The organism is Mycobacterium sp. 852013-51886_SCH5428379 (assembly GCF_001665575.1).
Classification (GTDB): Bacteria; Actinomycetota; Actinomycetes; order Mycobacteriales; family Mycobacteriaceae; genus Mycobacterium.
Genome location: NZ_LZSU01000029.1, coordinates 55962 through 111874 on the forward strand (window position 1 = coordinate 55962; position 55913 = coordinate 111874).

A 55913-nucleotide genomic window follows, 5' to 3' on the forward strand; every position below is an offset into this window, starting at 1 on the left:
GCTCATCGGGCTTCTGCCCGGTAGTCCACGGCGTCATCGGTCATCTTCAGATACGCCTCCTCGAGCGACGCCCGCTGTGGGCTGAGTTCGTGCAGCGTGATGGCATTGCGCGCCGCCAGGTCGCCCACCACTTCGGCGGCGACGCCATAGACGGTCAAACCGCCGTCGCGGTGATCTCCGACGGTGATGCCTGCACCCGCCAACGCATCCCGCAGCTGATCGGACTGCGGGCTGCGCACCCGCACGGTGTCACCGCCGGAGCGGCTCACGAACTCCGCGACCGTCGTCGAGGCGATGAGCCGGCCACGGCCGATCACCACCAGGCGGTCGGCGGTCTGCGCCATCTCGGAGAGCAGATGGCTCGACACCAGCACGGTGCGCCCCTGCTCGGCCAGGGTGCGCATCAGCGTGCGCACCCAGTGGATGCCCTCCGGATCCAGCCCATTGACCGGTTCGTCGAACAGCAGCACGGGCGGGTCGCCGAGCAGTGCGGCGGCGATGCCGAGGCGCTGGCTCATTCCCAGCGACAGCGTGCCCGCCGGGCGGTCGGCCGCCGGGGTGATGCCGACGATGTCGAGCACCTCGTCGACCCGGTCGGCTGGGAGCTTGTTGCTCGCCGCGATCCATCGGAGGTGGTTGCGGGCGGTGCGGTTGGGATGGGCCTGCCGGGCGTCGAGCAGCGCGCCCACCACCCGCAGCGGGTTGCGCAGATCGCGGTAGGCGCGGCCGTCGATCGTCGCAGTACCGGAGGTGGGGCGGTCCAGCCCGAGGATCAACCGCATGGTCGTGGTCTTGCCCGCGCCGTTGGGACCGAGAAATCCGGTCACCACCCCCGGCTCTATCGAGCAGGTCAGCCCGTCGACGGCGACGGTCGGACCGTACGTCTTGGTCAGTCCCTCGAGTGCGATCACACGTCCATGGTGTCAGCTCCGCGCAGCGACGATCATGTCGGCGACCGCACGCATGCCGTCTGCGTTGGGATGCATCGGGGCGGGACGGCGCGGCCACGGGACTCCGGGTTTCGTGGTCCACGGCTGCGCCGACCAGGCGTGATGGTCCCGGCTGGCCTCGGCGGCGCGCACCCAGCCGCATCCGGTCTCGGCCGCCACCGCGCCGGTGAGGCGCTCCAGCGTGTCGGCGATGCGCCGGCCGAGCGCGACGTCGGTGTCGGCGAGCGGCGGCGCGGGCGTCCCCGCCGGGGGAAGCAGGGTGAGGTAGTCGACGAACAGGACCCGCGCCTGCGGCGACCGGGCGCGTACGGTCGTCGCGACCCTGCGCAGCGCACCCTCGACCGCGACGAGGGCGCGGTCGCGTTGGGAGCGGTCGAACAGGTCGCGCACCGGGGGCAGCCATCGCAGTGCGCGGGGTAGGCCCGCGGCCATCAGCATCGGCACATAGCCGACGTCGTTGCCGCCGATCGTCACCGTCACCAGGGTCTCTGTGCCGTCCAGCGCGGTGATCTGCGGCGGGGCGCCGTGCTGTGCCTCGTCGAGCACGTGCGCAGTCGTCGCACCCGAATAGGTGACGTCGATCAACTCCAGGCCGAGTGCCTCGGCCACCAGGTGCGGATAGTTGCGCGCCGACCGTCCGGCCCGGAACGGCGCCCCGTCGGCCTTGGGTCGGATCCCCGGTCCGGCCGCCATGGAGGAACCGAGGGCGACGTACCGGCTCATCGACCGGCTCATACAGCGGGACTGGACGCCTGCGCCCAGTAGCGCTTCGGGATCCGGCCGGCGTGCCGGGCCAGGTGGCCGGCGGTGACGGCGGCGGCCATCGCGGCAGCCATCTTCGGCGGATCGGCGGCGCGGGTGACGGCGCTGGCCAGCAGGACCGCGTCGCAGCCCAACTCCATCGCCAGCGCGGCGTCGCTGGCGGTGCCGATCCCGGCGTCCAGGATCACCGGCACGCCCGCCGCCTCGACGATCATCTCGATGTGGTGCGGGTTCGCGATGCCCAGACCGGTGCCGATCGGCGAGCCCAGCGGCATCACCGCGGCGCACCCGATGTCCTCGAGCCGGCGCGCCAGCACGGGATCGTCGTTGGTGTAGGGCAGCACGATGAAGCCGTCATCCACCAGTTGTTCTGCGGCACGGACCAATTCGACGGCGTCGGGCAACAGGGTGCGCTCGTCGGCGATCACCTCCAGCTTCACCCATTCGGTGCCGAGGGCTTCGCGACCGAGTTGCGCGGTGAGCACCGCCTCGGCCGCGCCGCGGCATCCGGCGGTGTTGGGCAGCGGTGCGATACCGAGCCGGTTGAGCAATTCGAGCACCCCGGTGCCGCCCTCGACGTCCACGCGGCGCATCGCGACGGTGGTCAGCTCGGTTCCCGAGGCGACCAGCGCCGCCTCGAGCACCGCGAGGTTGGGCGCTCCGCCGGTCCCGCAGATCAGCCGCGAGCCGAACGCACGGCCGGCGATGACGAGCTTGTCCGTGTCGGTGTCCGTGCCCTCGGTCGCGTCGCTCCTGGGGCTAGCCACCCTGCACCGCCGTGACCACTTCCACGCGCGCGCCGTCGCGCAACGGGGTCTGCCAGTCCGCGCGCGGCAGCACCGACCAATCCACCGCGACGGCGATGCCCCGGTCGGGGAACCCCATCTTCGTCACCAGATCGGCCACCGTGGTGGTCTCGTCGACGTCGACGAATTCGTCGTTCACGGTCACTCTCATTGACGCCCCCTCATGTCGTGGCTCCCACTGTTGCTTCGAGTTCGGCGGCCACCTGCTGCGCGGTCCACGGCGCTAACAAGAAGCCGTTGCGGCCATGGCCGGCGGCCACCATCGTGCGGTCGTCGAGGCGCCGCACCAGCGGCAGCCCGTCCGGTGTCATCGGTCGCAGCCCGGCGGCGCATTCGGCGAACTCGTACTCGCCCAGGGCGGGCATCACCGTGCATGCGTCGTCGAGTAGATCGCGCACCCCGCTGACCGCGGGCGCGGTGTCGCGCCCGTGTTCGTACTGCGTCGCCCCGACCACCACGCCGTCGGCGCGCGGCACCAGATACACCTGTCTGCCGTGCACGCGGGCCCGCACCACCCGGCGGGGTACCGGCATACAGCCGCGCCGCCAGCGCAACCGCAGCACCTCCCCCTTGACCGGGCGGATCGGCAGGTCCGGCCACAGCGCCGGAGCGTCGACGCCGTTGGCGATCACCCGCATGTCGACGTCGTCGACCGCGGACAGCTCGTCCACCGGCGGCGCCCAGTGCACGCCGAGTCGTTCGCACTGCGTGGCCAGCGCGTCGACGACGGCGCGGTTGTCGACGGCGAATTCGGTGTCGGCGATGAATCCGTGTCGGATCCCTTGCGCCAGTAGAGGTTCCACATCGCGCGCGGTCGTGGTCAGCGTCACCGGATGGCCTTGTGCGGCCAGCCACTGGCCGACGGTCTTCAGATCCGCGGCGTCGGCGCGGTCGACCGCGACGACCAGCGATTCACGCGCGGTGACCACCTCGGGCGGCAGCCCGTCGAGGAAGCCCTCGTGCCACAGTCGCAGCGATTCGAGCCCGATCCGCAGCAGTTCGTGCTCACCGGGCCAGCCCTCACTGTGGGGGGCGAGCATTCCGCCGGCCACCCACGACGCACCCTTCTCGGGGCTGCGGTGCACGCGGACCGTCCAGCCGTCCTGCGCCGCGCGGCGGGCGACCGCGAGCCCGATGACCCCGCCGCCGATGACGGCTGCGGTCGGGTTCCTGGCCTGACCCCTGGGCTGATTTGTAGGCATCTGCACCTCCCTTCGCCGGCATGACCCGGATCAGGTACGACGGTCAGGGCCGGCTGCTGGCCCACTCTCAGCCCCGCGTCCCCGGGACTCCCGTGTCGGCCATCCACGGTAGTCGCTAGCGTGCGGTTGTGCACCAACCCACCTCACGCCCGACTCCGGACCTGCGCGACGCCCGGCTGTACCTGTGCACCGACGCCCGCCGGGAGCGTGGTGACCTGGCCGAATTCGCCGACGCGGCACTGGCCGGCGGGGTCGACCTGATCCAGCTGCGCGACAAGGGGTCGGCCGGCGAGAAGACGTTCGGACCGTTGGAGGCGCGCGGGGAACTGGCCGCGCTCGAGGTGCTGGCCGACGCCGCCCGCCGACACGGTGCACTGCTGGCGGTCAACGACCGCGCCGACATCGCGCTGGCTGCCGGCGCCGACGTCCTACACCTCGGCCAGGACGACCTGCCCCTGGACGTGGCCCGCGGGATCATCGGGCCCCGCCCGCGGATCGGGCGGTCCACCCACGACCGGTCGCAGGTGATCGAGGCGACGACCGAGGACGTCGACTATTTCTGCGTCGGTCCGTGCTGGCCGACGCCGACCAAACCAGGCCGGCCGGCGCCGGGCCTGGAGCTGGTCCGGGAGACGGCGGCGCTGGCGCCGGAGAAACCGTGGTTCGCGATCGGCGGCATCGACGAGGAGCGGCTCCCCGAGGTGCTGGCCGCCGGCGCGCGGCGCGTCGTCGTCGTCCGGGCCATCACCGCGGCCGACGATCCCGGTGCCGCGGCTAGGCGCCTGCGCGCGGCTCTGACTGCTGTCCGTTGACCAGCAGCGGGATGGTCGCGGTCACGCTGCGCAGCCGCTGCCAGCTGGCCGCGAATCCCGGGTGCAGCGGCAGCGAGTCCACCTCGTCCTCGCCGACCCAGCGCAGTTCGGCGCTCTCGCGGTTGGGCACGGTGTCCAGTTGCTCGGCCGCGTCGGCGATGACGGTCGTATAGGTCCACGCCGGGCCTTCGCTGCCGATGATCTCGGCCGTGACCACCGTGGTCCGCACGGTCAGCTGATCGGAGGGCAGCCCGGCCTCTTCGTGCGCCTCGCGCACTGCGGCCTGTTCGGGGGTCTCGTGGCTGTCGCGGGCGCCGCCGGGCAGCCCCCACGTGCCGCCCTGATGGCTCCACGGCGCGCGGTGTTGCAGCAGGACTGCCGCCGAGCCGTCGGGACGCGGCGCCCGCAGCAGCAGACCGGCCGCACCGTGCCGTCCCCAGAAGCGGCCGCCGCCCTCGGCGAACACCCAGCCGTCTCCGTCCCCACGCACGCGTACAGGATAGTGCGGGCGACCCGCCGATGGCGGCGGCCCGAATGGCAGGTGATTCTTAGAATTCTCAGATACGTTGGACCCGTCGGAACGTCGCCGGATAGATGAGGACCGCACACAGGTGACTGTGGAGTTGGCGCACCCATCGACCGAGCCCCTCGCGTCCCGGTCGCCGACCACACCCGCGCATCCGCGCTGGTGGTTCCTCTGGACCACGCCAGGCCGCATCCTCACCATCGGCCTCGTGCTTTCGGCGCTCGCGGTGGCCAGCGCCCTGGCCACGTCCACCACGATCGATGACCGTCAGCAGGCGCTGACGACGGTGCTCAACCACACCGAACCGCTGTCGTTCGCCGCCGGCCAGCTCTACACCCGGCTGTCGGTGGCCGATGCGGCGGCAGCCACCGCATTCATCGCAGGCACCGAACCGCGCGACGTCCGGCAGCGCTACGAACAGGCGATCACCGACGCCGCGGTGGCGCTCACCCGCGCCTCGAGCGGACTCACCGACGAGGATCTGGTGCAGCTGCTCGGCCGGATCAACGCCGAACTGGCCGTCTACACCGGTCTGGTGGAGACCGCGCGGACCAACAACCGGGCGGGCAACCCGGTCGGCTCCTCGTATCTGTCGGAGGCGTCGTCGCTGATGCAGGCCAAGATCCTGCCCGATGCGCAGCGCCTGTACGAGGAGACCTCGGCGCGGGTGGATCAGGAGACCACCGCCTCCACGCGGATCCCGGCGCCGGTGATCCTGGTGGTGCTGGCGACGCTGCTGTTCGGTCTGTTCGCCAACCGCTGGCTGGCGCGGCGCACGCGGCGGCGCGTCAACATCGGATTCGTCGCGGGCGGGCTGGCCGTGCTCATCATGGTGCTCTGGGTGGGCACCGCGCTGACGATCTCGACCGCAGACAGCCGCAGCGCCAAGAGTTCAGGCGCCGAATCGCTCAAAACGATCACCACGCTGGCCATCACCGCGCAGCAGGCACGCGCCGACGAGACGCTGGCGCTGATCCGCCGCGGTGACGAGGAGGTGCGCAAACAGTCCTACTATCAGCGCATCGACGTGATGCAGTCCCAGCTGGCGGAGTTCTTGGACCGCGACAACTCGATCGACAAGACCGACCTGGCCGCGGCGGAGAGTCTGCTGACCCGCTGGCGCGCCGCCGACGACCGCATCAACGCCTACATCGCCGTCGGCAACTACCAGGCAGCGACGCAGGTGGCGCTGGGCACCGGAGAGGACGATTCGACGCCGGCGTTCGACCAGCTGAACGAGGCGCTGAACAAAGGCATCGAGCAGAGCCGCAACCAGCTGCGCAACGACATCCTCAACGCGCGCCGGGTGTTGTCGGGCGCGACGGCAGGTGCTGCGGCGCTCAGCGTCGTCGCGGCGATCGCGGTGGCGCTGGGACTGTGGCCGAGGTTGAGTGAGTACCGGTGATGAGCGCTCGCGCGAAGAACAGACAACGGTGATGAGCGTGTTGAAACCGGTACTGAGCCTGCTCGCCGCGATTGCGGTGCTGGCCGGCTGCGCACAGGCCGAATCCACCGAGCCGACGCCTGGGGTGACGCTGGCGCCGCCGACACCGGCGGGCATGCAGGAGCTGCCTCCGGAACCGGTGGCCCTGCCCATGCCGAACAACGACAACTGCGACCGCACCGCGAGTCTGCGGCCCTTCCCCACCGAAGCCGAGGCGCAGGACGCCGTCGCAAACATCCGCAACCGCGGTCGGCTCATCGTCGGTCTGGACATCGGCAGCAACCTGTTCTCGTTCCGCGATCCGATCACCGGGAACATCACCGGATTCGACGTCGACATCGCCGGCGAGATCGCCCGGGACATCTTCGGCAGCCCCACGCAGGTCGAGTACCGCATCCTGTCATCGGCCGACCGGATCGCCGCCCTGCGCAACAACCAGGTCGACGTCGTGGTCAAGACCATGACCATCACCTGCGAGCGCAAGAAGCAGGTCGCGTTCTCGACGGTGTACCTGACCGCCAACCAACGCATCCTCGCGCCGCGCGATTCGGCGATCAGCCGGGCGTCCGATCTGAGCGGCAAGCGGGTGTGCGTCGTGAAGGGCACCACCTCGCTGCGCCGTATCCAGCAGATCAGCCCACCGCCGATCATCGTCGCGACGGTGACGTGGGCGGACTGCCTGGTGGCGCTGCAGCAGCGGCAGGTCGACGCGGTCAGTACCGACGACGCGATCCTGGCCGGCCTGGTGTCGCAGGATCCGTATCTGCACATCGTCGGGCCCAGCCTCAACGAGGAGCCGTACGGCATCGGGGTGAACCTGGAGAACCCGGGCCTGGTGCGGTTCGTCAACGGCACGCTGGCGCGCATCCGCCGCGACGGCACCTGGTATGCGTTGTACCGCAAGTGGCTGACGGTGTTGGGGCCGGCGCCGGCGCCTCCGGTGGCAAGGTACGTGGACTGATGTCGGACACCGAACACCTCACCGGCTCGGACGCCGACGCCGACACCGACGCCGACACCGATCCCGGCACGCAGCCGGCGAGCCTCGACGACCTCGAACTCGATTCGGCGTCGACGATGCGGCCGATGGCCACCCAGGCGGTGTACCGGCCGAACTTCGACGATTCGGACAGCATCGGATTCCACACCGGCGACACCGAACCACAGGACCACTCGACCACCGTCGTGCGCACGCTGTCGCCGGTGCGCCGGCTGGGCGGCGGGCTGGTCGAAATCCCGCGGGTGCCGGCGAAGGATCCGCTCGAAGCGTTGATGACCGATCCGGTGGTGGCCGAGGCAAAACGGTTCTGCTGGAACTGCGGACGCCCGGTGGGCCGGTCGACGTCGGACGGCGCCGCCCTGTCGGAGGGTTGGTGCCCGCACTGCGGCAGTCCGTATTCGTTCCTGCCGCAGCTCAATCCGGGTGACATGGTCGCCGAGCAGTACGAGATCAAGGGCTGTATCGCCCACGGCGGACTGGGGTGGGTGTACCTCGCATTCGACCACAACGTCAACGAACGCCCCGTCGTACTCAAGGGTCTGGTGCATTCCGGGGACGCCGAGGCACAGGCCATCGCGATGGCGGAGCGGCAGTTCCTCGCCGAGGTGACACACCCCGGCATCGTGAAGATCTACAACTTCGTCGAGCACGAGGACAAGCACGGCAACCCCGTCGGCTACATCGTCATGGAGTACGTCGGCGGCGCGTCACTCAAACAGGCCAAGGGGCAACGGCTTCCGGTGGCCCAGGCCATCGGGTACATGCTCGAGATCCTGCCCGCACTGGGCTATCTGCACTCGATCGGCCTGACCTACAACGACCTCAAACCCGAGAACATCATGCTGACCGAGGATCAGGTCAAGCTGATCGACCTCGGTGCGGTGTCGACGATCAACTCGTTCGGATACCTCTACGGCACCCCCGGCTATCAGGCGCCGGAGATCGTGCGGACCGGGCCGACGGTGCAGAGCGACATCTACACCGTCGGGCGGACGCTGGCGGCGATGACACTCGATCTTCGCACCCGCAAGGGCCGGTACGTCGACGGATTGCCCGAGGGTGATCCGGTTCTCGTGCAATATGATTCGTTCGCCCGGCTGTTGCGCCGCGCGACCGATCCCGATCCGCGGCGCCGGTTCGCCAGTTCCGACGAGATGTCCTCCCAGCTGCTCGGCGTGCTGCGCGAGGTGGTCGCGAAGGACACCGGGGTGCCGCGGCCGGGTCTGTCGACGGTGTTCTCGCCGACGCGGTCGACGTTCGGGATCGATCTGCTGGTGGCGCACACCGACGTCTACGTAGACGGTCAGGTGCATTCGGAGAAGCTGACCGCCCAGGAGATCGTCAAGGCGCTGCCCGTCCCCCTGCTCGATCCGGCCGACGTCGGGGCGACGGTGCTGTCGGCCAGTGTGCTCAGTGAGCCGGTGCAAACGCTGGATCAGCTGCGCGCCGCGCGCCACGGCGCGCTGGACTCCGAGGGCATCGACCTCTCGGAATCGGTCGAACTGCCGCTGATGGAGGCGCGCGCGTTACTCGACCTCGGCGACGTCGCGAAGGCCACACGCAAACTCGACGACCTGGCCGCACGGGTGGGCTGGCGATGGCGGCTGGTGTGGTTCCGGGCGGCGGCGGAGCTGTTGGCCGGCGACCTCGACGCGGCAACGAAGCACTTCACCGAGGTGCTCGACACGCTGCCTGGCGAGTCGGCACCCAAGGTGGCGCTGGCCGCGACCGCCGAGCTGACCGGCGCCGACATCGAGGACACCCAGGCGCGCAACTTCTACCAGTCGGTGTGGAGCACCGACCGAGGCGTCATCTCGGCGGGTTTCGGCATGGCTCGCGCCCAGTCCGCCGAAGGCGACCGCGACGGCGCCGTCCGCACGCTCGACCAGGTGCCCGCCACCTCACGGCATTTCACGACGGCGCGGTTGACCAGCGCTGTCACGCTGCTGTCGGGCCGGTCGTCGAGCGAGATCACCGAACAGCAGATCCGCGACGCCGCCCGACGGGTGGAGGCGCTGCCGGACTCCGAGCCGCGGGTGCTGCAGATCCGTGCGCTGGTTCTCGGCACGGCGATGGACTGGCTGGCCGACAACGACGCGAGCACGAACCACATCCTGGGTTTCCCGTTCACCGAACACGGTCTGCGGCTCGGGGTGGAGGCGTCGCTGCGGGCGCTGGCCCGCGTCGCGCCCACGCAGGCCCACCGCTACGCGCTGGTGGACCTGGCCAACAGCGTGCGGCCGCCGAGCACGTTCTAGCCGTCGCGCTGTCGAGTGTGCGGCCATGGCGCCGAGTGTGTCGTCAGGGCGGTTTCCGCGCCGTTTTCCCGTCCTGGGCGCACACTCGCCGCCGTCATCGCACACTCGCCGACCGAGACGCCAGCGCCAACCGGATCCGACGCAGAATGTCGACCGGATGGTCCTCCTTGACGACCCGCACGACGAGCCACCCGGCACGTTCGAGTCTCTCGGCGCGATGAATGTCGCGGGTGTACACCTGCCGAGTCGCCTGGTGGTGTTCGCCGTCGTACTCCGCGGCGACCATCGGCTCGTCCCAACCCATGTCGAGGTAGGCGAACGGCATCCCGTCGGCGTCGGCGACGGGGATCTGCGTCCGCGGTCGGGGCAGGCCGGCACGGAGGATCAGCAGCCGCAGCCAGGTCTCTTTCGGCGACTCCGCGCCGGGATCGACCAGTTCGAGCGCCGTCTCGAGTTGTCGTAGCCCGCGTGCACCGGGATGTTGTTGCGCCACTCGCAGAACCGCGTCGAGCGGTAGCCGCGTAGCCCGGCTGAGCGCGTCGAGTCGCGCCACCGCCTGGTCGAGTCGGTCCCGCCGCCCGAGGTCGAACGCGGTCCGGGCGGGGCTGGTCACGGCGAGACCACGCAGCATCTGCTGCTCCCCGTCGAGGAGGACGTCGCGCCGGATCGCGATGCCCTTCGGGGGCCGGGGATTGGCGTGGATCAGCTCGACGGGGACGTCATCGTCGATCCATTTCGTTCCGTGCAGCGCGGCCGCCGCCAGCCCGCCGATCGTGGCGCGTCCGCCCGACCACAGCGAGGCCGCCGAGATCCGTTGCTGCAGAGATGGCGTCGCCATATTCGGGAGGTAGACATCCGGATACACCGCGCGGAAACGCGTGCGCAACTGGTGGCGGTTCAGCGCTCCGCACGCCAGCGCGCGGCTTCCGACGAAGGGGACGGTCGACGAGTCCATATCCGGACGATGACGCGGCGGCCCGACACATCCGGTCGGTCACCCGCGATCCATCCACAGCCGTGAGTGTGCGTTCACGGCGCCGAGTGTGTCGTCAGGGCGGTTTCCGCGCCCATTTCCCGCCCTGGGCGCACACTCGACGCCACCAGTGCACACTCGACGGGCTCGACGGGCTCGACGGGCTCGACGGGCCGCGTGAACGCGCCGTCAGATCACCTGCACGCACGCCCGCGCGATCGCCAACTCCTCGTTGGTCGGGACGACCAGCACCGTCGTCGGCGACGCATCGGCAGAGATCCGGCGTGCCGTCTTGGCGGGGCTGTCGTTGAGGTGCTCGTCGAGTTCGATGCCCAGCGGCGCGAGTCCGGACAACGCGTCGCGACGCACCGAGGCGTCGTTCTCCCCTACCCCGGCGGTGAAGGTGATGACGTCGGTGGTGCCCAGCAGCGCGAGATAGGCGCCGATGTACTTGCGCAGCCGGTGGATGTAGACGTCGTAGGCCAGGCGGGCTTCCTCGTCGCCGCCGGCGATCCGCTGGTGCAGCACCCGGAAGTCGATCTCGCCGCCCAGTCCGCGAACGCCGGCCCGCTTGTTGAGCATCGTCTCTATCTCCTCGACGCCCATATCCGCTGTGCGCCAGAGGTAGACGAGCACGCCCGGGTCGATGTCGCCGGATCGGGTGCCCATCACCAAACCCTCCATCGGCGTGAGGCCCATCGACGTGTCGACCGGCCTGCCGCCGAGAATCGCCGAGGCCGACGCACCGTTGCCAAGGTGCAGCACGATCTGACTGAGCGACTCCAGCGGAGCGCCGAGGTAGGCCGCGGCCTGTTCGCTGACGTACTGGTGTGAGGTGCCGTGGAACCCGTAGCGGCGAATGTGCCACTGCTCGGCCAGATCCCGGTCGATGGCGTAGGTGGCCGCGGCCGGCGGCAGGTCGTGGAAGAACGCGGTGTCGAACACCGCGACGTGTGGCAGATCGGGCAGCACCTTGCGCGCGACGGCGATACCGAGGACTGCGGGTGGATTGTGCAGCGGCGCCATCGGCGCGAGTTCCTCGATGCGACGCACCACCGCGTCGTCGATCACCGTCGGCTGGTACAGGTCGGGGCCGCCGTGCACGACCCGGTGCCCGACGGCGACGAGGCCGACCGAGCCGAGTTCGGCGCCCGCCTCGTCGAACAGGTCGAAGGCCAGCCGCAGCGCCGCCTCGTGATCGGGTACGCGGTTATCGCGTGTCACCTCTCGGTCGCCGACCACCAGACGTGCCGCCGACGCGTCCTCACCGATGCGCTCGATGGTCCCGTCCGCGAGCGATACACCCGAATCCGGCTGCACAAGCTGGAATTTGACCGACGACGATCCGGAGTTCAGGACGAGCACAGTGCGACTCATTTGATCCCCTGCGCTTGGATCGCGGTGATCGCGACCGTGTTGACGATGTCCTCGACCAGCGCACCGCGCGACAGATCGTTGACCGGTTGATTGAGACCCTGCAGCACCGGACCGATCGCGATGGCGCCTGCGCTGCGCTGCACCGCCTTGTAGGTGTTGTTGCCGGTGTTCAGGTCAGGGAAGATCAGCACCGTCGCCCGGCCCGCGACGGCGGAATCGGGCATCTTGGTCTTGGCGACCGACGGTTCGACTGCCGCGTCGTACTGGATCGGACCTTCCACCAGGAGGTCCGGTTCACGTTGTCGGACGAGTTCTGTTGCCGCACGTACCTTGTCGACGTCGGCGCCGGTTCCCGACGTTCCGGTCGAATACGACAGCATCGCCACCCGCGGTTCGATACCGAACTGGGCGGCGGTGCGCGCCGACGAGATCGCGATGTCGGCGAGTTGCTCGGCGGTCGGATCGGGGACGATCGCGCAGTCGCCGTAGGCCAGCACCTCGTCGGCCAGACACATCAGGAAGATGCTCGAAACGGTGTCCACATCGGGCAGCGTCTTGATGATCTCGAATGCCGGCCGCACGGTATGCGCGGTGGTGTGCATGGCCCCGGAGACCATGCCGTCGACCATGTCGTTGTGCACCAGCATGGTGCCGAAATAGGAGACGTCGTGGATGATCTCGCGGGCCTGCTCGACGGTGACGCCCTTGTGCTTGCGTAGTTCGGCGTACTGTTCGGCGAACTGGTCGCAGAGCTCATCGGTGCGCGGGTCGATCACCACCGCATCGGTGATGTCGAGGCCGAGTTCAGCTGCCCGGGAACGGATCTGCGACTCCTCACCGAGGATCGTCAGATCCGCGACCCCGCGCTGCAGGAGGCGGCCCGCGGCGGTGAGGATGCGGTCGTCCTCACCTTCGGGTAGGACGATGCGCTTGCGGTCCGAGCGGGCCTGGTCGAGCAGCTGATAGGTGAACATCTGCGGCGTGACGACCGTCGGGATCGGGATGGCGAGTTTGCCGAGCAGGTCGGCGGTGTCGACGTGTTCGTCCATCAGCGCCAGTGCCGTGTCGATCTTGCGGACGGATTCGGCGGTGACGCGTCCGCGGGTTCCCGCCACGCGCCGCGCCGTCTCGAACGTCCCGTACTCCGTGGCGATGATCGGCAGTCGCAGTTTCAGACCGGCGACCAGTTCGGCGATCGACGGGTGCAGCGGCAGGCCGCCGTTGAGGATGATGCCGGACAGGGACGGAAACCCCTCGGCGACATGGGCACTGGATACGGCGAGGACCACGTCCGACCGATCCCCGGGGGTCACGACGACGACGCCTTCGGTGAGCCGCTCCAGTACGTGTTCGGCGGTCATACCGGCCACCAGCACGTCCATCGCCTCACGGTGGAGCAGACGCTCGTCGCCGCTGAGCACGGTGCCGTCCACCGCGTCGCACAGTTCGCTGATCGACGGTGCGACCAGCAGCGGCTCCTCGGGCAGCGCGTATGTCGGCGGGCCGTCGAGCTGTTGTAGCGCCTTGCAGATCGCACCGAGTTCGGTTGGCGCACAACGGTTGGCGACCACTGCCGCGGTGTGCGCGTGCTGGGCAAAAATCTCCCCGAGGCAGAGTTCGACCACGCCGGCGACCTCCTCGGGCGTCCGGTCCTTGGCCTTGACGGCCAGTACCACCGGCGCACCGAGGTTGGCGGCGATGCGTGCGTTGGCCGACAGCTCGCTCGGGGTGGCGACATCGGTGTAGTCGCTGCCGACGATCAGCACCGCATCGCACCGGTCGGCCATGCGGTGGTACCGGTCGACGATGTCGGCGAGGGCCCCGTCGGGGTCGTCGTGGAGCCGGCGGTACCCCACGCCCACACAGTCCTCGTAGGGCAGGTCGGCTGTGGCCCGGGCGAGCAGGAGCTCGAGGATGTAGTCGCGGGGGCCTTCCGCGTCAGCGGACCCCCCGCCCTCCGGGCGCCGGGTGATGGGCCGGAACACCCCCACCTTGGCGACGGTGGCGGTCAGGCTGCGGAGAAGCCCGAGCGCAACAGTCGACTTGCCGGTGTCGCCTTCGGGCGAAGCGATGTAGATGGCGGAGATCTGATCGGATGAGCGGTTGCCGTCGATCACCCGGCCAGCTTAGCCGGGCGGCAACCCCCCACCGCATTCTCGACGCCAGTCGGCGAAAGCCTCCTCGAGCGTGAACTCCTGGGTGAAGCCGATATCGGCCAGCCGGTCGGAGCTGATGTTGGTGTCCATGTGCAGTTTCTGGATGCGCCGCGGATGGACGCCGAAGCGGGTGCCGGCCGGGTCGACGACCGCGAACGGGGTCGCCGCCGCCAGGGCGAACCGATAGGGAACCGTCGGTGGATGACGGTCCCAGCCCCACGCCTTGTTGATGGCCTCGACGTGGTCGCGGATCATCGTCGGCTGCGGATAGACGGCGTGATAAGTGTCGTGCGGCCCGTCGTCGTCGATCAGCACGCCCAGCAGGCGGACCATGTCCTTGAGGTAGATGCAGCTCTTCACCGTGTCTTGGCGGCCGATGTAGCCGAATCGCCTCCGGCTCAGACCCCGGATCAGCCGCGACATGTTGCCCTGATCGCCCGGACCGAATACCACTCCGGGTCGCACGATGCGCAGTCGGCGCCCCGGCTTGGCCACCTGCCACGCCCGCAGGATCTCCTCGGCTTGCAGCTTGCTCGCGCCGTACGCGGTGTCGGCATCGCCGAAATCACTCTCCGAGCGGCGCCAGGGACCGGGGGCGAAGGCCATCATCGAACTCGTGAACACGATGTTGCGTACGCCCGCCTCGTCGGCGACCCGGCAGAGCCGACGGGTGGCTTCTGCGTTGTTGGCGAAGTAGTCCCGCCACGGGAAACCGGGCTCCTTGGAGAGCGCGGCCAGGTGCACGATGGTCGGCGGGCATGGGTTCGGAAGGTCGCCTGCGGTGATGGTGGTCAGGTCGAGGCGCAGCGAGTCGGGCCCGGGCTGCGCCTCCCGGTCGATCCCCACGACAGTCCGGCCCCGATCCCGCAGGTCGGCCACCAGCGCACTGCCGATGAAACCCGCACTGCCCGTGACGATCACCGCATCATCGGCAGTCATCGGCATGGATTCCCCCTTCGGATCGATCTTGGCATCAACGGTCACCGGCCGCAGACTTCGACCGGGCGTGGGCGAGGTGATCGGCCAACCGGACGCCCAGTGCGAGTCCGACCAGTGTCGGATTGGCCTGGCTCGACGTCGGCAGAACCGACGTGCTCGCGACGTACAGTCCGCGCACCCCGTGGACCTGGAGGTTCGCGTCGACGACACCCCCGTCGGCGTCTGCGGACATCCGGGTGGTCCCACTCTGGTGGAACCCGGCCCACCCGCGCATGAATTTCCGTACCGAGTCCTCGGCGTCATCGGTCAACCATTCGACGCTGCCGGCGCCGTTGTCGCGCAGGTGGGCGTCGATGAGTTCGACGGTCTTACGCGCGTACTCGTAGTCGGCGTCCGAGAAATGCAGATGAGTCCGGATCTTGCGCATGCCCAGCGCATCGCGCTCGTCGGTGAGTTCGATTCGACTGTCCCAGTGCGGAAGCTGCTCGCCGTGGTAGTGGAGCGCATACCGGTTCTCGGCGCTCTTGACGAAGAACCCCGGCGCCTTGCGCCCCTTGCGGATGAGGCGGGCGTAGGTGAAGGTCACCGCAAACCGGATCGACGGCAGCAGATCACGCACGACGTTGCGCAGATGTGCCCGGATCTGTGGCCGGCCCTCGACCTTGGTGTGCGTCTCGCGGATCGCCTCGGCGAGCAGGAGCCGACCGACCGGGGAGATCAGTGTCAGGTACACCGCCGACAGGATTCCGCTTCCGTGTGCCGGATCGCTGATCGGCGGATTGACCAGCCAGACTGCCACATTGGGCATGTTCAGCTGGCGCTGCACCCCTGGGCTGAGGGTGAACCGCCGACGGACGTAGACACCGTCGTTGTCGCGCTCGTGCTGATGGATCACTTTGTCGGTGTTGAATTTCACGCGCGCGAACCGGCCCTCGACATGGGTCATGTACCAGCGTCCGAGGTGTCCACCGGCATTGCCCAGTCCCGCCGGGTGATGCCGGTCCGACGCCAACAGCAGCCGGGTCGCCTCGATGCCACCGGTCGCGACGACGTAATCGGTTGCGACGACTCGTCCTTCCCTGCCGTCGAGTGTCTTGACGACGAGGTGGTCGACGGAGTCACCGCCGGCATCGGTCACCACTTCCGTGCACGTCAGACCGGTCCACAGCGTGAGACTCGGCGCGTCGCGCAGATCGGCCCGGTACTCGCGCCCGAACCGCGTCGGCAACGCCCACCGCTCGAGATCGGTCGTCCGTACGTCACCGTCCGGAAGGCCGTCGACCATGTCGCGGTCCGCCAGCTCTGGAACATCGCGGACGTTGAACGCCGCCCGGCCGCACTGGGCCCAGTCGCAGGCCCGCTGAAGATAGGGGGCGACGTCCTCGTAGCCGATCGGCCATGGGGCGTCGGCGGTGATCGGCCGGTTCTCGAAGTCGATCGGGTCATAGGCGACGCATCGCCCGCCCCAGAGCGCAGACGCACCGCCCAGTGCACGACGCAGCGCCAGGTCGCTGCGGGTGTGGAAGTAATCGTCCTGCCGCGAATCGAAATCCGCGAGCTGTTGCGCGGTGGGATCCGATCTGTCCAAGCCGCTTTCGATGAGCGCCACCTCGACGCCCTTCCTCGCGAGCTCCAGTGCCATCGCGATCCCGATCGGGCCCGCCCCCACGATCGCGACGTCCGTCTCGATCGTCATGCCCGTGGTGAACGCTTCGGGATCCCGGATCACGCGGCGACCTGCCGGAACTCCTCGGCGAGCTGGAGGAATCGAGTCAGCGTCTCCGAATCCAGCGGAGACGCCACGGCGGCGGCCGCTTCGGCCACGCGCTCCGGCTTGGTGGTGCTGTAGAGGACCGCCCGGGAATCGGTGGCGGTTGCTGCCGAGCCGAGGATGAGCTTTGCCAGCGTCCCGGGAGCCAATGGGTCCAGCTGGAGAGCGTCGCGCCACCGGTTCAGCAGCCCGGGATCCTCGTGCAGTGCGGCAGACAGCATCCCGTACGGCCGGTTCAGCACACCGAACGTGATGTCTGCCGGGCGCGGCGCGGGGTGGAGCACGTCACTGCGTAGCTGGTCGACTCCCTCGGGTGCGAAGGGCCCGGCGAAGTCCACGCCGAGGCCCTCGTCCTGGGAAACCCCCCAGGCGCGGATCTTCCCCTTTCGGCGGGCGTCTTCGAAGAACTGGCGGAGTTCGCTGGACGCCACGGTGTCCTGCGGTTCCGGGCCATGGACGAACAGGATGTCGACGTAATCGACGCCGAGTTGCGTGAGACTCTCGTCCAGACTGCGGGCCGCGATGGTGGCGTCGTACAGCCGTGCGGCGGGAGCGCTCGGCTTCTGGCGCCGCTTGACAGCAGCCCGCAACGCCGGCGCCTTCCGGAGCACTGCCCGCGCCGGCGCTTGGAACCGGGCGAGCCGTTGCGTCATCGCCCCGACTTCGATGCCGAACTTGGTCGCGACGGTGACGCTGTCGCGGTCGACGGTGCGCAGGAACGCACCCAATTCGGCCTCCGCCATCCCCAGGCCGTACATGCGCGCGGTGTCGAAGTGGGTCATCCCGTGATCGACCGCGCTGCCGAGGACGGCCATCCGCTCTTTACGAGAGGGCGACTGCATCAGACCGCCGCACCCGAAACCGACCGCGCTGACCGTCAGCCGCGATCCTTCCAATTCGATACGCGGCAACACCGCAGCCCGCCCCCCGTTGCTCACACGCTCATCCGCCGGCCGGTCGCCGTCGACGATCCCAGACATCTCCGAGGTTATATGAGCGCAACGTCCTTCGACGTGATCTCGGGGTACGCCCCTGACAGGCTGCGGGTCAGACAGACCCGTCTGCGGTGGGCGTCCCGGCCGGCCCGGGATTCCGGCGCTTCCTCCGCATCCGCGAGATGAGATACAGGGCGACCGCGAGAACCACCAGGGCCGCGACCACGCCTCCGGCGATATAGGCGTTGCGCTGAGTATCAGACGAGGCGGACGGCGTCGGCTCGGCAGTGTCGGCCGACCGGATCTCGACGTTGACGGGCGTGCCTCCCGCGCCGGCGGCGAGCACGTCACCGGTCAGCTGAGACCAGTCGCCGACCGACCCGTCGATGTAGCCGAACAGCGGCTGCACCAGCGACCAGTCCGCAGTCGTCGACACGAGGACGACGGAGCGATTGTGCTGCGGGTCGGCGAACGCCTGAATCGATCCGAGACCCTGGCCGACGTCGACCTGCAGCTCGCTCGGCAACCGGAAATTGACGATGGAGCCGTCGCCGCTCACCGGCGGATTCAGCGACGTCTGCTGAACATTCTTGGAGTTCGCCACGATCAGCGCGCCCTTGGTGGCCTCGGCCGCGGTCTGGAGGTCGACGACCTGTGGCGTCATCTCGGTCTTGTTGGTACGCGCGATCGCGGCCACGACCCGGGCGGCGTAGTCGAGCTGATTCGGACCGCTACCGTCGAACGCCACTACGAATTCCGGACTGAACTCCGCCGGGGAGGCCGCGAAACCGCCAAGCGGTGCGCCGCCCCGGTGCACGGTCAGCGTCGACCGCGGATCGATCTGGAAGGTCATCGGCGCCACCAACGGTCCACACGGTTGATCCGGGGTGTAGGTGAGTGTGACGTCGAGATTGATCCACTGTGAGTCGAGCGCCGCGCTGTCCAGCGTGAAATCGGCGTCGAGATGGCCGGAGTTGTCGAGGGTGGCCCGATAGACGACCAGATCCTTGGAACGGACCACGACCGATGCCGCGTCGCCCGCGGGCACCGGCGTGTAATCAGCGAGCAGGTGGACGTCGACCTTGTCGAACCGGGGTCCCAGCGTTGTCCGCTGGATCCCGGCCTGCATGCTGTTGGTTCCGAGGACGTCCGTTTTCATGACGCCCACGTCCAGGTCATCGAGTGTCATCGTGTCCCGGACCGGATCGACGTCCGATCCCGCTTCGTCCACGCGGGCCGTGCGCGCCTGCGCCAGCGGCTGCAGACCAGTGGCGATCAGCGACAACTGCTCCGAGAGCGCGTCGCCATCCCCCGAGACGCGGAGATAAGCCTCTGGCGCTCCGGCGTTCTCGACGGTGAGACCGGGCTCGCCGGTCTCGACGACGACCGCGCGTTCCAGCCCGAAGGCCGGCGGCGGGACCGCGCCGCGCGGTTGGCTGACGACCGCGATGGACAGCTGCTGGGCTGCGTAGGACCGCCCCAGCGCCGATGCCAGCGTCAGCGCCGCCTGCTGCTCGGCGGCGTTGGCGTCGTTCGGCGTATAGATCGTGACTCGTCCGAGCACCGGCGCGAAGAAATTCGCCACGGTGGTCACGGGGAGCTGAACTCCGGCGAACACCGTCGTCAGGTTGCTGAGCTCCACTCGCGGAAGTGGCCGGCAGACGCGCTCTCTGTCGTCGCGTGCGCGGATCGCGAAGGTCAGGTCGGTCGCCGAGCCTCTGACGCTCGCCGCAGCTATGTCTACATCGAACGGCGTCATCACCCGACCGGGCGCTGGGGGCGGGATATCGACCGACGCCAGGAAGTTGCCCTCCCGGTCCTCGATCTCCACGTAGCCGGCGTCGACGTCCATCGGGGTGTGGATCATGCCCTGCAAGCGCACAGCGGTCAGTCCGGCCGGCGCGTTGATTGTGAAGCTGCTGCGACCGGAGCCGTACAGTTCGAACGATGACGGCTGCCCGAGAGCAGACCACGGCAACGTGGTGCCTGTCGGATCGCCAGGGGCCTCGGCGTCGTCGTCGGGTTGCGCGTGCGCTGCACCGGCGACCAACCCGCTGAGGGTCATCGGCATGAGGAGCACCAGGAACAGGGTGAGCGCGCGCGCCACCACGCTGCGACTCACAGTCCCTTCCTCAGGGGAATGGCCGGGACGCTATGGCCCTGTCCGCCACGGGCCCGCCGGGCCCCCATTTGCTGCGATGCCGGAAGCCGGACCGAACCGATCGAATTCACGCAGTTCCACTTTCGAGAGTCTTCGCAGGCTCAGACCACGCTGGCCGGATTAGTACCCTAGCAGGGCAAGTCTGGCAAATCCGTCAGTCTTGGCCCCAACCCCTCGGGAGTCCGCTGGCGCCCTCCAGGCGCCTCATCCTGCGACAACAGGCGAACATCTGGTGATACCGTCGTCGCCATGCGCGGTGGCCTGTTGAACGCTCCCCTGACGCCCTGGTGAATTCGGCGGAAGCCCCGGGAGTCATGAGAAGGGGTCGAATACCATTAGCGGCGAACTGCATTCGTAAAACCCGGGTGACCCCCACTCCAAACGCGCACTCGCCGCGGTTCCGCCGAGTCGATGAGCAGGCGATCGCCGACGTGCGGAGTTCGCACGTCCTCGTGTCGACAAGTCTGGCGGGACATGGATCTTCTTAGCTATTGGCGTAGGTTGCTGCGGCGCTGGCCCGTATTCGTGTCCGTGTTCCTGGTGGTCGCCGCCGGCTTGACGGGGGTGGGGTTGCTCATACCCCCGTCCTACGACGCCACCGTACGGATCGTGTTCACGCCGAACCTGTCCGCGGATACCCCGATGGGAACCCGCCAGATCGCTGACCTCTATCTCACAAGCCGGATGAAAACGTATGCCGAAGTGGTGACGACCAACGAGGTCCTCCAACCGGTCATCGACTCCATCGGCCTGGACATGTCCGTTTCAGACCTGGTCGAACAGACCGAGGTGACGATTCCGGCGGGCACGACGGTCATCGAGGTGGCGGTATCGGAGTCGACAGCGGAAAGCGCCGCCTCCACTGCCAATCGCATCGCCAATCAGATGCCGTGGGCGGTCGCGAGTCTCGAGGGCGCCGCGGCGACCGCCGAGTCACCGGTGCAGGTCCGGGTGCTCCAGCCCGCGGACATCCCCCAGGCCCCATCGTCGCCGAAGATACTGCTGAACCTCGTGGTCGCGATCGGTCTGGCGTTCATCGCCGCCGTAGCGGCAGCGTTGCTCGTCGACAGCTTCCGCACCCAGGCGCCAAAGGCGGAGCCAGGCCACCGCGTTCGGCATTCCCAACCCCGCAGGGATCCCGACGGCCCCTGACGCCGGTGTCGTTTGTCGTCGCCGAGTTCCGCCGGTGGCCACCTCTCATTTGGATATAGTGGGCCGTAGCGTCCGGCCGGAGATGGGGGGTGGCGGTGCCGCGACCGATCGTCACGCGCCATGCTCGCTTCGACATCTCACACATCACCGAGCCCGAGGTCATCGACGCCATTCTGACGCGTGCAGCCCCCCTGGCCTCCGGCGCGGCTCATCTCGTCGTCACGCCCAACATGAATCACATTGCGCGTCTTCAATCCTCAGCGGAATTCGCCGCAATCTACGAACGCGCCGGACTCATCCTGGCGGACGGCTGGCCGGTCGTGCGTCTGGCGAAGAGCCTGGGGGCGGACATCTCGGGTCGGTCCACCGGGAGCGGCATCACGCATACTCTCGCCCACACACCCGGCGGGGGGCGTCGTGTGTTCCTCATCGGTGGCTCGACTCCGGCGTCGCTCGACGCGGCGGCGGCGATCTTCCGCGAAAGCGGTTGGGTCGTCGAGTCGGAGCAGGCTCCGGTGGGATGGCTGAGTTCCCCTGACAACGTCCGGTCGCTCGCGGATCGAGTGGCCGCTTTCGATGCCGATCTCGTTCTGCTGGGAGTCGGATCGCCGCTCCAGGAGCGGGTGGGCGTCGCCCTGCTCGATGCCGAGGGGGTGACCGCGGTGTTGCTCGGAGTCGGTGCCTCCATCGACTTCGTCGCCGGGGAGCGGGCCCGTGCACCGAAATGGATGCAGCGCCTCGGAATCGAGTGGTTCCATCGCATCCTGACCGATCCCGGCCGGCTCTTGAAGCGCTACGTCGGAGACGTGATTCCGTTTCTTCAGGTGGTCCGGCAGTCACACGCCAGTTCGGGGAAATGGAGACAACGCAGATGACCCTGCTCATCGTCACACCGATGTACAACGAGGCCGACAATGTGGCGGGTCTCGTCGAGACACTGCGAGCGCAGCGGTTTCAGGACTTCGACTGGGTGGTGGTCGACGACGGCAGCACCGACGGCACCGCCGAGCGGCTCGCGGAAGTCGACACCGAGCGCATCGCCACGGTGCTGACGAAGGCCAACGACGGCGGGCTGATCGCCGGGTCGGAATTCAGGTCATGGCGTTTCGGTGTGGACAGGGCGCTACCCCAGAAGCCCTACACGCATGTCATGAAATTGGACGCGGACGCCCGACTGGCGCCCGACTATCTCGAACGGATCGTGACTCTGGCAAGCGGCACCGTCGGCGTCGCCGGCGGCGTGATTGCCACAAGGGGTATGGCGGAGCAGAAGTTCCACGTGCCAGGGGCCGTCAAGCTGTACACCATCGACGCGTACCGGGCGACCGAGTCGATGCCGGCGGCACACGGTTTCGACGCGATCGACGAGGTCGCGGCCAGCCTGGTCGGTCTCGAGACGCGGGTGGATCCCGGCGCCCGGTTCGAGCTGGTGCGCGCCATCGGCGCCAGCGCCGGCGAGATCCAAGGTCGCTATCGCAACGGCCGGACGTGCCGGTGGATCGGCTACTCCTTTCCGTACTTCCTGGTCCACTTCCTTCGGTACCTGGCTCGGCGCCCCTACGTCATCGGCGCGTTCGCGCTACTGTGGGGCTACCTCACCGCCGGTGGTGGGCCGTTCGCGCCGGAATTGAAGAAGGCGCATGCCCGCATGCAGCGCGCCAAGCTTGCGAGGGCCCTGCGCAACCCACTGGCCTTCTGGCGCGAGGCCTACAAGATCTGACCCGTGAAATGCGCCGCTAGCGCTGTGAATCCTGCTCAGCGGCACGCTCCGTGACGCGCTCGAGAATTCGTTTACGCTCCCCGATGCCTATCGAATTCGTCGACTGAATGGCACACGCGATTTGGTCGGGCGGCAGGCTTTCGACGAAGGCCGTTTCGTCCTCCGGCCCGGTGAAGTCCCCCGTCCAACGCGAATGAGACAGAGAGCGGGTGTGTTTCGCCAACCCCGCCGCGTCCAGACCGAGGACTTGCTCGACGAAGACGCCATAGAGCACGTATTCGGCGAAGTGAGGCGTTTTGGCGAGGCTCTTCGCCCAGTTCATTCCCGTCGTCGCTTCGATTCGCGCCGTCATGGCCTCCACGACCGTCCGGCGCCAAACGACGATCTGATCTATGTATTCGGCGGTGTAGTAGTCGGATTCGGGAAGGCCGAGCAACCGCGCCGCTGCCGCGTACCAGGGAATATGCGCTTCGTGGACCAGCTCCACGTCACTCGCATGGAAGCGAGTCTTGCCGTCGGTCACCAGATTCGAGACGGTGAAGGGACGGATGAATACGCTGTCGCTGTCGACATGGACCACGATGTCGACTTCGCTGCGGAGGGTTGCGGCGATCTTCATCATCTGCTGCGCAATCCAGCCGCGTACCGGCAGGCTGAACGGCGTCAGGTACACGTTGCGCCGGGGGAGCCGAAGTCTCGCACGCCATTTCGGCCCGGGCAGCGGCACCTTCCACAACCACTTCGGCAGTAGATCCTCCTGCGCGCCGAGGGTTCGTCGCGAGGTCGCGAGCTCGGCGAACAGCGGAAGATCGTGCCGAGGCACGTACAGCCGATGAGACATGCCGTCCGGTGCGAATTCATCGACGCTCGCGCAAAGCAGCCGGCAGACCTCAAAGTCGCCGCTGTAAGAGCACGTGATGAGCTGGACCGCGTTTCCGCTCATTGGCTCCGCTTCTGGCCTCATCCGGATTTCCACCGATTTCTGCGCGCCGGGCAGGAACGTTCGTAGTGTACCCAGCATTGCATATATGGAGTATGGAGCAGCGGCGTCACATCAACGCCGTCGCTTCTCCGGTGTGTTGGCCGCGTGCGCACCCTTGCGCCGCCCGACGACCGCGAAACGCGACACCGCTGCGACCGCAACGCCCCCGACGAGAACCAACGCGATCCACTCCGCCGCCCGCCAGACACCAGTCGCCTGATCGCCTTCCCCGAGCAGGCGGTGCGCGGCAGACGCCCAGAACCCGATCGCCGGGCCACCTTGACAAGTGCCGTCGGTCTCCCCTGGGTTCTTCACCCACAGGAGGCCATCGAGTGCGCCGCCCCAGAACAGCTGTGGCGCATGGCCCAATCGTGCCCCCGGGGCGTTGCAGAAGGTGTCCTGTGAGCCGGCGCCGTTTCGACCGATGTCGATGACGTAGTGCACGTGGTCGACGCCGAGCTTGCTGAGCTCGAACCGCACACTCTCGGCGTACCGCACCTCGTCTTCTGTCGAGTTGTAGTTCGAGACGTTGAGACTGAACCCCGCAATCTTATCGACGCCCACCGTTTTCAACCGGTCCGCGACCTCGGTTGCGCTCAACCAGTTCCCGTGCCCTGCATCGATGTAAACCCGTGCGCCCGTGTCCGACAGCGCGTCGACCGCATACTGAAGGCTGCTCACGCGGTCGCCCTGTTCGCACTGCCCCAACTGTGCGAGCGCGTCGGGTTCGAGGATGACGATCGCGTCGCTGTGCCCCGTCAGCGCTTCGGCAGCGGCGTCCACCCATTCCTGATACTCCTGCTCATCACGGGCACCGGTGTACACCTGCCCGGCGAGCGCATTGCCCCCGCAATCGAGTTGGGGAATCCGGTAGAGCACTATCGTCGGGATTGCATTCGCCAACGTCGCGCCCCAGAGGTAGTCGCCGATATCACGCCGGACCGTCGCGGTTGTAGACCAATCGGAGAACCACTTGGCTTGCGGTGTTTCCGCGATCGGACTCAATCGCGAATCCTCCCGCGCCGCTTCGATCGCCAGCAGTTGTGGATCGCGATACAACTTGGTGTCCACCGGCTTGCTGCCCGCTATCACCTCCGAATCCGAAGGGACCGGCAGTTGCCCTGAACGGGTGGCCGCGCCGACCGCCACCAACAGGACGGCAACGATCAGCACCGCCGCCATCACGAGAAGATAGGGGCCTTCTCGTCGCAGGACCCGCCGCCACCGCGACGGAACGGGACCACCGTGCCCGCTGTTCATCGATCAGGTGGTTCGTCGTGCGAATCGTCGGTTTTGGCCAGGAACAACACCGCGAGCGGGACCACCGTGACGGACCAGAAGGCGGCGTTGTCGATGTAACCCAGCGGTACCTCGAGCCACCCGCACACGAGGGTCCCCGTGATCAGCATCGCGGCGATGGGAAGGCATGGGTTTCCGGGCGTGGTGGTGGCAAAGGTCTGGATGAGCAGCGAAGCGACAGCGACGAGCGCAAGCGAGATCCCGCCGGTGGCGAGCCATTGAACGAACTGATTGTGTCCGGAGAACGCCCCAGAGCTCAGCTGGGAGGTGTCCGTCGCCGCGACCTGCGCATACCAATCCCTCCCCATGCCGAAGAGCGGCGCCTGCGACGACCATTCCGTGAGCGAGCCGTTCCAGATGACTCCGCGGCCGGTGAATGCATCGGGATCCCAGCCCGCCGTCGCCGACAGCCAGCCCGCCAACGGCAGCACAGACATCACCGCCAGGGTGGCAAGGGCTGCAAGTCGTGCCAGCGCGGACGCCGTGCGGTGCCGTCCGAACTTCGCGCAGGCCCAGGTCAGCGCGCCCACCAGCAGCATTCCGCCCGCCGCGAACATCGCGATGCGACTCGACGACCAGCAGATGGCGAACCCGACGACGGCAAGCCCGGACACCCGCAGCCATCGTCGCCGGAGCATGAAGACCGCTGCCATCCCGATCGCCAGATACAGGCCCAGGATGTTCTCCGCCGTGAACATTCCCTGCAGCAGCCCCAGTGACGGGAAGACCGCCTTGTCGACACGCTCCCGCACAGTTCCGTCTGCCTCACGCACCCGGCCGGCATCTGGCTGCAGGAAACCGAACGCGATCGCGGCGACTGCCGTCAACACCACGAGAGCACCCAGCGCGCCGAGCACACGGGGGCTGGGCCGCAACGCGGCCAGCGCCAGGATCACGACGAGGTAGAGGACACTCTCGGGGCTCGGAGAGCCGGAATACAGGGTGCGCGTCAGGATCACGAGCCAGGGCGCCAGCAACACAACGAGGCGCCACAGGCCGGGTCGAGTGAGGTCGTTGATCCGCAGAAGGATGATGGCGACGCTGAGGCAGACGACCAGCAGGAAGGACATGCTCGAGACCAGGCCGGCGGCGGCCGGCCAAATCGGTTCCTCGCCGACCGGCACGAACACCTTGTCCGCGGTCACCGACAGCACGATCCGAGCGCCGACCGCCCTACACCACAGGAGGCCGATGAGCAGTACGGCCAGGGCGTCACACGAGATGAACAGCCGGCTTCGCTGTTGCATCCGCCCTCCGCTCGCACTGCTCGACGTACTGCCGTTCAAGTGGCGGTACGCGAGCACGTGGCGAATGCTACCGGCACGCCGGCCCCACGATCAGCAACGCGTACCTGGCCGGGAGGGGCGATGCAACAATTGCGGAGTGGCCGAACGTTACCTGATCGCGATCGCTACATACCTCCGCCCGAAAGGGCTGCAGCGATTACTCGACAGTGTGGAAGTGGCCATCTCGTCAGCGCCGGAGGACATGGCGCCGGTGGATGTCGTCGTCGTCGACAACGACGCCGACGGATCTGCGCGTTCCACCGCAGCCGATCACCGGCTCGGCGCCACCTATGTCGTCGAACCCGAGCCCGGCATATCGGCTGCCCGCAACCGCGCGCTCGACCACTTCAGCGATCGATACAGCGCGATCATCTTCGTCGATGACGACGAGTGGGTGTCCCCCGCTTGGTTGACCACCCTGACGACGTATGCGGCGCAGACGCGAGCCGACGTGGTGGTGGGCCCGGTGATCAGCGTGTTCCTCGAAAACACGCCGGAATGGGTGACGCGTGGCGGCTTCTTCGCCCAGCGATCGCGTCCGAGCGGTGAACAGCTACGTCACGCACCGACACACAACACGCTGCTGCTCCGCGACGCGTGGGTCCGCGCCGGCTCGCCCCGGTTCGACCCCGCGTTTTCGAGAACGGGTGGGGAAGACACCGACTTCTTCCACGGGATCCGAAAGTCGGGTGCCGACATACTCTTCTGCGCGGAAGCCGCGGTGTACGAAGAGGTGCCCGTCGACAGGCAGTCGTTGCGTTTCGTGCGCCGCCGAGCGATTCGCGAGGGCGCCAACGAGACCCGGGTGCTGCGGAAACACCGTGACCCGGTCGGAATTTCCCTGGCCAGAGGCGTCCGCAGCGGTGTGTACGGAATCCTGTTTCTCGGACTCGGTTTGGCGACAGGTCGCGGTGTCCAGGCACGGCCGTACTTCAGTCTGTTCTACGCTCTCGGACAATTCGCAGGCATGTTCAATTACCAGGTCGAAGGGTATACGCGAGCCACCGGCTCGAACACCGGCCGTTAGCGGGTTGGATCTGTCTGAAGGATTACGTTGATGGCGCCGAACTTCGCCCGCAATACGCTTCTCGGATTCGTCGCCGGCGCGGCCGTCACTTTCTCCGGATTCGTCGGAAGCGCGATTGCCGCGCGACTGCTGGGCCCTGACGACTTCGGCGTGGTCGCGTACGTCGTCTGGTGCGTGACGATCGCTGTGGCGGTTGCAAACCTGGGCAGCGACGTGGTTCAGCAGCGCTTCATTCCGCAACTGCGCGCCGGGGACGACAGCGACCAGGTCGACGGTCTTGTCGGAGCGATCATGCGGCTCTCCATGCTGGCCGCCCTCGTCGTCGGCGTGGTGTTGTTCGCGTATCTGTCGGGTCCCGGGAGCAGCGCGCTGCAGGAAGGCTCTCCGCAATCCCAGACGGTCGTGATCGCCATCGCGTTGACCTGGTTCATCTGCTGGAGAATGGGCGACCTGTATCTGTTCAATCTGAGAGGTGAGCAGAGATTCGACGCACTCGCTCGCGTCTCGACCACGTCGGCGTTGCTGCGGGTGGCGACGACCGTACTGGGCGCCTGGCTGTTCGGGGTCCCCGGTGCTCTTGTGGGCTATATCGCCGCAACCATCATCCCGGCAAGCCGACTGTTTCCGCTGCTGCGCCTCAAGCCGCATGTCGCCAAGTCGCTCAGGCGGGAACTCGTCGGGTTCGCGCTGATGAGTTGGACGATCGCGGTGATCGGGAATCTGCTCTTCGGCCGGACGCAGATCATCTTCCTCGAGCACTACACGACGATCGCCACCGTCGGCTTGTTCGCGGTCGCCCTCACCGTGGCCGAGATGGCAGCGCAGTTGCCGCCACTCCTCCTTTCCGCACTGTTGCCGCGCTTCAGTGAGCAACGCGGCCGGGGTGCACACGAGCACATGAAGCGCTTGTACCGAACGATGACGGCGCTGATCGCGATGGTGATGATGCCGATCTGCCTCTGTCTGGCGGCGATTGCGCCGGTCTTGGTGCCGCTGATCTTCGGCCCGGAATTCGGCGACGCCGCCGGGGTGGCGTCGATCTTGTTGATTGCCATAGCGATCAACAGTCTTGGCGGAACCAACCTCTCGCTGATCCTCAGCATGGGCAAGAACAACATCCTCTGGCTTTCGAATGCCGTCGGCCTCGCCGGCGTGATCGCACTGAGTTTCCTGCTGATCCCTCAGTACGGGCTCATGGGTGCCGCCTGGTCGCGCGCGATCATCCAGGTAGTGGTCATTCTGATCGAAATCGGCTGTGCAGCAATTCTGTTGAGACTTTCGGTGCCGTACCGCGCGCTCGGGGCGATAGCGATCGCCGCGGTGGCCCAAGGCGCGGTCGCTCATGTCACCGTCGTGAACCTGAGTGGTCCGTGGTCGTTGGTGCTCGCCGTACCCGCCGCAGTGATCACGTATCTGGTTGCCGTCCGCGTGCTTCGGATTCTGCCGTTGGTGGACCCCGAACTGCCCGATCGGCTCGTTTCCCAGGCCCCGGATCGACTGAAGCCACTGATGTCGCGAGTTCTACGGCTGCTGTCACCGACGACAGCGGGGCGCACAGAGCAGGATTGACGATTCTGAGGCCCACAAAGGATTACGCTTGGCGCGAGCACGAACGACTGGGCCAGGCAGCACGCAGAGAGGCTGTAGATGATCAATGCTCTCCTGATAGGCGCTGGTGCCGTAGTCGAGGAGTTCTACCGAGCCCCCCTGCGTCGACTGGAGAAAGCCAAGGCCATTCGGGTCCTGGGCGTCGTCGATCCCAGCGAGGCACGAGGACGCCAGATCGCGAGTCAGTTCCGGCGGGCGCGTTCTTACTCGGACTGCGAGACAGCGTTTCGGGGCGCCACTTACGATCTCGCCATCATCGCCTCGCCGCCCGGCCTGCACGCCGACCACGCGTGCATGGCGTTTGAACACGGCTGCCATGTGTTGTGCGAGAAGCCGATGACCACGACGGTGGCCGACGCGGACCGGATGAACGCCGCAGCAGCCCACGCCGATCGCATCCTGGGGGTGGCGTACCCCCGGCGGTTCTACTCGAACTTCGCCGATGTCGCGCGGCTTGTCGCGGGCGGAGAGCTGGGTGACGAACTCGAATTCACGTTCCGCGAGGGAAACACCTACGGCTGGCCCGCCGCAACGGACGCAGCTTTCCGGCGCGAGCGATCGGGCGGCGGCGCACTGCTGGACATCGGCGTGCACATGTTGGACCAGCTGACTTGGATTTTCGGGGACCCAACGGTGACCCGTTCGTACGACGACAGCTTCGCCGGTGGCGTCGAGACCAATTCGCTGCTGGAACTGACGTTTCCGCGAGCCCGCGGCATCATGCAGGTCAGTTGGGAGTTTCCGTTGAACAACGGGCTCTGGATACGTGGCGCGAAGGGCGAGGTCATGCTCGGCGGCGGAGACCTCCGCACCTACCGCCGCAAAACTGCGCGGGGCTGGACACTCGTGCCGGCCACGACGTCGTGGCCCACAGATCTCACGCCAGGCGGCGGCAAGCGGATACGGCCCGGCAATTTCCGCCCCTGCTTCGATGCCGAGCTGGTCGCCATGCTCAGGTCCATTCGCTATGGCGAAGCGCTTCCCGTCACCGGCGTTCAGGCGGCAAGCGTCCAGACCGCCATCGAACAGGCCTACGAGCGCGCTGAAGCGCTCGATTGTCCCTGGCTGCCGGAAGAAGAGCGGGCAGCCGCACGAGCCAAACACTGGAAGGCCGCACAATCATGACGAAGCCGATCGCGGTCATCGGAGCCGGGGGCTTCGTCGGTGCGCGTCTCGTCGAACGCGCCGAGCTCGTCGGGGACATGTCCGTCGTCCCCATCGTCCGATCCTGGCGCAGCCAGGGACGTTTGGCACGCTTCGGTATGCGCACGGTGCTCGGGGACGCGGGAGATCCGGCATCGCTGGTGCCCCTGTTGAAGGGGTGCGGCATGGTGGTGAATCTGACCCTGGGCAACGACGAGCGCATCGTCGGTGACGTCCAGTCCATGTACACCGCCTGTCAGCAGGCCGAGGTTCCACTCTTCGTGCACATGAGTTCCGCGGAGGTCTTCGGACGGGCGGAGGACCCGAATCTCACCGATGAGTCCTTTCCCGATGGCCGGCACTGGATGGAGTACGCCCAGGCGAAGACCGCGGCCGAAGCATGGCTGCGATCGCAGCCGGAGGGGCCGGTCCGGATCGTCATGTTACGGCCGGGGTTGGTGTGGGGGCCGGGCGCGGGATGGCTGGTGGAACCGGCCCAGGGGATGGTCGACGGCACCGCCTACCTGTTCAACGGCGGGCGCGGGATCTGCAATCTGATTCATGTGGACAACCTCATCGAACACCTTGTCCAACTTGCGAACTCACCCGATATCCGCTCCGGTGTCTTCAACATCTCGGACGAAGAGACGCTCACCTGGAGTGAGTACTATCGCGCCATCGCCCGTGAGGTGGGCGTCGATCCGTCGACGATTCGGCTGCTCGACGATTCGGCGTACCGAGAGAACCGCATGCAGAAGGTGCAGAAAGCTCTCGACATCGCGCCTGCCCGCGTGCTCAAACGTCGGCTGAGCGGCGACACCAAGGGCCGACTCAAGCAGCAGTTGGGCGATTGGCTGTCGCCGCCGAGTACCGAGGTTCAACCCTTTCACCCGGAACCGGCCGTCACCAAGTCGCTGTGGTGGCTGCAGGGCACGGTGCACAAACTGCCGTCGACGGCATTCACTCAGCAATATCCGGATCTTCAGCTTCAGTCGTTCGACGACCTCATGACCGCTGCCGGGCGGTGGCTGCGGTTCGCGGGTTTCGAGGCGCCCGGTTCGGCGCGCTAACCCAGCTTCCGCAACCGCGGCTCCAGATCGCGCTGGAACAGCTCCAGGAACCGGCGCTGATCGTGGCCGGGGGCGTGGAACACGAGGTGGTTGAGCCCCCAGTCGACGTAGTCCTTGACCTTCTCGACGGCCTCGTCCGGATCGGATGCCACGATCCAGCGCTTGGCGACCTGCTCGATCGGCAGTTCGTCGGCGGCCTTCTCCATCTCGATCGGATCGTCGATGCTGTGCTTCTGCTCGGCGGTCAGCGAGAGCGGCGCCCAGAAGCGCGTGTTCTCCAGCGCCAGCTCGGGATCGGTGTCGTAGGAGATCTTGATCTCGATCATCCGGTCGATGTCGTCGGAGTTCCGCTCGGCCTTCTCGGCACCCTCCTTGACCGCCGGGATGAGCTTGTCCTTATAGAGCTCCTCGCCCTTGCCGGAGGTGCAGATGAAGCCGTCCCCGGCGCGTCCCGCGTACTTCGCGACCACCGGGCCACCGGCGGCGATGTAGACGGGCACCCCGCCCTCGGGGACGTCGTAGATGGACGCGCCCTTGGTGCGGTAGTACTCGCCCTCGAAATCGACCCGGTCACCCAGCCACAGCTCGCGCATCAGCCGCACCGACTCCCGCAGCCGCGCGAAGCGCTCCTTGAAGTCCGGCCACTCGCCCTCGTATCCGGTGGCGATCTCGTTGAGCGCCTCGCCGGTGCCCACCCCGAGAAAGATCCGCCCCGGATACAGACACGCCATCGTCGCGAACGCCTGCGCGATCACCGCCGGGTTGTATCGGAACGTCGGCGTCAACACCGACGTGCCGAGCTGGATCCGTTCGGTGCGCTCCCCCACCGCCGTCATCCATGCCAGCGAGAACGGCGCATGCCCACCCTCATGACGCCACGGCTGGAAGTGATCGCTGACAGTCGCACTGTCCATCCCGTGCGCTTCGGCCGCCACCGCCAGTTCCACGAGCTCACGGGGCGCGAACTGCTCCGCCGACGCCTTGTATCCGAGTTTGAGTTCAGCCACGGTTCTGTTCTACTCCTCCCCCTAGACTCGCTGCATGGCAGCTGTGCTGGAGGCCGTCACCGACCGCGTCCACATCGCGCGCACTCCCCTCGTCAACTGGACGCTGGTGACCGACGGCGCCGGAGTCCTGATCATCGACGCCGGCTTCCCGGGCCACCGCGACGACGTCCTCGACTCGGTACGCCGGCTCGGGTTCGGCATGACCGACGTCCGCGCAATCCTGTTGACCCACGCCCACATCGACCACTTCGGTGCGGCGATCTCCTTCGCCGAGCGCGAGAACGTCCCGGTGTACGCGCACACCGCCGAAGTCGGCCACGCCCGGCGCGATTACGTCGAGCAGGTGTCACCGGTCGACGTCGCCCGCCACGCGTGGCGACCGCGGTGGCTGCGGTGGTCGGCGGACATCACCCGCAAGGGCGGAATGACGCGCGGCGGCATCCCGACCGCACAACGCCTGACCGACGCGATCGCGGCCGGGTTACCGGGTGCGCCGGTGGCCGTCCCCACCCCGGGGCACACCGGCGGGCACTGCTCCTACCTCGTGGACGGTGTGCTCGTCAGCGGGGACGCGCTGGTGACCGGCCATCCGCTGCTGACCGACGTCCGTCCCCAATTGCTTCCCACGCTGTTCAACCACGACCAGGCCGAATGCGTGCGCAGCCTCGGAGTCCTGGGCGCGCTGGACGTCGAGATCCTGGTGCCCGGGCACGGTCCGGTGTGGCGCGGTGCGGTCCGCGCCGCCGCCCAGCAGGCGGTGGCGGCGGCGACTAGGTGAGTATGCGGTAACCGAACAGGAACACCGCCGTCAGGCACAGCCCGCACGCCACCACGATGGTCGGCATCAGGATCGTCTGGTCGAGTTCGTCGGGATCGAGCGCGTCATGCTGCACGGGGCCGAACACCATGCGGGCCAATGCCGTCTCCCGCATCCGGCGGGTCAACCGGCCGAGCACGTGCCGGTCCGCGCGGCGGCCGATGAACGCCCGCAACGCCACCCCCAGCACGGCGATCGCGATCGCTGCGGCCAGGATCAGCCACGCGACCGTCGCCTGCGACACGTTCATGCCAGTGCCTTCACGAACGCCACCGGATACACCTCACCCTCTGCGGGCAGCGGTTCAGCGAGGCGCTGGTATCCGGTCGCCTCGTACAGCGCCTCGGCCTCGGGCTGCCGGTCGCCGGTCGTCAGATAGATCCGGCTGTAGCCACGCGCAGCGATCTCGGATTCCAGCGCGACCAGCAGGGCGCGGGCCAGCCCGCGGCGCCGGTGTCCGCTGTCGGTCCAGATGCGCTTGAGTTCGGCGGTCTCGGCTCCCTCGACAACACCGAAGCGACGAAACGCACCCCCGGTGACGGGGGTGTCGCCGAGCAGGCCGATCAACATGGCGCCGTCCGGCGGGGCGAATTCGGCCCCCGGGTAGCGGCGCAGCCAGGCCAGCACCGCCTCGGTGCGTCCGTCATAGCGGTCGGCGTACTCGACTGCGAGCTCGTTGAGCAGCGGCTCGGCCAGCGGGTCCTGCTGATCCACGGATACGAAGCGCAGGTCGTCGGTCACCGCAACATTGAACACCTCGGGTCCACACGCCTCTTCCGATCAAAACTTGACACCTGTAAAGTTCGCGGACATGGACAACATCCGCGGCAAGACCATCGCCATCACCGGGGCTGCGCGAGGGATCGGCTACGCGACCGCCGAGGCGCTGCTCCGGCGCGGCGCCCGCGTCGTGATCGGCGATCGCGACGTCGCTCTGCAGGAATCCTCGGTCGCCAAGCTGACCAACCTCGGATCGGTGTCGGGCTATCCGCTCGACGTCACCGACCGGGAGTCGTTCGCGTCGTTCCTCGACAAGGCGCGGACGGACGGCGGCGGCCACATCGACGTGCTGATCAACAACGCCGGCGTGATGCCGATCGGTCCGTTCCTCGAGCAGTCCGAACAGTCGATCCGCTCGTCGATCGAGGTGAACCTCTACGGCGTCATCGCCGGGTGCCAGCTGGCACTGCCGGACATGGTCGCCCGCGGCCGCGGCCACGTCATCAACATCGCGTCGCTGTCCGGGCTGATCCCGGTCCCGGGCCAGGTCGTCTACGTCGGCGCCAAGTACGGCGTCGTCGGACTGTCCACCGCGTTGGCCGACGAGATGGCGCCGAAGGGCGTGCAGGTCTCGGTGATCATGCCGCCCTTCACCAACACCGATTTGATCTCCGGCACCAAGTCCAGCGGCGCGCTCAAGCCGGTGGAACCCGAGGACATCGCGGCCGCGGTGGTCAAGACGCTGAACAAGCCGAAGACCCACGTGTCGGTGCCACCGCCGCTGCGCTTCACCGCGCAGGCCGCGCAGCTGCTGCCGCCACGCGGTCGCCGCTGGCTGAACAAGAAGCTCGGCCTGGCCGACGTCTTCCTCGAATTCGACCGCACCAAGCGGCAGGGCTACGAGTCACGCGCGCAGGCTGCGCTGGGCGTCGTGGAGGGCCCCGAGAAGAGCTAGCGCCCGGCAAGCTCAGTCTGACGGGGGCGCGTACACCTGCAGGGTGTTGCCCTCAGAATCCTTGAAGGCCGCGATGCGGCCCCAAGGGTGGTCACTGATCTCTCCGCTGAACGAGACCCCTTGGCCCTTCAGGCGGTTCACCTCGTCCTCGATACCGCCGTCGGGCTGGAAGGTCAGGATGGCGCCCCCGTCGCTGTCGGATCCGGCGTCCTCCCGCGCGTTCAGGCCGACCATCAACCCGTTCGCGTCGAGTTCGGACCACTGGTCGGTCTCCTTCTGCAGCTCCAGTCCGAGCGTGTCGCGATAGAACTCGACTGCACGCTTCATGTCCTTGACCGGCAACCACACGGTCGCGACGCCTGACGCCATCTTCGATACCTCCAGCTGGATGAGTGGGATGTCCGGGAGGTACCCAGCCATGCCGACTCCAGGCGCGATCGGATATGACGAAACTGGGACGTGACCCGTGTGCCGTCAGGGCGCCGAGCGTGCACCCATGGCGGGATTTCGCGGGAAAAGTCGCCGCAGGCTCACACTCGGGGCCGTGGCTGCACACTCACCGCAAGAGCGGGGTCACCCATGCGGTACGCCTCGATCGCGTCGAGGTTGTCGAGCAGCTCGTCGGCGGCGAAGACGTAGTCCAGGCCGTCGGGGCCCGTTCCGACGAGGATCACGTGCCACTCCTCGTCCTCGGTCAGCCAGATCCGCGAAACCGACTCGACGTCGTCGTCGAGCAGTGGGTCCAGCGGATCGACGCCCGATGGTGGGTAGAACCACGTCGCGAGTTCGTCGGTCGAGTTCTCGACGTCGAATTCCCAACCGCGGTCGGTGAGTTCGGCGTCGACGATGGTCAGGTCGGTGTCGACGGGCAGCCAGTCCGGTGCGCGTTTGGCCTGCCGTTTTCGGCGTCGCGCTTTCTTAGCCTCGGTGCGCTTCGACATTCAGCCCAGCGCCCGGTCGAGGTCCGCGATCAGATCCTGCGTGCCTTCCAGGCCGATCGAGATCCGCACGACGCCGTCACCGAGACCGATCGATGCCCGCCCCTCCGGCCCCATCGCCCGGTGCGTGGTGGTGGCGGGGTGGGTGATCAGCGATTTCGCGTCGCCGAGGTTGTTGGAGATGTCGATCAACTCGAGTTTGTCGAGGACCTCGAAGGCCCGCTCCTTGGTGCCGCCCGCGAGTTCGAAGGTGACGACGGTGCCGCCGCCGGACATCTGCCGCTGCGCCAGGTCGTACTGCGGATGGGACTTCAGGAACGGGTACTTCACCCAGCTCACCGAGGAATGCCCCTCCAGGAACTCCGCGACCTGTTGCGCCGACCGGTTGGCGTAGTCGACCCGAACTGCCATCGTCTCCAGCCCCTTGAGCAGCGTCCAGGCGTTGAACGCGCTGATAGCCGGCCCGGTGTGCCGCATCAGCTTCTGCACGGGTCCGTCGATGTACTCCGTCGAGCCGAGGATCGCCCCGCCCAGCACCCGGCCCTGACCGTCGATGTGTTTGGTGCCCGAGTAGACGACCACGTCCACCCCGAGCGGGAAACCCTGCTGTAGCAGCGGGGTGGCGAAGACGTTGTCCAGCACCACCTTTGCGCTCGCAGCGTGCGCGAGCTCGGTCACCGCCGCGATGTCGACGAGCGACTGCATCGGGTTCGACGGCGTCTCGAAGAACACCGCCTGGGTGGGCACCGAGAGGGCCTCCTCCCACTGGGAGAGGTCGTCGCCGTCGACGAAGACGGTCTCAACGCCCCACCGGGGCAGGATTTCGTTGCACACCACAAAGCAGGAGCCGAACAGGCTGCGGGCAGCGACCAGCCGGTCGCCCGCACCGAGCAGCGCGCCCAGCGACGTGAACACCGCCGCCATGCCGGTCGCCGTCGCGAAGCACGCCGGCGCCCCCTCGATCAGCCGCAGCCGCTCCTCGAACATGGAGATGGTCGGGTTGCCGTAGCGCGAGTAGACATATCGGTCGATCTCGCCGGTGAACGCCTTCTCCGCCTCACCCGCGGAGGCGTAGACGTACCCCGAGGTGAGGTACATCGCCTCGGCCGTCTCTTCGAAACCCGAGCGCAGCAGACCGCCGCGGACCCCGATCGTGGCCTGGCTGACGCCGTCGGGGAGTGGGGCGGGGACCCGAACGGACGGCACCGACGGCACGTCCTGCTCGCTCACGACTGCACCCAGGGCAGGCCGACGGCTTTCCAGCCGGTGCGGCCGCGGTGCCGGTGCTCGTCGAGATCGCCCTCGAATCCGTACAGGATGTTGTACGACGGCCCGATCCCGGCGCCGGTGGCCGCCTCGGCGGCGCCGATCGAGCGGTTACCGGACCGGCACAGGAACACCACCGGCCGGTCACCGGGCGTCACCCCCGCGGTCTTGAGATCGTCGACGAATCCCTCGTTACGGGTGCCGTCGGTGCGGTTCCACTCAATGAACACGACCTCACGCGAGAGCGGCCGCAGATCCGGTACGCCCACGAAGCGCCATTCGGCCTCGGTACGACAGTCCACCAGCACGGCGTCCGGGTTCTGGTCGAGTACCTGCCAGGCCTCCTCCGGCGTGATGTCTCCCGCATAGCTCACGGGCGTGAGTGTCCCATACCTAACCGGTACCGGCCGCACAGACCTTCCAGGCCCCGTCCTCGCGCCGGAACGTCGTCTCCACCTCGGTTTTCACGTCCGGCGCGTTGTCGAAGTGGTAGGTGACCGAGCCGGTCGCGCTGTCGCCGTCGACGGTCACCCCGGTCAGCCCGTCGATGAACCGGTCACCCTGCTGCTGGGACGATTCCTCTTGCGCGGCAATGAAATCCGCCTCGTTGCCCTGGTTCTCGCGGCAGGTGTACTCGCGAAAGTCAGCGAAGTCCTTGCGTTGAATGGCGTCGTTCTGGGCGACAGCGGCGCGGCCGATCTGCTGCTCGTCGGTGAGTTCGTCGCCCTCGAAGGCGTTGACCGCCCAAATTCCGATCACGACGATCACGATGACGACCAGAGCGGCCAGAAACGGTGTCGCGGTCGGCCGGTCCTCGGCTTCGGGGCTCACCACAGCCTCCGCAGCGCGGCGCCGACGCGGCGGGCCCGGTCCCGCGCGATGATCACGTCGGGGGCGGTGGCCAGTGACAGCCCCAGCCGGCGCCGCACATCGGTCTCGTCGGGGCGGCCGAACAGGCGCGCGTCGCTCTCCTGGGTGGTCAGCGCCTCTACCAGCGCGGCGCTGACATCGGCTGCCGACGGCTCGCTGACCGGGGCTTCCGCTCCGGCGTAGCGCACCTCGGCCGCGGCCGGGGAGATCATGATGGTGTCGACCGGCAGGCCCAGCACCGCGCGGGCATGCAGTTCGAACTGCGAGAGCCGCTGCGAGCGCAGGGTGACCAGACCGGTGTCCTGCGGCCGGGCGCGCACATCGGAGAAGTACACCTCGTCGCCACGCACCAGCAGTTCCACCGCGAACACCCCCCGCCCACCAAGGGAGTTCACGATGCGTGCGGCGATCGATTTGGCGGCGTCCAGCGCCGCGGGCGTCATCTGCTGGGGCTGCCAGGATTCGAGCGCGTCGCCGTCGCCCTGCCGGTGCCCGATCGGTTCGCAGAAAGTCAGCGACGGACCGGTCGGACCGGTGGTGCGCACGGTCAGCAGGGTCACCTCGAAATCGACGTCCACCACGGTCTCGGCGATCACCCGGTTGTGGGTGATCCGCCCCGCGGCGATGGCGCGCCGCCAGGCCGGTTCGACGTCGTCGTCACGCAGCAACACCGACTGACCGTCGCCGGGCGCCGAGGTGATCGGTTTGACCACCAGGGGGTAACCCGCATGCGCGGCCACGGCCGCCAGTTCTTCGACCGACCCGGCGAACCAGAAGGGCGCCGTCGGCAGCCCGAGTTCGTCGGAGGCCAGCCGGCGCAGGCCTTCGCGATCCTGACCGAGACGGGCGCTGCGGGGTGTGGGGAACACCTCGACGTCATCACGCTCTGCCACCGCGATCAACGCGTCGGCGGCGATGAGGTTCGACTCCACCACCACGTACCGAGGTTGCTCGCGGTCGATGACCGCGGCCAGTTCCTCCGCGTCGGTCATCGTCGCAACGGCGAACCGGTCGGCGACGCCGTGCGCGGGCGCATCGGCGTAGTGGTCGACGGTCACCACGACCGTCCCGAGCCGCTGGAACGCCAGCGCTAGCTCACGACTCAGTTCACCCGCGCCCAGGAGCAGCACCGTGCTGCGCCGGTCGGCCGACGGCTCCAGCGAGGGGTCCGTGTCAGGCTCGTCGCCTGGGGTTGGTTCGGTCATCCTCGCCAGCCTGCCAGATCGTCCGACCGGTGCGGCAGATGTGTCGGTGACGTGCCAGGACGTGCCGGGCCGGATTCAGTCGCCCAGGTCCGCCCGGAACGCGGCCATCGCATCGAGCAGCACGACGAACGTGCTGTGCGCGACGGCGAGGTCGGCGTCGGGCAACCCCGCCATCGCCCGGGAGGTGTGTTCGGCGAGCGGGGCGAAGAACTGGCCCGCCAGGCCCATGCCGTGCTCGGCGAGCCGCAGCAGGACCTTGCGCCGGTCGGTGGGATCGGATTCCCGGCGCAGGTGGCCAGAGGCGATCATCCGCTCGACGAGGTAGGTGATCGCCGCCCCCGACATGCCCATCTGCCTGCGCAGCTCCCCTGCGGTGAGCGGCCGGCCCGCGGTGTCGGCGACCGTGATGTGCAGGAGCGCGCGGAAATCGTTGGCGGTGAGCGCATGCTGGGCGGCGAAGACACGTCCGATGTGTTCGGACTCGGCCGCCAGCGCCCGCATGTCCGCAGCGATCTGCGCTTCGAGGGCGGCACGGTCGGCGTCAGCCACTCCGTGAGGATAGTTCGGCTAGATGTTAAGTTTCTGAAATATCGGGAATAGGGGGTTCCATGGCAGGTCGTTTCTCCTGGATCGTGGCGCTGTTGGTGGTCCTCGTCGGCGGTGGCCTGATCGGGGTGCTCGGCGGCGGCGATTCCGCATCCCAGTCCCCGGTGTCGGTTCCGGCCTCCGCCGAGTCCGCACAGGTCAACGAGCTCCGCGCGAAGTTCCCCGGCGGCGATCAGGCACCCGCGATCCTCGTCGTCACCCGCTCCGACGGCGCCGCGCTGTCGCCGGCCGACATCGCCGCGACCGATCAGGCGCGGCAGCGGATGCTGTCCGCCGCCGGCGAGGCGCCCGCAGGCCCGCCGGTGCGTGTATCCGAGGACGGACAGGCCGCGCTCGCGGTCGTCCCACTGGACGCCGGACTGTCCGGTTTCGCGCTCACCGACGCCGTCGAGCAGGTGCGTGGGGCCGCCACCGACGGTCTGCCCGCGGCTCTGCGCGCGGAGGTGACCGGTGGCCCGGCGTTCGGCGCGGACATCGCCAACGCGTTCTCCGGAGCGAACTTCCTGCTGCTGGCGGTGACGGCGGCCGTCGTCGCGCTGCTGCTCATCGTCACCTACCGCTCCCCGGTGCTGTTTCTGGTGCCGCTGGCGGTGATCGGCTTCGCCGACCGGGTGGCCGCCGTCGTCGGTACCGCCGTGTCCGAAGCGGTGGGCCAGACCCCGGACGGGTCGACGTCCGGGATCACCAGCGTGCTGGTCTTCGGCGCGGGTACCAACTACGCGCTGCTGCTGATCTCCCGGTACCGAGAGGAACTCGGCCGTGATCCGGACCACCGCAACGCCCTCGGCGTCGCGGTCCGCGCCGCGGGCCCGGCCATCCTGGCCAGCAATGCCACCGTGGTGCTCGCGCTGCTGACGCTGGTGTTCGCGTCCTCGCCGAGCACGCGCAGCCTCGGTGTGCAGGCCGCCTCGGGACTGGTGGTCGCCGCGATCTTCGTGCTGCTGGTCCTGCCGCCGCTGCTGGCGGTGTTCGGCCGGAAGCTGTTCTGGCCGTTCATCCCGAAGGTCGGCGCCACCCCGCTGACCGAGGGCGGGGTCTGGCACCGGATCGCCGATTCCGTCGCCCGCCGCCCCGTGCGGGTGGCCGTGGTGTCGATCGGGGGGCTGGCCCTGCTGTGCACGGGGCTGCTGAGCACGCCGATCGGGCTGACGCAGACCGAACAATTCCGGGTGCAGGCCGAATCGGTCGGCGGTTACGAGAGGCTCGCCGCGCACTTCCCCAGCGGTCTGACCGATCCGGCGCGCGTCATCGGCGCCACCGACCGCGCCGCGGACATCCAGCGCGTGGTCAGCGAGACGCCGGGAGTGGTGTCCGTGCAGCCCGCGGGGACCAGCGGCGACGGTCTGACGCAGTGGCAGGTGGTGCTGGCCGCCGAACCCGCCTCCGACGAGGCTTTCGCGACCGTCGACGCGCTGCGCGACGCGGTCCACAGCGTCGACCAGTCCTCGCTGGTCGGCGGATCGGACGCCCAAGCCCGCGACATCAGCTCGGCTGCCGGCCACGACCGCCTGGTGGTGATCCCCGCGATCCTGGCCGTCGTGCTGATCGTGCTCTACGTCCTGTTGCGCTCGGCGCTGGCGCCGCTGATCCTGGTGGGCGTCACGGTGCTCAGCTCAGTGGCCGCGTTGGGGCTGGGCGGCTGGGCCAGCGTGCACATCTTCGGCTTCCCGGCGCTCGACGACTCCACGCCGCTGTTCGCGTTCCTGTTCCTCGTCGCCCTCGGCGTGGACTACACGATCTTCCTGGTCACCCGTGCCCGCGAGGAGACCCCCGAGTACGGCACCCGCCAGGGCATCGTGCGCGCGGTGTCGGCGACCGGCGCGGTGATCACCAGCGCGGGCATCGTGCTGGCGGCGGTGTTCTGTGTGCTCGGGGTGTTGCCGCTGATCGTGCTCACCCAGCTCGGCATCATCGTCGGCCTGGGCATCCTGCTGGACACCTTCCTGGTCCGCACGGTCATCATCCCGGCCTTGTTCACGATCATCGGGCCGCGAATCTGGTGGCCGGCGTTGCACGCCGAGCGCTGAACGCCTAACCGCCGGCGGGGCCGCCCGCCACCACGACGACCTCGGCGTCGTCGTCACCCACCTGACGGAGCTTGTGCGGCACCGACGCGTCGAAGTACGCACAGTCGCCGGTCTCGAGCCGCACGGTCCGGCCCTCGTGATTCAACTCGACCGCACCGGCATGGACGAACAGGAACTCCTGACCGGGGTGCGACGGGTGCGGATGAGTGGCGAAGCTGCGGCCCGGCCGAACGACGAACGGCGACATCACCTTTCCCAGCATCCGCGTGGCGACCGCGTGATGACGTTCGGCCCCGCGCTCCGTGGCCCGCTCGACGGTCAGCGCGCTGACCTCCGGATCGTCGGAGAACAGTTGCGCCACATCAACTTCGAGGGCGCGGGCGATTTTCAGTGCGGCGGCGATGGACGGCACGCTCTGGCCGCGTTCGACCTTCGACAGATAGCTCTTGGTCAGCCCGGTACCCGCCGCGAGACCGTCGAGCGTCATTCCGCGCTCACGGCGCACCGCACGTAACAGCCCACTCACGACCTCGACAATACCCGATTGACGATATGACACTTTGTGTCCTATCGTCTTTCTTGTGTCATTGAGTCGGGATCGAGAGGAGATCTGATGACCAGCACCCTGAACGATTCGAAGAGCGATCTGATGCAGAAGTCGCTCGACGGGCTGAACCGCCATATCGCGGATCCCGGCCTGACGGTCCGGCAGAAGGTGGCCCTCACGTGCCGCGCCCTGTTCGACGCCGGTCACGACTCCGGGCTCGCCGGCCAGATCACCGCCCGCGCCGAGACCCCCGGCACGTACTACACCCAACGCCTCGGCCTCGGGTTCGACGAGATCACCGCCGGCAACCTGCTGCTCGTCGACGAAGACCTCAACGTGCTGGAAGGCGACGGAATGGCCAACCCCGCCAACCGTTTCCACTCCTGGATCTACCGGTCCCGGCCAGACGTCACCTGCATCGTCCACACCCACCCGTTCCACGTCGCGGCGTTGTCGATGCTCGAGGTGCCGCTCATGGTGTCCCAGATGGATATCGCCCCGCTCTACGACGACTGCGCGTTCCTGCCCGACTGGCCGGGGGTCCCCGTGGGCAACGAGGAAGGCGAGATCATCTCCGCCGCATTGGGTGACAAGAAGGCGATCCTCCTCGCCCACCACGGACATGTCGTCGCCGGAGCCGGCGTGGAGGAGGCCTGCTCGTTGGCGATGCTCATCGAACGCGGCGCGAAACTGCAACTGGCCGCGATGGCGGCCGGGACCGTCGCCCCGTTGCCCGACCGGCTGGCCCGGGAAGCGCACGACTGGACGCTCACGCCGAAACGCAGCGTCGCCAACTTCGCCTACTACGCGCGCCGCGCGCTGCGCCGCCACCCTGACGCCCTCGACCACTGATCCGGACCGGAAAGGACCCCCATGAACGAGCTCCAGGGCATCATCGCCTACCCGATCACCCCGTTCACCGCCGACGGCGCCGACGTCGACACCGGCACGCTGGCTGCCCTGGTCGAGCGACTCGTCGCCGGCGGTGCGCATGCCATCGCCCCGCTGGGCAGCACAGGGGAATCGGCGTACCTCACCGAGAACGAGTTCGACACTGTCGTCGACATCACCGTCGGCGTGGTGGGCGGCCGTGTACCCGTCGTCGTCGGGGCGTCGGATCTGACCACCGCCAACACCATTCGGCGCGCACAGCACGCACAGCGCGCCGGGGCCGACGCGCTGATGATCCTGCCGGTCTCGTACTGGAAGCTGACCGACCGCGAGATCGCCCAGCACTACGCACGGGTGGCCGCGGCGGTCGACCTGCCGATCATGGCCTACAACAACCCTTCGACCAGCGGCATCGACATGTCTCCGGAGCTGCTGGTGCAGATGTTCACCGACATCGACAACGTGGCGATGGTCAAGGAGTCGACCGGCGATCTCTCGCGAATGCAGCGCATCAAGGAACTATCCGGCGGGGCGCTGCCCTTCTACAACGGCAGCAATCCACTGGTCCTGGACGCACTGTTCGAAGGCGCGGCAGGCTGGTGCACCGCGGCCCCCAATCTGAGGCCGCAGCCCTGCCTGGATCTGTACACCGCCGCTCGGGACGGGAATCGACCACTCGCACAGCAGATCTACGACGACCTCGCGCCGCTGCTTCGCTTCATCGTCGCCGGCGGTCTACCCACCACCGTGAAAGCGGGTCTCGCGCTGCTCGGCCAGGTGGCCGGCGACCCGCGGGCGCCGCTACTGCCGCTCGACGCCGACGGCTGCACCAAACTGCAGTCGATGCTGACAGGCGCCTGACCCATGACCGCCCAGTGCCCTTTCAGCGGATTGACCACGGCAGCAGGAACTCCCGTCGTCGACAACCAGAACAGCATGACCGCCGGACCCCGCGGACCGATGCTGCTGCAGGACGTGTGGTTCCTGGAGAAACTCGCGCATTTCGACCGCGAGGTGATCCCCGAGCGGCGCATGCACGCCAAGGGATCCGGCGCGTACGGGACGTTCACCGTCACGCATGACATCACGCGTTACACGCGGGCGGCCGCCTTCGCCGTGATCGGCAAGCGCACCGACGCCTTCGTCCGGTTCTCCACCGTTGCAGGTGAACGCGGCGCGGCCGACGCGGAACGCGACATTCGCGGGTTCGCGGTCCGGCTCTATACCGAGGAGGGCAACTGGGACCTCGTCGGCAACAACACCCCGGTCTTCTTCCTGCGCGACCCGCTGAAGTTCCCGGACCTCAATCATGCGGTCAAACGCGACCCGCGCACCAATCTGCGCAGTCCGCAAAACAATTGGGACTTCTGGACACTGCTACCCGAGGCGCTGCATCAGGTCACCATCGTGATGAGCGACCGCGGCATCCCGGCCAGCTACCGGCACATGCACGGATTCGGATCGCACACCTTCAGCATGATCAACGCCGCCGGCGAACGGCACTGGGTGAAATTCCACTGGCGCACCCAGCAGGGCATCGAGAACCTCAGCGACGCCCAGGCTCAAGATCTCATCGGACGAGACCGGGAGAGCCATCAGCGTGACCTGTTCACCGCCATCGCCGACGGCGACTTCCCCCGGTGGACCCTGTTCATTCAGGTGATGACCCAGTCGCAGGCCGACACCGCGCACTACCATCCCTTCGACCTGACCAAAGTGTGGCCGAAATCGGAGCACCCGCTGATCGAGGTCGGCGAGCTCGAGCTCAACCGCAATCCGCAGAACTACTTCGCCGAGGTCGAACAGGCGGCGTTCAATCCCGCGAACGTGGTTCCGGGAATCGGCTTTTCGCCAGACAAGATGCTGCAGGGCAGGCTGTTCTCCTACGGCGACACCCAGCGTTACCGGTTGGGCGTCAACCACCACTCGATTCCTGTCAACGCACCGCGGTGCCCGGTGAGCAGCTTCCACCGCGACGGCGCAATGCGCGTCGACGGCAATGCCGGCGCCACCATCGGTTACGAACCCAACAGCGCAGGCGTGTGGGGCGAACAGGGCGGTTACGCCGAACCCCCGCTCGCGGTCGACGGTGCCCCGGACCACTGGAACTTCCGCAAGGACGACGACAACTACTTCGAGCAGCCGGGCAACCTCTTCCGGCTGATGAGCCGCACTCAGCAACAGACCCTGTTCGACAACACCGCCCGCGCGATCGCGGGCGCATCCTCCGACGTCAAACGCCGCCACATCGAGAACTGCACACGTGCCGATCCCGCCTACGGAGCCGGCGTCGCTGCCGCCATCACCGCATCCGCCCATCCCGAACAGGAGTGACATGACCCCCACCATCCCCGGATACACCTACGACGATCCGGCCGCCGACCCGTCCCCGGTGAGCCTCGAGGACCTGGCCGAACTCGAGGCCAGCGTGCTGTTCGGCCCCGAGGACCAGGCGGCGATGCGCACCGCCGGAAGCATCCTCGCCCCACAGATCGAGGACATCCTCGACGTCTGGTACGGCTTCGTCGGCGCGCACCCGCACCTGGTCGCGTACTTCTCCACCCCGGCGGGCGACCCGCTGCCCGACTACCTGGCGCGGGTGCGCGCCCGGTTCGCGCAGTGGATTCTCGACACCTGCAACCGGCCCTACGATGCCCAGTGGCTGGCGTACCAGCAGGAGATCGCGTTGCGTCACACCGCACTGAAGAAGAACCGGACCGACCACGCCGAGTCGGTACCGCTGATCCCGTTGCGCCACCTCATCGCGTTCATCTACCCGATCACGGCAACGGTGCGACCGTTCCTGGCCGTGGGCGGCCGGTCCGACGACGAGGTCGACGCTATGTACCAGGCCTGGTGCAAGGCCGTCACCCTGCAGGTGGCCCTGTGGTCGCAGCCCTACGCCGGCGCGGCGTGGTGACCGGAAAGCCGGAGTTCGGCTGAAACCGGGCACCATCGCCTTCGCCCGCGCGTTGACCCGTCATGACGCAGGCACCGCCTCAGCCACCACTACACATGCGCCGCGACGGCTTCGACCCGGCCGCGGAACTGCGCGAGATCCGGGAGACGTCCGGCGTGCGCGTCGCCAAGAACGCGTTCGGTATGGACATCTACCTAGTGACCCGCCACGACGACGTCAAAGCCGTGCTCAGCGACCACGAGCGGTTCTCCAACACCCGGCCGCCCGGCTTCGTCGGCGCGGGCGCACCGGTCTCGGACGCCGAACAAGCCCGGGCGCAGGCCGGCAATTTGCTGGCCAACGACCCGCCTGAGCACCAGCGGCTGCGCCGCATGCTCACCCCCGCCTTCACACAGCGCCGTATCAAGGCGCTCGAACCACGTATCGAGGCGATCGTCACCGAGCACCTCGACGCGATGGCCGCCGCCGGCCCGCCGGCCGATCTCGTCGAGAGTTTCGCGCTGCCGATTCCGTCGCTGGTCATCTGCGAGCTGCTCGGCGTGCCCTACGCCGACCGCGAGGACTTCCAACGCCGCAGCGCCCGCCAACTCGACCTGTCGCTGCCCATCCCGGAGCGCCTGGAGGTGGCCCGGCAGGCCCGCGCCTACATGGGCTCGCTGGTGACCCGCGCCCGCCGCGCGCCCGGAGACGACATCCTCGGAATGCTGGTGCGCGACCACGGCCCCGAGCTCACCGACGACGAGCTGATCGGCATCGCGGGCCTTCTGCTGCTCGCCGGCCACGAGACCACGTCGAACATGCTCAGCCTCGGCACCCTGGCGCTGCTGCGCCACCCCGACCAATTCGCCGCCGTCCGCGACGATCCCACAGCCGTCGCGCCGGCCGTCGAGGAGCTGCTGCGGTGGTTGTCCATCGTGCACAGCGGGATCCCGCGCATCACCACCACCGACGTCGAGATCGCCGGCGTCGCGATCCCGGCCGGTGAGCTCGTGTTCGTGTCCCTGCCGTCGGCCAACCGCGATCCGGCCTTCACCGATGCGCCCGAGGTCCTCGACATCGGCCGCGGAGCGCCCGGTCACCTGGCATTCGGTCACGGGGTGCACCACTGCCTCGGGGCTCCGCTGGCCCGGCTGGAGATGCGGATCGCGCTGCCAGCGCTGCTGCGCCGGTTCCCGGATCTGCAGTTGGCCGAGCCGTTCGACGGGGTGCAGTTCCGCTCCTTCCACTTCATCTACGGGCTACGGTCACTCGCGGTGAGGTGGTGACCATGCGCATCGAAGTGGACCGGGACGCCTGCATCAGTGCGGGCAACTGCACGATGTCGGCGCCCGAGGTGTTCGACCAGGACGACGACGGCATCGTCGAACTGCTCGCCGATCCGGTGCCGGAGGCCGAGGAGGACCGCACGCGGGAAGCGGTCAGGCTGTGTCCGGTGTCGGCGCTGCGGATCGCCGGTCCCTGAAGCGTCCACCCGCTCGGCCCTGAACGATCAGGAACGCGCTGACCAGCAGCACCCAGGCCGGGAAGGCCAGCGTGAGCCACATGCTGACCTCCGCGGCCGCCATGAGCGGGAGCGCGAGCGCGTAGGTGGTCATCACCAGGGCCCGCGGCATCAGTCCGGTGCGCAGCCAGATCGTCGCCAGCGAGATCATGAACACCGCGGCCATCCGCAGGGCGTAGGTCTTCGACAGCGTCACCAGCACCGTCTGTCCGAACAGCGCAACCTCGGCGCGGATCGGCGATTCGGCCAGATGCCCACCGGTGGCCTCGAGACCCGCCCCGATCCCGGCGACGGTGAACATCATCGCCAGGAACAGCAGACCGCTGCCGAGGAACACCGTCGCGAAGAAACGGTCCTCGAGGTCGCCGAACCCGTCGCGGATGACGCCGATGAACCACAGGAACGCGATGGCGGCGAACGGCATCAGAATCGCGGCGATGCGCATGTGGTGGTTCTCGCCGTTCAGCCATTGTGAGCCCGGTTCGGCGCCCTCAGGCAGCGCCGACCGGATCAGCGTCAGTGCCGCGCCGAACAGCAACGCGAACACCACGCCCGCGAACGCCGCGGCCCGCGGTGTGGACAGGCGGCGCAGATGACGGTCGACCACGCGGTCATGGTCGCACGGGAACCGCGCTCAGGGCTGATGCGGCAGCAGCCGGATCATCAGCCCGTTCGCCTCGGCCAGCAGATTGTCCTCCGCGTCGCGCAGTTCGGCGTTGACGAACGCCTTGCGGCCCTCCGCCTCCCGGACCCACCCACGGATGGTCAACTCCTTGTCGATCGGCGTGACCTTACGGTAGTCGACGTGCAGGAAGGCGGTGCGGCTGATCGGCCTGCCGGCGGCATGGATCACCATGCCGAACGTGGAGTCGAACATCAGCGGCAGCACCCCGCCGTGCACCGCGTAATTGCCGCCCACGTGGTACCGGCTGAACTGCACGGTCAGCTCCACGCCCTCGGCGTCGAACTTTCGCACCTGATAGGGCGGCATCAGCAGGCTGCCCGCGCCGGGCAGGGACGGCACCCGATTGGCCGGGCCGACACCTTCGGGGGCCTCGAACGGATCGAGCACACCGACGAGTTGCTCGGCCAGATCGGCCGCGCGGTCCCAGGTGTCGCGGTCCGGGTCGGCCGACACGGCCAGGTCCTGCGCCCGGCGCATCGCGGCGAGGAAGCGGGCGAAGCCCGGACCGGGGTCGGCCGGTTCGAAGACCGGGAAGCCGCCGTGCTGTTCGAAGACCGACTCCGGCTGGTCCGCAGTCACCTCGGCGCCAGGATGTCGCGGCGCACGATGGTCTGCTCCCGCCCCGGACCCACTCCGATGCACGAAACATGTGCTCCGGCAAGCTCTTCGAGTCGCAGCACGTAGTCCCGGGCCCGGGCCGGCAAGTCGTCGAATTCGCGGGCGGCGGAGATGTCCTCCCACCAGCCCGGCATTTCCTCGTAGATCGGTTCGGCCAGCGCGATGTCGCTCTGGGTCATCGGCATGTCGTCGGTGCGCTTGCCGTTGACCCGGTAACCCACACACACCGGGACCGTCTCCAGGCTGGACAGCACGTCGAGCTTGGTCAGGAAGTAGTCGGTGATGCCGTTGACGCGCGTCGCGTAACGCGCGATCACCGCGTCGAACCAGCCGCAGCGCCGCGCCCGGCCCGTCGTCACGCCGACCTCGCCACCGGTCTTCGCCAGGTATGCGCCGTTGTCGTCGAACAGTTCAGTGGGGAACGGACCGGAGCCGACGCGGGTGGTGTAGGCCTTGAGGATCCCCAGCACGGTGGTGATGCGCGTCGGCCCGATCCCCGAGCCGACAGCCGCGCCGCCCGCGGTCGGATTCGACGACGTGACGAACGGATACGTGCCGTGGTCGACGTCGAGCAGCGTGCCCTGCGACCCCTCCAGCAGCACCGTCTCACCCTGTTCGAGCGCTTGGTTGAGCAGGAGCCGCGCGTCGGCGATCCGGTGCTTGAAGCCCTCGGCCTGCTCGAGCAGGTTGTCGACCACCTCGGCGGCGTCCAGCGCCTTGCGGTTGTAGATCTTGACCAGCACCTGGTTCTTGAAGTCGAGTGCCGCCTCGATCTTCTCGGCCAGTTGCACGGGGTCCAGCACGTCGGCGACGCGGATGCCGATGCGGGCGATCTTGTCCTGATAGCAGGGGCCGATGCCGCGGCCGGTGGTGCCGATCTTCTTGCTGCCCGCCCAGCGCTCCACGACCTTGTCGATCGCGACGTGGTAGGGCATCAGCAGGTGGGCGTCGGCCGAGATCAGCAGTCTGCTGGTGTCGACGTTGCGCTTCTCCAGGCCCGCGAGCTCGGTCAGCAGCACCCCGGGGTCGACGACCACGCCGTTGCCGATGACGTTGGTGACGCCGGGGGTGAGGATCCCCGACGGGATCAGGTGCAGGGCGAAGTTCTCGCCGTTGGGGAGGACGACGGTGTGCCCGGCGTTGTTACCGCCCTGATAGCGCACGACCCACTGCACGCGGCCACCGAGCAGATCGGTGGCCTTTCCTTTGCCCTCGTCACCCCACTGGGCGCCGATGAGCACGATTGCCGGCATGCGTAGTCTCTCCCGCTGTCTCCCGAAGCATTCTGCCTCGAACGTATGGCAGCCGGTGACACACCTTATCCCAGCAGGTCGCGAGGAGTTGTCTTGAGTGCGGGTTCTGGTGCCAGAACGGTGCTGGTGCTGCGGTTCGGCGGCCGGCCCGAGGTCCGTGCGCTCGCCGCGTTCGACACGGTCGACGTGTCGGGTGTTGAGGACATCGACACGGCGTCGGCATCGGCAGATCGCCTGGTCGTGCTGGGGTCGGACGCGGATCTCGCGTCGGTGCTGACCCGGCTGATGCGCACCGAACGCCTGGACGTCGAGCTGGCGCATGCGCGGGGCTGGCGCGGGACGCGCCGGGCCGTGACCGCGCCCGCCCGCCGGGTGCCGCTGATCCGCGACGACGCCGGGCAGACGGTGGTCGGCGCCGCCGAATGGCGCGGCGGACCCGACACCGCGACGTTGACCGGCGAAGCGATCGTCGACGACGCACTGCTGTTCAGCGGCGACGTCGCCGGCGTCCGGATCGAACCCACCGATCAGATGCCGGGCCTGCGAGCGGCGGTGCTGTCGGCGCGGGGCAGGCCGGGACGCTGGCTGACCGGCCGGGCCGCGCAGCTGGGCACCGTGGGGGCGGTCGTCGTGCGCGACGGCGTGCCGGGGCAGCGTGCGGTGAAGCGATCGACGTTCTACCGGCACACCGAGGGCTGGCTGCGGGTCGGCTAGCAGCAGGAACGCCCGGTGGCGTCGGAAAAGTGAGTATCCGCCCGCTGCGCCGGTCGGTGCGGCCGAGTCCGGTCTTCCTGGCGGTCGTGGCGATCACCGCCCTCGGCGGCGTCCTGGCCTGGGTCGCCGCCGACACCGTCCGGCCGCTGGCCTACGTGGGTGTGTTCATCTTCGTGATCGCCGGCTGGCTGGTGTCGCTCAGCCTGCACGAGTTCGGACACGCCTACACCGCCTGGCGGTTCGGGGACCGGGACGTCGAGATGCGGGGCTACCTCACCCTCAACCCGCTGAAGTACTCCCACCCGCTGCTGTCCCTCGGTCTGCCCGTGCTGTTCATCGCCCTGGGCGGGATCGGCCTGCCCGGCGGAGCGGTGTACCTGCGCACCTCGTGGATGACCGCACGGCAGAAGACCCTGGTCAGCCTCGCCGGACCGGCGGCCAACCTGGTGCTGGCCGTGCTGCTGCTCGGGCTCACCCGTGCGCTCTACGACCCGTCGCACTCGGTGTTCTGGTCGGCGGTCGCCTTCCTGGGCTTCCTCCAGGTGACGGCGCTGGTGCTCAATCTGCTGCCGATCCCCGCGCTGGACGGGTACGGCGCGCTCGAACCCCATCTGCGCCCGGACACCCAGCGCGCGCTGCAGCCCGTCAAACAGTGGGGGTTCTTCATCCTGCTGATCCTGTTGCTCGCGCCCGCCCTCAACCAGTGGTTCTTCGGATTCGTCTACTGCGTCTTCGACCTCTCCGGCGTTCCGAGCGCCATGGTGTCGATCGGCGGTCAGCTCACCCGGTTCTGGTCGGCCTGGCTGTAGCCCTGGGCGCCCGCCCAGCGAGGACCTTGCCTCATATGCGTGTTTGTGCATAGATTGCTCGTATGGGTGCGGGCCACGATCACAGCCACGGACAGGACGTCCGCGTCAGCAGGATGCTGATCGCGGCGGCGATCCTCACCTCGTTCTTCGTCCTCGAACTCACCACGGCCCTGACGATCAACTCGATCGCGCTGCTCGCCGACGCCGGTCACATGCTCACCGACCTCGTCGCGATGTTCATGGGACTGACCGCCGTCCTGCTGGCCCGCAAGGGCAGCGCCTCGCCCGCCCGCACCTACGGCTGGCACCGGGCCGAGGTGTTCACCGCCGTCGGTAATGCGGTGCTGCTGCTCGGCGTCGCGACGTTCATTCTCTACGAGGCGTTCGAACGCCTCGGCGACGCGCCGGACGTCCCCGGGGTGCCGATGATCGTGGTCGCCACGGCGGGCCTGATCGCCAACCTCGTCGTCGTCCTGCTGCTGCGTTCACAGTCCGAGCACAGCCTCGCCGTCAAGGGCGCCTACATGGAGGTCATGGCCGACACCGTCGGCAGCATCGGCGTGCTGATCGCCGGCGTCGTCACCGTGACCACCGCGTGGCCGTACGCCGACGTGGTGGTGGCGGTGCTGGTCGCGCTGTGGGTGCTGCCGCGGGCGTTCTCGCTGGCCCGGGCGGCGCTGCGGATCCTCTCCGAGTCCTCCCCCGCCCACATCGACGTCGACGAACTACGGGCCGCCCTGTGCGCCGTCGACGGGGTCTCAGAGGTCCATGACCTGCACGTGTGGACGCTGGTGCCCGGCAAGGACGTCGTCACCGCCCACCTGACCTCGGCCGCGGACTCCGCCCGGGTACTCGGTGACGCCCGCGCGGTGCTCGCCGCCCGCGGACTCGACCATGCGACCGTTCAGGTCGAACCGCCGAACGGGTCCACCGACTGCAGCAACTGCGACGGGAACGACTGGTAGGTCAGGCCAGGCCGTACTCGGCGGCCGCGGCCGGATCGCAGTCGTCGAGCAGATCCAGGCAGCGCTGATACTCGTCGGTCTCGCCGATGGACCGGGCCGCCTTCGCCAGCGCCGCCACACACCGCAGGAAGCCGCGGTTGGGTTCGTGGCGGAACGGCACCGGCCCGAAGCCCTTCCAGCCGTTGCGGCGCAGCTGGTCGAGCCCGCGGTGGTACCCGGTGCGGGCGTAGGCGTACGCGGTGACGGGTTGTTCGTCGGCCAGCGCCGCCTCGGCGAGTTCGGCCCACGCCACCGACGCGGACGGATGTGCTGCGGCCACGATCGACGGGTTCTCGCCTGCGGCCAGTTCGGCCTCGGCCTCCGGGTCTCCGGGCAGCAGCACCGGCTCCGGTCCGAGGAGGTCACCCATGCGCGTCATGACGCCCATTGTGCCGTGCCCGCCGCGGCGAACGGCCATCGGCTCGGATCGATCGATAAGCTCCTCTTCGTAGCGTCGTTGAGGAGGAACACAGCCGGGATGTCGAATCCACGAGGGCCTGAACAAGGCGATGAGCCGACCAATCCGGAGGTGGCGGGTAAGGGCGGGTACGACGCCGGGGACGCGACCGAGGTGTTCGCCTCCGGCAAGGCCGACGAACCGGGGTCGCCGGACGACCCGGGCGGTGAGCGTCGGTACACCGCGCCGTCGGGGTTCGACGCCGGATCGACGCAGAAGATCGACACGCCGCCGGATCCGGCCACCGAGGTGTTCCCGATGTCCGAGCCCACCGAGCAGTTCTCGGCGCAGCAGAAGCCCGCGAGCCCCCAGGTGATTCCCGCACGCGGCGGTGAGCCGCCTCGACCGGCGCCGGAGTCGCGCCGCAGCTGGGGCTGGGTGATCGCGGTGGTGCTGGTGATCTTGGCGCTGGTCGCGATCGCGGTGCTGGGCACGCTGTTGCTGACCCGCGGTTCCGATTCGGGCGCCTCGCAGGAGGATCAGGTCAAGGCCACGATCGAGGAGTTCGACACCGCGATCCAGAACGGCGATCTGGCGACGCTGCGCACCATCACCTGCGGCGCCAAACGTGACAGCTACGTCAACTACGACGATAAGGCGTGGGCGGAGACCCATGAGCGGGTGGCGGCGGCCAAGCAGTATCCGGTGGTGGCCAGCGTCGACCAGATCGTGATCAACGGCGACCACGCCGAGGCCAACGTCACCGCGTTCATGGCCTACGCACCGCAGACCCGCTCCACCCGCAGCTTCGACCTGGAGTTCCGCGACGAGCAGTGGAAGATCTGCCAGGCCCCGTCGCCCTAGGCGATGTCGGGGTAGTTCGTCGCGGTCACCGCAACCAACTACACCCGAATCACGCGCTGACCGACCGTCCCGCGCTGTGCAGATCGGTGCACGCCTCGACGACGCGCTCGCTCATCCCCGCCTCGGCCTTCTTCAAATAGCTGCGCGGGTCGTAGACCTTCTTGTTGCCGACCTCCCCGTCGACCTTGAGCACGCCGTCGTAGTTGGCGAACATGTGCGCGGCCACCGGGCGGGTGAACGCGTACTGGGTGTCGGTGTCGACGTTCATCTTCACCACGCCGTAGCGCAGCGCATCTTCGATCTCGCTCTTGAGCGACCCCGACCCGCCGTGGAAGACGAAGTCGAACGGCTGTGCGCCGCTGGGCAATCCGAGCTTGGTCGCAGCGACGCGCTGACCCTCGGCGAGGACCTCCGGCTTGAGTTTGACGTTGCCGGGCTTGTAGACGCCGTGGACGTTGCCGAAGGTGGCGGCCAGCAGGTAGCGGCCGCGCTCGCCGGCGCCCAGCGCGTCGACGGTCTTCTCGAAGTCCTCGGCGGTGGTGTAGAGCTTGTCGTTGATCTCGGCCTCCACGCCGTCCTCCTCGCCGCCGACCACGCCGATCTCGACTTCGAGGACGATCTTCGCGGCCGCCGCCTGTTCGAGGAGTTCGCTGGCGATCGAGAGGTTCTCGTCGATCGGCACGGCCGACCCGTCCCACATGTGGGATTGGAACAACGGATCACGCCCTGCCGCAACACGTTCCGCGGAGATCGCCAGCAGCGGGCGGACGTAGGTGTCGAGCTTGTCCTTCGGGCAGTGGTCGGTGTGCAGCGCGACGGTGATCGGATACTTCGCGGCGATCACATGCGCGAACTCGGCGAGCGCCACCGCGCCGGTGACCATGTCCTTGACGCCCAGTCCGGACGCGAATTCTGCTCCGCCGGTGGAGAATTGGATGATGCCGTCACTGCGGGCGTCGGCGAAGCCCTTGATGGCGGCGTTGAGGCTCTCGGAGCCGACGCAGTTGATGGCCGGGAAGGCGAACCCGTGCTGCTTGGCACGGTCGAGCATCTCGGCGTAGACCTCAGGAGTGGCGATGGGCATGTCCGCCAGTATCCCCCTCTCAGCGCCGGATCACAGGCCGAGTCACATGGTGAGAACCATGCGGTAGCGCGCTCGACCCTCCTCCATCGCGGCGTACGCCTCGGCGGCCTCGGCCAGTGGCTTCTCCTCGATCTTCGCCCGCACCCCTGACAGCAGCGCGAAGTGCATGGTCTCCTCGACGTCGCGCGAGGTCCCCGACGGGTGTCCGGTGACGGTGATACCGGGAGAGATGAGCTGTCCCGGGCTGATCGGCAGCGGGTCCATGGTCACGCCGACGACGATCAATTCGCCCTGCGGCCCGATCCCGCCGACGGTGTCGGCCATCGCCTGGGAGTTGGCCGCGGTCGCCAGCACCACGCGGGCGCCGCCGAGGTCCTGCAGCGCCTGCGCGACGTCCTGGGCCTTCGAGTCGATGTAGTGGTGGGCGCCGAGGGCCTTGGCGTCGTCGGCCTTACCGGCCCCGCGGGCGATCGCGACCGTCTCGAAGCCCATGGCTCGGGCGAACTGCACCCCGAGGTGGCCGAGGCCGCCGACGCCCAGCACGGCCACCAGATCGCCGGCGACGGCGCGTGTGCTGCGCAGCCCGTTGAACACCGTCACCCCGGCGCAGCTCATCGGACCCGCCTCGGCGAACGAGAGGCCGTCGGGGATGCGGGCCAGCGCCGTGGCCGGGGCGATCACCGACTCGGCGTAGCCGCCCGGATAACTCAGGCCGGGGACCTGCCCGTTCTCGCACTGCATGAAGAAGCCCTTGCGACAGGGCACGCAGCGGTTGCAGTTGCCGCCGAACCAGCCGACGGCCACCCGGTCGCCGGTCGCGAACCCCTCGACCCCGTCGCCGAGCTCGGCGATGGTG

At 68.2% G+C, this 55913-nt stretch carries 58 protein-coding genes and 1 riboswitch (2 of these 59 cut by a window edge); of the genes, 24 read left to right on the plus strand and 34 right to left on the minus strand.

Going from position 1 to position 55913, the window contains the following annotated elements:
• From A5757_RS12280 to thiO, 6 genes are all read right to left on the minus strand, one after another.
• Positions 1-6 carry the beginning of an ABC transporter permease gene (locus A5757_RS12280; protein WP_066833839.1) on the minus strand. The gene continues 723 nt to the left of window position 1, outside the view, so 6 of the gene's 729 nt are visible here — the first part of the coding sequence; its start codon is at positions 4-6; its stop codon lies beyond the left edge, outside the window.
• Positions 3-911, minus strand: a complete 909-nt coding sequence (locus A5757_RS12285; protein WP_066833842.1) for an ABC transporter ATP-binding protein — start codon at positions 909-911, stop codon at positions 3-5. The genes A5757_RS12280 and A5757_RS12285 overlap by 4 nt, the downstream gene beginning before the upstream one ends.
• Positions 912-923: 12 nt before the next feature.
• On the minus strand, positions 924-1673 hold the full coding sequence (locus A5757_RS12290; RefSeq protein WP_066834032.1) for an SGNH/GDSL hydrolase family protein: 750 nt from the start codon (positions 1671-1673) through the stop codon (positions 924-926).
• Between the two features lie 8 nt (positions 1674-1681).
• Entirely contained in the window at positions 1682-2479 is a 798-nt protein-coding gene (locus A5757_RS12295; protein ID WP_066833845.1) for a thiazole synthase, read from the minus strand.
• A complete protein-coding gene (gene thiS, locus A5757_RS12300) occupies positions 2472-2669 on the minus strand; it encodes a sulfur carrier protein ThiS (protein ID WP_066833848.1) in 198 nt (65 codons plus the stop codon). The genes A5757_RS12295 and thiS overlap by 8 nt, the downstream gene beginning before the upstream one ends.
• Positions 2670-2679: 10 nt before the next feature.
• Positions 2680-3720, minus strand: a complete 1041-nt coding sequence (gene thiO, locus A5757_RS12305) for a glycine oxidase ThiO (protein WP_066834035.1) — start codon at positions 3718-3720, stop codon at positions 2680-2682.
• A riboswitch (TPP riboswitch) is annotated at positions 3711-3824 on the minus strand. (Overlaps the previous gene by 10 nt.)
• A 57-nt stretch (positions 3825-3881) precedes the next feature.
• Here thiO and thiE point away from each other — a divergent pair.
• A complete protein-coding gene (gene thiE, locus A5757_RS12310; RefSeq protein ID WP_197497330.1) occupies positions 3882-4532 on the plus strand; it encodes a thiamine phosphate synthase in 651 nt (216 codons plus the stop codon).
• Here thiE and A5757_RS12315 read toward each other — a convergent pair.
• Complete coding sequence (locus A5757_RS12315; RefSeq protein ID WP_066833854.1) at positions 4495-5022, minus strand: NUDIX hydrolase; 528 nt, start codon at positions 5020-5022, stop codon at positions 4495-4497. The two genes, thiE and A5757_RS12315, sit on opposite strands and share 38 nt — an antisense overlap.
• Positions 5023-5143: 121 nt before the next feature.
• Between A5757_RS12315 and glnX the strand changes: the two genes are divergently transcribed.
• From glnX to A5757_RS12330, 3 genes are read left to right on the plus strand one after another with little or no spacing between them, the layout of a single operon-like run.
• Positions 5144-6463, plus strand: coding sequence for a protein kinase G-activating protein GlnX (gene glnX / locus A5757_RS12320; protein WP_066833857.1), 1320 nt, complete (start codon positions 5144-5146; stop codon positions 6461-6463).
• A 40-nt stretch (positions 6464-6503) separates the two neighbouring features.
• Entirely contained in the window at positions 6504-7463 is a 960-nt protein-coding gene (locus A5757_RS12325; protein WP_082929436.1) for a transporter substrate-binding domain-containing protein, read from the plus strand.
• Positions 7463-9760 carry a serine/threonine-protein kinase PknG gene (locus tag A5757_RS12330; RefSeq protein ID WP_066833863.1) on the plus strand — a complete coding sequence of 766 codons (2298 nt, stop codon included), beginning with the start codon at positions 7463-7465 and terminating at the stop codon, positions 9758-9760. Before A5757_RS12325 ends, A5757_RS12330 begins: the two co-directional genes overlap by 1 nt.
• 94 nt (positions 9761-9854) lie before the next feature.
• On the opposite strand, the gene A5757_RS12335 is transcribed toward A5757_RS12330, so the two are convergent.
• The 7 genes from A5757_RS12335 to A5757_RS12365 form a co-directional block, all read right to left on the minus strand.
• Positions 9855-10715 carry a hypothetical protein gene (locus A5757_RS12335; RefSeq protein ID WP_066833866.1) on the minus strand — a complete coding sequence of 287 codons (861 nt, stop codon included), beginning with the start codon at positions 10713-10715 and terminating at the stop codon, positions 9855-9857.
• A gap of 207 nt (positions 10716-10922) precedes the next feature.
• A complete protein-coding gene (locus tag A5757_RS12340; RefSeq protein ID WP_066833869.1) occupies positions 10923-12110 on the minus strand; it encodes an acetate kinase in 1188 nt (395 codons plus the stop codon).
• Positions 12107-14227 (minus strand): phosphate acetyltransferase, encoded by a 2121-nt coding sequence (gene pta / locus A5757_RS12345; RefSeq protein ID WP_066833873.1) that lies wholly within the window; start codon positions 14225-14227, stop codon positions 12107-12109. Before pta ends, A5757_RS12340 begins: the two co-directional genes overlap by 4 nt.
• A 9-nt stretch (positions 14228-14236) precedes the next feature.
• On the minus strand, positions 14237-15250 hold the full coding sequence (locus tag A5757_RS12350) for an NAD(P)-dependent oxidoreductase (RefSeq protein WP_231983966.1): 1014 nt from the start codon (positions 15248-15250) through the stop codon (positions 14237-14239).
• Positions 15240-16901, minus strand: coding sequence for a GMC family oxidoreductase (locus tag A5757_RS12355; RefSeq protein ID WP_197497331.1), 1662 nt, complete (start codon positions 16899-16901; stop codon positions 15240-15242). The genes A5757_RS12350 and A5757_RS12355 overlap by 11 nt, the downstream gene beginning before the upstream one ends.
• Before the next feature lie 29 nt (positions 16902-16930).
• Entirely contained in the window at positions 16931-17857 is a 927-nt protein-coding gene (locus tag A5757_RS12360; RefSeq protein WP_066834043.1) for an aldo/keto reductase, read from the minus strand.
• 166 nt (positions 17858-18023) lie between these two features.
• Positions 18024-20033 (minus strand): hypothetical protein, encoded by a 2010-nt coding sequence (locus A5757_RS12365; RefSeq protein ID WP_066833878.1) that lies wholly within the window; start codon positions 20031-20033, stop codon positions 18024-18026.
• 513 nt (positions 20034-20546) lie between these two features.
• Here A5757_RS12365 and A5757_RS12370 point away from each other — a divergent pair.
• The 3 genes from A5757_RS12370 (at position 20547) to A5757_RS12380 (ending at position 22944) form a co-directional block, all read left to right on the plus strand.
• Entirely contained in the window at positions 20547-21224 is a 678-nt protein-coding gene (locus A5757_RS12370) for a YveK family protein (protein ID WP_197497326.1), read from the plus strand.
• 89 nt (positions 21225-21313) lie between these two features.
• Complete coding sequence (locus A5757_RS12375) at positions 21314-22099, plus strand: WecB/TagA/CpsF family glycosyltransferase (RefSeq protein WP_066833884.1); 786 nt, start codon at positions 21314-21316, stop codon at positions 22097-22099.
• On the plus strand, positions 22096-22944 hold the full coding sequence (locus A5757_RS12380; RefSeq protein WP_066833887.1) for a glycosyltransferase family 2 protein: 849 nt from the start codon (positions 22096-22098) through the stop codon (positions 22942-22944). Before A5757_RS12375 ends, A5757_RS12380 begins: the two co-directional genes overlap by 4 nt.
• Positions 22945-22960: 16 nt before the next feature.
• On the opposite strand, the gene A5757_RS12385 is transcribed toward A5757_RS12380, so the two are convergent.
• From A5757_RS12385 to A5757_RS12395, 3 genes are all read right to left on the minus strand, one after another.
• Complete coding sequence (locus A5757_RS12385) at positions 22961-23965, minus strand: DUF6492 family protein (protein WP_197497327.1); 1005 nt, start codon at positions 23963-23965, stop codon at positions 22961-22963.
• Positions 23966-23998: 33 nt separating this feature from the next.
• Positions 23999-25108, minus strand: coding sequence for a glycoside hydrolase family 6 protein (locus A5757_RS12390; protein WP_066833893.1), 1110 nt, complete (start codon positions 25106-25108; stop codon positions 23999-24001).
• A gap of 74 nt (positions 25109-25182) precedes the next feature.
• On the minus strand, positions 25183-26472 hold the full coding sequence (locus tag A5757_RS12395) for an O-antigen ligase (RefSeq protein WP_066833896.1): 1290 nt from the start codon (positions 26470-26472) through the stop codon (positions 25183-25185).
• Positions 26473-26608: 136 nt separating this feature from the next.
• Here A5757_RS12395 and A5757_RS12400 point away from each other — a divergent pair, with 136 nt between their 5' ends.
• The 4 genes from A5757_RS12400 (at position 26609) to A5757_RS12415 (ending at position 31359) form a co-directional block, all read left to right on the plus strand.
• On the plus strand, positions 26609-27538 hold the full coding sequence (locus A5757_RS12400; RefSeq protein WP_066833898.1) for a glycosyltransferase: 930 nt from the start codon (positions 26609-26611) through the stop codon (positions 27536-27538).
• Between the two features lie 30 nt (positions 27539-27568).
• Positions 27569-29107, plus strand: a complete 1539-nt coding sequence (locus A5757_RS12405) for a lipopolysaccharide biosynthesis protein (RefSeq protein WP_066833900.1) — start codon at positions 27569-27571, stop codon at positions 29105-29107.
• A gap of 78 nt (positions 29108-29185) precedes the next feature.
• Entirely contained in the window at positions 29186-30271 is a 1086-nt protein-coding gene (locus A5757_RS12410) for a Gfo/Idh/MocA family protein (protein WP_066833903.1), read from the plus strand.
• The gene (locus tag A5757_RS12415; protein ID WP_066833906.1) at positions 30268-31359 is read left to right on the plus strand and encodes an NAD(P)-dependent oxidoreductase; all 1092 of its coding nucleotides are present in this window, start codon (positions 30268-30270) and stop codon (positions 31357-31359) included. Before A5757_RS12410 ends, A5757_RS12415 begins: the two co-directional genes overlap by 4 nt.
• On the opposite strand, the gene fgd is transcribed toward A5757_RS12415, so the two are convergent.
• Complete coding sequence (gene fgd / locus A5757_RS12420) at positions 31356-32366, minus strand: glucose-6-phosphate dehydrogenase (coenzyme-F420) (RefSeq protein WP_066833909.1); 1011 nt, start codon at positions 32364-32366, stop codon at positions 31356-31358. The two genes, A5757_RS12415 and fgd, sit on opposite strands and share 4 nt — an antisense overlap.
• Positions 32367-32400: 34 nt before the next feature.
• Between fgd and A5757_RS12425 the strand changes: the two genes are divergently transcribed.
• Positions 32401-33144: an MBL fold metallo-hydrolase gene (locus A5757_RS12425; protein WP_066833913.1), complete on the plus strand. Its 744-nt coding sequence runs from the start codon at positions 32401-32403 to the stop codon at positions 33142-33144.
• Here A5757_RS12425 and A5757_RS12430 read toward each other — a convergent pair.
• Together A5757_RS12430 and A5757_RS12435 are read right to left on the minus strand one after the other, a co-directional pair.
• Positions 33137-33433 carry a hypothetical protein gene (locus A5757_RS12430; RefSeq protein WP_066833916.1) on the minus strand — a complete coding sequence of 99 codons (297 nt, stop codon included), beginning with the start codon at positions 33431-33433 and terminating at the stop codon, positions 33137-33139. The two genes, A5757_RS12425 and A5757_RS12430, sit on opposite strands and share 8 nt — an antisense overlap.
• Positions 33430-33924, minus strand: coding sequence for a GNAT family N-acetyltransferase (locus tag A5757_RS12435; protein ID WP_066834046.1), 495 nt, complete (start codon positions 33922-33924; stop codon positions 33430-33432). The genes A5757_RS12430 and A5757_RS12435 overlap by 4 nt, the downstream gene beginning before the upstream one ends.
• Before the next feature lie 70 nt (positions 33925-33994).
• Here A5757_RS12435 and A5757_RS12440 point away from each other — a divergent pair, with 70 nt between their 5' ends.
• A complete protein-coding gene (locus A5757_RS12440) occupies positions 33995-34858 on the plus strand; it encodes an SDR family oxidoreductase (RefSeq protein ID WP_066833920.1) in 864 nt (287 codons plus the stop codon).
• A 12-nt stretch (positions 34859-34870) separates the two neighbouring features.
• Here the strand turns inward: A5757_RS12440 and A5757_RS12445 are convergent, their stop codons facing one another.
• The 7 genes from A5757_RS12445 to A5757_RS12475 form a co-directional block, all read right to left on the minus strand.
• Positions 34871-35278 (minus strand): VOC family protein, encoded by a 408-nt coding sequence (locus A5757_RS12445; protein ID WP_197497329.1) that lies wholly within the window; start codon positions 35276-35278, stop codon positions 34871-34873.
• Between the two features lie 110 nt (positions 35279-35388).
• On the minus strand, positions 35389-35799 hold the full coding sequence (locus A5757_RS12450) for a hypothetical protein (RefSeq protein ID WP_066833922.1): 411 nt from the start codon (positions 35797-35799) through the stop codon (positions 35389-35391).
• On the minus strand, positions 35800-37011 hold the full coding sequence (locus A5757_RS12455) for an O-succinylhomoserine sulfhydrylase (protein WP_066834058.1): 1212 nt from the start codon (positions 37009-37011) through the stop codon (positions 35800-35802).
• An 11-nt stretch (positions 37012-37022) separates the two neighbouring features.
• Entirely contained in the window at positions 37023-37436 is a 414-nt protein-coding gene (locus A5757_RS12460; RefSeq protein ID WP_066833925.1) for a rhodanese-like domain-containing protein, read from the minus strand.
• Between the two features lie 19 nt (positions 37437-37455).
• Positions 37456-37896, minus strand: coding sequence for a lumazine-binding protein (locus A5757_RS12465; RefSeq protein ID WP_156618341.1), 441 nt, complete (start codon positions 37894-37896; stop codon positions 37456-37458).
• Positions 37890-39137: a formate-dependent phosphoribosylglycinamide formyltransferase gene (gene purT, locus A5757_RS12470; protein ID WP_066833928.1), complete on the minus strand. Its 1248-nt coding sequence runs from the start codon at positions 39135-39137 to the stop codon at positions 37890-37892. The genes A5757_RS12465 and purT overlap by 7 nt, the downstream gene beginning before the upstream one ends.
• A 75-nt stretch (positions 39138-39212) precedes the next feature.
• Complete coding sequence (locus tag A5757_RS12475; protein ID WP_066833943.1) at positions 39213-39686, minus strand: MarR family winged helix-turn-helix transcriptional regulator; 474 nt, start codon at positions 39684-39686, stop codon at positions 39213-39215.
• 59 nt (positions 39687-39745) lie between these two features.
• On the opposite strand from A5757_RS12475, the gene A5757_RS12480 reads away from it, so the two are divergent.
• Positions 39746-41770 (plus strand): MMPL family transporter, encoded by a 2025-nt coding sequence (locus A5757_RS12480; RefSeq protein ID WP_066833946.1) that lies wholly within the window; start codon positions 39746-39748, stop codon positions 41768-41770.
• 4 nt (positions 41771-41774) lie between these two features.
• Here A5757_RS12480 and A5757_RS12485 read toward each other — a convergent pair whose 3' ends face one another.
• On the minus strand, positions 41775-42296 hold the full coding sequence (locus A5757_RS12485) for a helix-turn-helix domain-containing protein (RefSeq protein ID WP_066833948.1): 522 nt from the start codon (positions 42294-42296) through the stop codon (positions 41775-41777).
• 87 nt (positions 42297-42383) lie between these two features.
• Here A5757_RS12485 and A5757_RS12490 point away from each other — a divergent pair, with 87 nt between their 5' ends.
• From A5757_RS12490 to A5757_RS12515, 6 genes are all read left to right on the plus strand, one after another.
• Positions 42384-43169, plus strand: coding sequence for an aldolase (locus A5757_RS12490; protein ID WP_066833950.1), 786 nt, complete (start codon positions 42384-42386; stop codon positions 43167-43169).
• 21 nt (positions 43170-43190) lie between these two features.
• Positions 43191-44069, plus strand: a complete 879-nt coding sequence (locus tag A5757_RS12495) for a dihydrodipicolinate synthase family protein (protein WP_066833953.1) — start codon at positions 43191-43193, stop codon at positions 44067-44069.
• Between the two features lie 3 nt (positions 44070-44072).
• Positions 44073-45542 carry a catalase gene (locus A5757_RS12500; RefSeq protein WP_066833957.1) on the plus strand — a complete coding sequence of 490 codons (1470 nt, stop codon included), beginning with the start codon at positions 44073-44075 and terminating at the stop codon, positions 45540-45542.
• Position 45543: 1 nt separating this feature from the next.
• Entirely contained in the window at positions 45544-46128 is a 585-nt protein-coding gene (locus A5757_RS12505) for a protoglobin domain-containing protein (protein WP_066833960.1), read from the plus strand.
• 62 nt (positions 46129-46190) lie between these two features.
• Positions 46191-47393 (plus strand): cytochrome P450, encoded by a 1203-nt coding sequence (locus A5757_RS12510; RefSeq protein WP_066833962.1) that lies wholly within the window; start codon positions 46191-46193, stop codon positions 47391-47393.
• A 2-nt stretch (positions 47394-47395) separates the two neighbouring features.
• A complete protein-coding gene (locus tag A5757_RS12515; protein ID WP_066834075.1) occupies positions 47396-47590 on the plus strand; it encodes a ferredoxin in 195 nt (64 codons plus the stop codon).
• Here the strand turns inward: A5757_RS12515 and A5757_RS12520 are convergent.
• The 3 genes from A5757_RS12520 to A5757_RS12530 are packed head-to-tail and all read right to left on the minus strand — an operon-like array spanning position 47547 to position 50185.
• A complete protein-coding gene (locus tag A5757_RS12520; protein ID WP_231983967.1) occupies positions 47547-48236 on the minus strand; it encodes a hypothetical protein in 690 nt (229 codons plus the stop codon). The two genes, A5757_RS12515 and A5757_RS12520, sit on opposite strands and share 44 nt — an antisense overlap.
• A gap of 27 nt (positions 48237-48263) precedes the next feature.
• On the minus strand, positions 48264-48893 hold the full coding sequence (locus tag A5757_RS12525) for a PaaI family thioesterase (RefSeq protein ID WP_066833965.1): 630 nt from the start codon (positions 48891-48893) through the stop codon (positions 48264-48266).
• Positions 48890-50185 carry an adenylosuccinate synthase gene (locus A5757_RS12530; protein ID WP_066833968.1) on the minus strand — a complete coding sequence of 432 codons (1296 nt, stop codon included), beginning with the start codon at positions 50183-50185 and terminating at the stop codon, positions 48890-48892. The genes A5757_RS12525 and A5757_RS12530 overlap by 4 nt, the downstream gene beginning before the upstream one ends.
• A 93-nt stretch (positions 50186-50278) precedes the next feature.
• Here A5757_RS12530 and A5757_RS12535 point away from each other — a divergent pair, with 93 nt between their 5' ends.
• The 3 genes from A5757_RS12535 to A5757_RS12545 all read left to right on the plus strand — a co-directional run bounded on the left by A5757_RS12535 (position 50279) and on the right by A5757_RS12545 (position 52673).
• Positions 50279-50899 carry a peptidase M50 gene (locus A5757_RS12535; RefSeq protein ID WP_066833971.1) on the plus strand — a complete coding sequence of 207 codons (621 nt, stop codon included), beginning with the start codon at positions 50279-50281 and terminating at the stop codon, positions 50897-50899.
• Between the two features lie 29 nt (positions 50900-50928).
• Complete coding sequence (locus tag A5757_RS12540) at positions 50929-51708, plus strand: site-2 protease family protein (protein WP_066833974.1); 780 nt, start codon at positions 50929-50931, stop codon at positions 51706-51708.
• A 62-nt stretch (positions 51709-51770) separates the two neighbouring features.
• The gene (locus tag A5757_RS12545) at positions 51771-52673 is read left to right on the plus strand and encodes a cation diffusion facilitator family transporter (protein ID WP_066833977.1); all 903 of its coding nucleotides are present in this window, start codon (positions 51771-51773) and stop codon (positions 52671-52673) included.
• Between the two features lies 1 nt (position 52674).
• Here A5757_RS12545 and A5757_RS12550 read toward each other — a convergent pair whose 3' ends face one another.
• Positions 52675-53091, minus strand: coding sequence for a DUF3151 domain-containing protein (locus tag A5757_RS12550; RefSeq protein WP_066834077.1), 417 nt, complete (start codon positions 53089-53091; stop codon positions 52675-52677).
• A gap of 99 nt (positions 53092-53190) precedes the next feature.
• Here A5757_RS12550 and A5757_RS12555 point away from each other — a divergent pair, with 99 nt between their 5' ends.
• Positions 53191-53973 (plus strand): DUF4878 domain-containing protein, encoded by a 783-nt coding sequence (locus A5757_RS12555; protein WP_066833980.1) that lies wholly within the window; start codon positions 53191-53193, stop codon positions 53971-53973.
• Positions 53974-54022: 49 nt separating this feature from the next.
• Here A5757_RS12555 and fbaA read toward each other — a convergent pair whose 3' ends face one another.
• Positions 54023-55057 (minus strand): class II fructose-bisphosphate aldolase, encoded by a 1035-nt coding sequence (gene fbaA / locus A5757_RS12560; RefSeq protein ID WP_066833983.1) that lies wholly within the window; start codon positions 55055-55057, stop codon positions 54023-54025.
• Between the two features lie 42 nt (positions 55058-55099).
• Positions 55100-55913 carry the 3' portion of an alcohol dehydrogenase catalytic domain-containing protein gene (locus A5757_RS12565; RefSeq protein ID WP_066833986.1) on the minus strand. The gene runs 200 nt beyond the window's last position, so the window shows 814 of its 1014 coding nt (coding positions 201-1014); its start codon lies off the right edge, out of view — the gene reads right to left on this strand; the stop codon is at positions 55100-55102.

Bases quoted from the DNA above. Each gene is read 5' to 3' on its own strand.
- A5757_RS12290 (WP_066834032.1), bottom strand. From the start codon at position 1,673: ATGAGCCGGTACGTCGCCCTCGGTTCCTCCATGGCGGCCGGACCGGGG.
- thiS (WP_066833848.1), bottom strand. From the start codon at position 2,669: ATGAGAGTGACCGTGAACGACGAATTCGTCGACGTCGACGAGACCACC.
- thiO (WP_066834035.1), bottom strand. From the start codon at position 3,720: ATGCCTACAAATCAGCCCAGGGGTCAGGCCAGGAACCCGACCGCAGCC.
- A5757_RS12330 (WP_066833863.1), top strand. From the start codon at position 7,463: ATGTCGGACACCGAACACCTCACCGGCTCGGACGCCGACGCCGACACC.
- A5757_RS12335 (WP_066833866.1), bottom strand. From the start codon at position 10,715: ATGGACTCGTCGACCGTCCCCTTCGTCGGAAGCCGCGCGCTGGCGTGC.
- A5757_RS12340 (WP_066833869.1), bottom strand. From the start codon at position 12,110: ATGAGTCGCACTGTGCTCGTCCTGAACTCCGGATCGTCGTCGGTCAAA.
- A5757_RS12355 (WP_197497331.1), bottom strand. From the start codon at position 16,901: ATGACGATCGAGACGGACGTCGCGATCGTGGGGGCGGGCCCGATCGGG.
- A5757_RS12370 (WP_197497326.1), top strand. From the start codon at position 20,547: ATGGATCTTCTTAGCTATTGGCGTAGGTTGCTGCGGCGCTGGCCCGTA.
- A5757_RS12380 (WP_066833887.1), top strand. From the start codon at position 22,096: ATGACCCTGCTCATCGTCACACCGATGTACAACGAGGCCGACAATGTG.
- A5757_RS12385 (WP_197497327.1), bottom strand. From the start codon at position 23,965: ATGCTGGGTACACTACGAACGTTCCTGCCCGGCGCGCAGAAATCGGTG.
- A5757_RS12390 (WP_066833893.1), bottom strand. From the start codon at position 25,108: ATGGCGGCGGTGCTGATCGTTGCCGTCCTGTTGGTGGCGGTCGGCGCG.
- A5757_RS12395 (WP_066833896.1), bottom strand. From the start codon at position 26,472: ATGCAACAGCGAAGCCGGCTGTTCATCTCGTGTGACGCCCTGGCCGTA.
- A5757_RS12405 (WP_066833900.1), top strand. From the start codon at position 27,569: ATGGCGCCGAACTTCGCCCGCAATACGCTTCTCGGATTCGTCGCCGGC.
- A5757_RS12410 (WP_066833903.1), top strand. From the start codon at position 29,186: ATGATCAATGCTCTCCTGATAGGCGCTGGTGCCGTAGTCGAGGAGTTC.
- A5757_RS12415 (WP_066833906.1), top strand. From the start codon at position 30,268: ATGACGAAGCCGATCGCGGTCATCGGAGCCGGGGGCTTCGTCGGTGCG.
- A5757_RS12425 (WP_066833913.1), top strand. From the start codon at position 32,401: ATGGCAGCTGTGCTGGAGGCCGTCACCGACCGCGTCCACATCGCGCGC.
- A5757_RS12430 (WP_066833916.1), bottom strand. From the start codon at position 33,433: ATGAACGTGTCGCAGGCGACGGTCGCGTGGCTGATCCTGGCCGCAGCG.
- A5757_RS12440 (WP_066833920.1), top strand. From the start codon at position 33,995: ATGGACAACATCCGCGGCAAGACCATCGCCATCACCGGGGCTGCGCGA.
- A5757_RS12445 (WP_197497329.1), bottom strand. From the start codon at position 35,278: ATGGCTGGGTACCTCCCGGACATCCCACTCATCCAGCTGGAGGTATCG.
- A5757_RS12450 (WP_066833922.1), bottom strand. From the start codon at position 35,799: ATGTCGAAGCGCACCGAGGCTAAGAAAGCGCGACGCCGAAAACGGCAG.
- purT (WP_066833928.1), bottom strand. From the start codon at position 39,137: ATGACCGAACCAACCCCAGGCGACGAGCCTGACACGGACCCCTCGCTG.
- A5757_RS12480 (WP_066833946.1), top strand. From the start codon at position 39,746: ATGGCAGGTCGTTTCTCCTGGATCGTGGCGCTGTTGGTGGTCCTCGTC.
- A5757_RS12490 (WP_066833950.1), top strand. From the start codon at position 42,384: ATGACCAGCACCCTGAACGATTCGAAGAGCGATCTGATGCAGAAGTCG.
- A5757_RS12495 (WP_066833953.1), top strand. From the start codon at position 43,191: ATGAACGAGCTCCAGGGCATCATCGCCTACCCGATCACCCCGTTCACC.
- A5757_RS12500 (WP_066833957.1), top strand. From the start codon at position 44,073: ATGACCGCCCAGTGCCCTTTCAGCGGATTGACCACGGCAGCAGGAACT.
- A5757_RS12505 (WP_066833960.1), top strand. From the start codon at position 45,544: ATGACCCCCACCATCCCCGGATACACCTACGACGATCCGGCCGCCGAC.
- A5757_RS12510 (WP_066833962.1), top strand. From the start codon at position 46,191: ATGACGCAGGCACCGCCTCAGCCACCACTACACATGCGCCGCGACGGC.
- A5757_RS12515 (WP_066834075.1), top strand. From the start codon at position 47,396: ATGCGCATCGAAGTGGACCGGGACGCCTGCATCAGTGCGGGCAACTGC.
- A5757_RS12530 (WP_066833968.1), bottom strand. From the start codon at position 50,185: ATGCCGGCAATCGTGCTCATCGGCGCCCAGTGGGGTGACGAGGGCAAA.
- A5757_RS12545 (WP_066833977.1), top strand. From the start codon at position 51,771: ATGGGTGCGGGCCACGATCACAGCCACGGACAGGACGTCCGCGTCAGC.
- A5757_RS12550 (WP_066834077.1), bottom strand. From the start codon at position 53,091: ATGACGCGCATGGGTGACCTCCTCGGACCGGAGCCGGTGCTGCTGCCC.
- A5757_RS12555 (WP_066833980.1), top strand. From the start codon at position 53,191: ATGTCGAATCCACGAGGGCCTGAACAAGGCGATGAGCCGACCAATCCG.
- fbaA (WP_066833983.1), bottom strand. From the start codon at position 55,057: ATGCCCATCGCCACTCCTGAGGTCTACGCCGAGATGCTCGACCGTGCC.